Origin of the sequence: Acinetobacter sp. YH1901134 (assembly GCF_013416965.1) — a bacterium.
In the GTDB taxonomy this organism is placed as follows: domain Bacteria; phylum Pseudomonadota; class Gammaproteobacteria; order Pseudomonadales; family Moraxellaceae; genus Acinetobacter; species Acinetobacter amyesii.
The window spans coordinates 1-57,671 of sequence record NZ_VPEW01000013.1 but is presented as its reverse complement, the minus strand read 5'-3'; the positions used below and the strand labels follow the sequence as shown (position 1 = coordinate 57,671).

At 42.4% G+C, this 57,671-nt stretch carries 57 protein-coding genes and 1 pseudogene (1 of these 58 running past the window's edge); 29 read left to right on the top strand and 29 right to left on the bottom strand.

Annotation, left to right across the window (positions count from 1 at the left end; all coding sequences use genetic code 11):
* The 12 genes from ssuC to ubiG form a co-directional block, all read right to left on the bottom strand.
* Positions 1-249, bottom strand: partial view of an aliphatic sulfonate ABC transporter permease SsuC gene (gene ssuC / locus FTV50_RS13140; RefSeq protein WP_078190647.1) — the start only. The gene continues 567 nt to the left of window position 1, outside the view; the window shows 249 of its 816 coding nt (coding positions 1-249); the start codon lies at positions 247-249; the stop codon falls past the left edge of the window.
* Positions 249-1,424 (bottom strand): FMNH2-dependent alkanesulfonate monooxygenase, encoded by a 1,176-nt coding sequence (gene ssuD / locus FTV50_RS13135; RefSeq protein WP_180024670.1) that lies wholly within the window; start codon positions 1,422-1,424, stop codon positions 249-251. Before ssuD ends, ssuC begins: the two co-directional genes overlap by 1 nt.
* Before the next feature lie 33 nt (positions 1,425-1,457).
* Positions 1,458-2,447 (bottom strand): aliphatic sulfonate ABC transporter substrate-binding protein, encoded by a 990-nt coding sequence (locus FTV50_RS13130; protein WP_180024669.1) that lies wholly within the window; start codon positions 2,445-2,447, stop codon positions 1,458-1,460.
* Between the two features lie 26 nt (positions 2,448-2,473).
* Positions 2,474-3,436: a sulfonate ABC transporter substrate-binding protein gene (locus FTV50_RS13125; RefSeq protein ID WP_180024668.1), complete on the bottom strand. Its 963-nt coding sequence runs from the start codon at positions 3,434-3,436 to the stop codon at positions 2,474-2,476.
* A 338-nt stretch (positions 3,437-3,774) separates the two neighbouring features.
* Positions 3,775-5,127 carry an amino-acid N-acetyltransferase gene (gene argA / locus FTV50_RS13120; protein ID WP_180024667.1) on the bottom strand — a complete coding sequence of 451 codons (1,353 nt, stop codon included), beginning with the start codon at positions 5,125-5,127 and terminating at the stop codon, positions 3,775-3,777.
* Positions 5,128-5,258: 131 nt separating this feature from the next.
* On the bottom strand, positions 5,259-5,669 hold the full coding sequence (locus FTV50_RS13115) for an RcnB family protein (protein WP_078193275.1): 411 nt from the start codon (positions 5,667-5,669) through the stop codon (positions 5,259-5,261).
* A 242-nt stretch (positions 5,670-5,911) separates the two neighbouring features.
* Entirely contained in the window at positions 5,912-6,322 is a 411-nt protein-coding gene (locus FTV50_RS13110) for an RcnB family protein (protein ID WP_180024666.1), read from the bottom strand.
* Between the two features lie 311 nt (positions 6,323-6,633).
* Positions 6,634-6,789, bottom strand: coding sequence for a hypothetical protein (locus FTV50_RS13105; RefSeq protein WP_180008593.1), 156 nt, complete (start codon positions 6,787-6,789; stop codon positions 6,634-6,636).
* A 232-nt stretch (positions 6,790-7,021) separates the two neighbouring features.
* Entirely contained in the window at positions 7,022-7,441 is a 420-nt protein-coding gene (locus FTV50_RS13100) for a hypothetical protein (protein ID WP_180024665.1), read from the bottom strand.
* Positions 7,442-7,609: 168 nt separating this feature from the next.
* Entirely contained in the window at positions 7,610-8,359 is a 750-nt protein-coding gene (locus FTV50_RS13095) for a YciK family oxidoreductase (RefSeq protein WP_078190639.1), read from the bottom strand.
* Positions 8,360-8,395: 36 nt separating this feature from the next.
* Entirely contained in the window at positions 8,396-9,094 is a 699-nt protein-coding gene (locus FTV50_RS13090) for an HAD family hydrolase (RefSeq protein ID WP_111885095.1), read from the bottom strand.
* Positions 9,094-9,804 (bottom strand): bifunctional 2-polyprenyl-6-hydroxyphenol methylase/3-demethylubiquinol 3-O-methyltransferase UbiG, encoded by a 711-nt coding sequence (ubiG, locus tag FTV50_RS13085; protein WP_078190637.1) that lies wholly within the window; start codon positions 9,802-9,804, stop codon positions 9,094-9,096. Before ubiG ends, FTV50_RS13090 begins: the two co-directional genes overlap by 1 nt.
* A 182-nt stretch (positions 9,805-9,986) precedes the next feature.
* Between ubiG and FTV50_RS13080 the strand changes: the two genes are divergently transcribed.
* Positions 9,987-10,604: a thiol:disulfide interchange protein DsbA/DsbL gene (locus FTV50_RS13080; RefSeq protein ID WP_111885097.1), complete on the top strand. Its 618-nt coding sequence runs from the start codon at positions 9,987-9,989 to the stop codon at positions 10,602-10,604.
* Between the two features lie 37 nt (positions 10,605-10,641).
* On the opposite strand, the gene FTV50_RS13075 is transcribed toward FTV50_RS13080, so the two are convergent.
* Entirely contained in the window at positions 10,642-11,319 is a 678-nt protein-coding gene (locus FTV50_RS13075) for a TetR family transcriptional regulator (protein WP_180024664.1), read from the bottom strand.
* Positions 11,320-11,495: 176 nt separating this feature from the next.
* Between FTV50_RS13075 and rph the strand changes: the two genes are divergently transcribed.
* Entirely contained in the window at positions 11,496-12,212 is a 717-nt protein-coding gene (gene rph, locus FTV50_RS13070) for a ribonuclease PH (protein WP_078190634.1), read from the top strand.
* Between the two features lie 157 nt (positions 12,213-12,369).
* Positions 12,370-12,594: a hypothetical protein gene (locus FTV50_RS13065; protein ID WP_180024663.1), complete on the top strand. Its 225-nt coding sequence runs from the start codon at positions 12,370-12,372 to the stop codon at positions 12,592-12,594.
* 66 nt (positions 12,595-12,660) lie between these two features.
* Here the strand turns inward: FTV50_RS13065 and nadC are convergent, their stop codons facing one another.
* The gene (gene nadC / locus FTV50_RS13060; protein ID WP_180024662.1) at positions 12,661-13,506 is read right to left on the bottom strand and encodes a carboxylating nicotinate-nucleotide diphosphorylase; all 846 of its coding nucleotides are present in this window, start codon (positions 13,504-13,506) and stop codon (positions 12,661-12,663) included.
* A gap of 199 nt (positions 13,507-13,705) precedes the next feature.
* Between nadC and ampD the strand changes: the two genes are divergently transcribed.
* A complete protein-coding gene (gene ampD, locus FTV50_RS13055; RefSeq protein ID WP_180024661.1) occupies positions 13,706-14,278 on the top strand; it encodes a 1,6-anhydro-N-acetylmuramyl-L-alanine amidase AmpD in 573 nt (190 codons plus the stop codon).
* A gap of 86 nt (positions 14,279-14,364) precedes the next feature.
* Entirely contained in the window at positions 14,365-15,906 is a 1,542-nt protein-coding gene (gene murJ / locus FTV50_RS13050) for a murein biosynthesis integral membrane protein MurJ (protein ID WP_078193266.1), read from the top strand.
* Positions 15,907-16,069: 163 nt separating this feature from the next.
* Here the strand turns inward: murJ and FTV50_RS13045 are convergent, their stop codons facing one another.
* A complete protein-coding gene (locus FTV50_RS13045; RefSeq protein ID WP_005006601.1) occupies positions 16,070-16,228 on the bottom strand; it encodes a DUF1328 domain-containing protein in 159 nt (52 codons plus the stop codon).
* Positions 16,229-16,395: 167 nt separating this feature from the next.
* Here FTV50_RS13045 and FTV50_RS13040 point away from each other — a divergent pair, with 167 nt between their 5' ends.
* Positions 16,396-16,848: a YcgN family cysteine cluster protein gene (locus tag FTV50_RS13040; protein ID WP_180024689.1), complete on the top strand. Its 453-nt coding sequence runs from the start codon at positions 16,396-16,398 to the stop codon at positions 16,846-16,848.
* A gap of 27 nt (positions 16,849-16,875) precedes the next feature.
* Here FTV50_RS13040 and FTV50_RS13035 read toward each other — a convergent pair whose 3' ends face one another.
* Positions 16,876-17,352 carry a DUF523 domain-containing protein gene (locus FTV50_RS13035; RefSeq protein ID WP_078193265.1) on the bottom strand — a complete coding sequence of 159 codons (477 nt, stop codon included), beginning with the start codon at positions 17,350-17,352 and terminating at the stop codon, positions 16,876-16,878.
* A gap of 20 nt (positions 17,353-17,372) precedes the next feature.
* On the bottom strand, positions 17,373-19,169 hold the full coding sequence (locus FTV50_RS13030) for an EAL domain-containing protein (protein ID WP_180024660.1): 1,797 nt from the start codon (positions 19,167-19,169) through the stop codon (positions 17,373-17,375).
* Between the two features lie 252 nt (positions 19,170-19,421).
* Between FTV50_RS13030 and FTV50_RS13025 the strand changes: the two genes are divergently transcribed.
* Entirely contained in the window at positions 19,422-20,696 is a 1,275-nt protein-coding gene (locus FTV50_RS13025; RefSeq protein WP_180008611.1) for a replication-associated recombination protein A, read from the top strand.
* A gap of 335 nt (positions 20,697-21,031) precedes the next feature.
* Here the strand turns inward: FTV50_RS13025 and purC are convergent, their stop codons facing one another.
* The 3 genes from purC to dapA are packed head-to-tail and all read right to left on the bottom strand — an operon-like array spanning position 21,032 to position 23,308.
* Positions 21,032-21,751 carry a phosphoribosylaminoimidazolesuccinocarboxamide synthase gene (purC, locus tag FTV50_RS13020; protein ID WP_078190626.1) on the bottom strand — a complete coding sequence of 240 codons (720 nt, stop codon included), beginning with the start codon at positions 21,749-21,751 and terminating at the stop codon, positions 21,032-21,034.
* Between the two features lie 36 nt (positions 21,752-21,787).
* Positions 21,788-22,393 carry a lipoprotein-34 precursor (NlpB) gene (locus FTV50_RS13015; protein WP_078193263.1) on the bottom strand — a complete coding sequence of 202 codons (606 nt, stop codon included), beginning with the start codon at positions 22,391-22,393 and terminating at the stop codon, positions 21,788-21,790.
* A 15-nt stretch (positions 22,394-22,408) separates the two neighbouring features.
* On the bottom strand, positions 22,409-23,308 hold the full coding sequence (dapA, locus tag FTV50_RS13010; RefSeq protein ID WP_078193262.1) for a 4-hydroxy-tetrahydrodipicolinate synthase: 900 nt from the start codon (positions 23,306-23,308) through the stop codon (positions 22,409-22,411).
* 723 nt (positions 23,309-24,031) lie between these two features.
* Between dapA and mhpT the strand changes: the two genes are divergently transcribed.
* The 5 genes from mhpT (at position 24,032) to ppk1 (ending at position 29,818) form a co-directional block, all read left to right on the top strand.
* Positions 24,032-25,243, top strand: coding sequence for a 3-(3-hydroxy-phenyl)propionate transporter MhpT (mhpT, locus tag FTV50_RS13005; RefSeq protein ID WP_078193261.1), 1,212 nt, complete (start codon positions 24,032-24,034; stop codon positions 25,241-25,243).
* 152 nt (positions 25,244-25,395) lie between these two features.
* Entirely contained in the window at positions 25,396-25,785 is a 390-nt protein-coding gene (locus FTV50_RS13000) for a hypothetical protein (protein WP_180024659.1), read from the top strand.
* 70 nt (positions 25,786-25,855) lie between these two features.
* Entirely contained in the window at positions 25,856-26,506 is a 651-nt protein-coding gene (gene pncA / locus FTV50_RS12995) for a bifunctional nicotinamidase/pyrazinamidase (protein WP_180024688.1), read from the top strand.
* A 73-nt stretch (positions 26,507-26,579) separates the two neighbouring features.
* A complete protein-coding gene (locus FTV50_RS12990; RefSeq protein WP_180024658.1) occupies positions 26,580-27,548 on the top strand; it encodes a bile acid:sodium symporter family protein in 969 nt (322 codons plus the stop codon).
* Positions 27,549-27,754: 206 nt separating this feature from the next.
* Positions 27,755-29,818, top strand: a complete 2,064-nt coding sequence (ppk1, locus tag FTV50_RS12985; RefSeq protein ID WP_180024657.1) for a polyphosphate kinase 1 — start codon at positions 27,755-27,757, stop codon at positions 29,816-29,818.
* Between the two features lie 49 nt (positions 29,819-29,867).
* On the opposite strand, the gene FTV50_RS12980 is transcribed toward ppk1, so the two are convergent.
* On the bottom strand, positions 29,868-31,124 hold the full coding sequence (locus tag FTV50_RS12980; RefSeq protein ID WP_078190618.1) for a hypothetical protein: 1,257 nt from the start codon (positions 31,122-31,124) through the stop codon (positions 29,868-29,870).
* A gap of 77 nt (positions 31,125-31,201) precedes the next feature.
* Between FTV50_RS12980 and serB the strand changes: the two genes are divergently transcribed.
* The 4 genes from serB to FTV50_RS12960 all read left to right on the top strand — a co-directional run bounded on the left by serB (position 31,202) and on the right by FTV50_RS12960 (position 34,382).
* Positions 31,202-32,422 (top strand): phosphoserine phosphatase SerB, encoded by a 1,221-nt coding sequence (serB, locus tag FTV50_RS12975; protein WP_180024656.1) that lies wholly within the window; start codon positions 31,202-31,204, stop codon positions 32,420-32,422.
* A 414-nt stretch (positions 32,423-32,836) separates the two neighbouring features.
* Positions 32,837-33,169, top strand: a complete 333-nt coding sequence (gene aciT / locus FTV50_RS12970; protein WP_078190616.1) for an AciT family ciprofloxacin tolerance protein — start codon at positions 32,837-32,839, stop codon at positions 33,167-33,169.
* 156 nt (positions 33,170-33,325) lie between these two features.
* Positions 33,326-33,805: an SCP2 sterol-binding domain-containing protein gene (locus FTV50_RS12965; protein ID WP_078190615.1), complete on the top strand. Its 480-nt coding sequence runs from the start codon at positions 33,326-33,328 to the stop codon at positions 33,803-33,805.
* Positions 33,806-33,872: 67 nt separating this feature from the next.
* Positions 33,873-34,382, top strand: a complete 510-nt coding sequence (locus tag FTV50_RS12960; protein WP_180024655.1) for a hypothetical protein — start codon at positions 33,873-33,875, stop codon at positions 34,380-34,382.
* A gap of 64 nt (positions 34,383-34,446) precedes the next feature.
* Here FTV50_RS12960 and dtd read toward each other — a convergent pair whose 3' ends face one another.
* Positions 34,447-34,887, bottom strand: a complete 441-nt coding sequence (gene dtd / locus FTV50_RS12955) for a D-aminoacyl-tRNA deacylase (RefSeq protein ID WP_180024654.1) — start codon at positions 34,885-34,887, stop codon at positions 34,447-34,449.
* Between the two features lie 229 nt (positions 34,888-35,116).
* Between dtd and FTV50_RS12950 the strand changes: the two genes are divergently transcribed.
* The 5 genes from FTV50_RS12950 (at position 35,117) to asd (ending at position 40,525) form a co-directional block, all read left to right on the top strand.
* Entirely contained in the window at positions 35,117-36,634 is a 1,518-nt protein-coding gene (locus FTV50_RS12950) for a catalase (RefSeq protein WP_180024653.1), read from the top strand.
* A 185-nt stretch (positions 36,635-36,819) separates the two neighbouring features.
* The gene (locus FTV50_RS12945; protein WP_078193253.1) at positions 36,820-37,320 is read left to right on the top strand and encodes an ankyrin repeat domain-containing protein; all 501 of its coding nucleotides are present in this window, start codon (positions 36,820-36,822) and stop codon (positions 37,318-37,320) included.
* A gap of 146 nt (positions 37,321-37,466) precedes the next feature.
* Complete coding sequence (gene pncB, locus FTV50_RS12940) at positions 37,467-38,675, top strand: nicotinate phosphoribosyltransferase (protein WP_111885113.1); 1,209 nt, start codon at positions 37,467-37,469, stop codon at positions 38,673-38,675.
* 153 nt (positions 38,676-38,828) lie between these two features.
* The gene (locus FTV50_RS12935) at positions 38,829-39,677 is read left to right on the top strand and encodes a sulfurtransferase (RefSeq protein ID WP_180024687.1); all 849 of its coding nucleotides are present in this window, start codon (positions 38,829-38,831) and stop codon (positions 39,675-39,677) included.
* Positions 39,674-40,525, top strand: coding sequence for an archaetidylserine decarboxylase (gene asd, locus FTV50_RS12930; protein WP_078190610.1), 852 nt, complete (start codon positions 39,674-39,676; stop codon positions 40,523-40,525). Before FTV50_RS12935 ends, asd begins: the two co-directional genes overlap by 4 nt.
* 144 nt (positions 40,526-40,669) lie before the next feature.
* Here the strand turns inward: asd and FTV50_RS12925 are convergent, their stop codons facing one another.
* Positions 40,670-41,269: an SPOR domain-containing protein gene (locus tag FTV50_RS12925; RefSeq protein ID WP_078193250.1), complete on the bottom strand. Its 600-nt coding sequence runs from the start codon at positions 41,267-41,269 to the stop codon at positions 40,670-40,672.
* A 244-nt stretch (positions 41,270-41,513) separates the two neighbouring features.
* Positions 41,514-43,304: an arginine--tRNA ligase gene (gene argS / locus FTV50_RS12920; RefSeq protein WP_180024652.1), complete on the bottom strand. Its 1,791-nt coding sequence runs from the start codon at positions 43,302-43,304 to the stop codon at positions 41,514-41,516.
* A 177-nt stretch (positions 43,305-43,481) separates the two neighbouring features.
* On the opposite strand from argS, the gene FTV50_RS12915 reads away from it, so the two are divergent.
* A complete protein-coding gene (locus tag FTV50_RS12915) occupies positions 43,482-43,769 on the top strand; it encodes a DUF2798 domain-containing protein (RefSeq protein ID WP_372491143.1) in 288 nt (95 codons plus the stop codon).
* Between the two features lie 59 nt (positions 43,770-43,828).
* Here the strand turns inward: FTV50_RS12915 and FTV50_RS12910 are convergent, their stop codons facing one another.
* The 4 genes from FTV50_RS12910 to FTV50_RS12895 all read right to left on the bottom strand — a co-directional run bounded on the left by FTV50_RS12910 (position 43,829) and on the right by FTV50_RS12895 (position 47,022).
* The gene (locus FTV50_RS12910) at positions 43,829-44,422 is read right to left on the bottom strand and encodes a hypothetical protein (protein WP_180024651.1); all 594 of its coding nucleotides are present in this window, start codon (positions 44,420-44,422) and stop codon (positions 43,829-43,831) included.
* 106 nt (positions 44,423-44,528) lie between these two features.
* Positions 44,529-45,839, bottom strand: a complete 1,311-nt coding sequence (locus FTV50_RS12905; RefSeq protein WP_180024650.1) for a DUF445 domain-containing protein — start codon at positions 45,837-45,839, stop codon at positions 44,529-44,531.
* A 26-nt stretch (positions 45,840-45,865) separates the two neighbouring features.
* Positions 45,866-46,423 (bottom strand): hypothetical protein, encoded by a 558-nt coding sequence (locus FTV50_RS12900; protein WP_078193246.1) that lies wholly within the window; start codon positions 46,421-46,423, stop codon positions 45,866-45,868.
* A gap of 59 nt (positions 46,424-46,482) precedes the next feature.
* The gene (locus FTV50_RS12895) at positions 46,483-47,022 is read right to left on the bottom strand and encodes a DUF924 family protein (protein WP_078190604.1); all 540 of its coding nucleotides are present in this window, start codon (positions 47,020-47,022) and stop codon (positions 46,483-46,485) included.
* Positions 47,023-47,232: 210 nt separating this feature from the next.
* Here FTV50_RS12895 and gshA point away from each other — a divergent pair, with 210 nt between their 5' ends.
* Both gshA and FTV50_RS12885 read left to right on the top strand, forming a co-directional pair.
* The gene (gshA, locus tag FTV50_RS12890) at positions 47,233-48,810 is read left to right on the top strand and encodes a glutamate--cysteine ligase (RefSeq protein ID WP_180024649.1); all 1,578 of its coding nucleotides are present in this window, start codon (positions 47,233-47,235) and stop codon (positions 48,808-48,810) included.
* A gap of 21 nt (positions 48,811-48,831) precedes the next feature.
* Positions 48,832-49,359, top strand: coding sequence for a disulfide bond formation protein B (locus FTV50_RS12885; RefSeq protein ID WP_180024648.1), 528 nt, complete (start codon positions 48,832-48,834; stop codon positions 49,357-49,359).
* Between the two features lie 69 nt (positions 49,360-49,428).
* Here the strand turns inward: FTV50_RS12885 and FTV50_RS12880 are convergent, their stop codons facing one another.
* On the bottom strand, positions 49,429-50,760 hold the full coding sequence (locus FTV50_RS12880; RefSeq protein ID WP_180024647.1) for an alpha/beta hydrolase: 1,332 nt from the start codon (positions 50,758-50,760) through the stop codon (positions 49,429-49,431).
* 243 nt (positions 50,761-51,003) lie between these two features.
* Between FTV50_RS12880 and FTV50_RS12875 the strand changes: the two genes are divergently transcribed.
* The 5 genes and pseudogenes from FTV50_RS12875 to FTV50_RS12855 all read left to right on the top strand — a co-directional run.
* A complete protein-coding gene (locus FTV50_RS12875) occupies positions 51,004-51,603 on the top strand; it encodes a YqiA/YcfP family alpha/beta fold hydrolase (protein WP_180024686.1) in 600 nt (199 codons plus the stop codon).
* A gap of 186 nt (positions 51,604-51,789) precedes the next feature.
* Complete coding sequence (gene parE, locus FTV50_RS12870; protein ID WP_180024646.1) at positions 51,790-53,670, top strand: DNA topoisomerase IV subunit B; 1,881 nt, start codon at positions 51,790-51,792, stop codon at positions 53,668-53,670.
* 373 nt (positions 53,671-54,043) lie between these two features.
* Positions 54,044-55,330 carry an urea ABC transporter substrate-binding protein gene (gene urtA / locus FTV50_RS12865; protein ID WP_180024645.1) on the top strand — a complete coding sequence of 429 codons (1,287 nt, stop codon included), beginning with the start codon at positions 54,044-54,046 and terminating at the stop codon, positions 55,328-55,330.
* A gap of 95 nt (positions 55,331-55,425) precedes the next feature.
* A complete protein-coding gene (gene urtB, locus FTV50_RS12860; RefSeq protein ID WP_180024644.1) occupies positions 55,426-57,060 on the top strand; it encodes an urea ABC transporter permease subunit UrtB in 1,635 nt (544 codons plus the stop codon).
* Between the two features lie 4 nt (positions 57,061-57,064).
* Positions 57,065-57,547 (top strand): annotated as a pseudogene (locus FTV50_RS12855) (urea ABC transporter permease subunit UrtC); the annotation flags it as partial.
* Positions 57,548-57,671: the final 124 nt, after the last annotated feature.

Sequence of the window (57,671 nt, the reverse complement as noted above, 5' to 3'; positions counted from 1 at the left end):
CAAAGCACGACCCGCACTGATTTGGACATGCTTCCACAGTTCACCACTGATCAGTAAGTTCCAAAAGGCCACCACCACCGCACTTGGCGCAGGCAAAATACGACTTTCTAACAGCCCTGTAACAGAGGCAATTTGCCATACAATAATTAATGCAATAGGAAACAACCAAGGCAGCAAACGCTGCCCGAGTTGTGTTCCACGTGAAACCTTCGGTGCTTTGAAGGTTTCAACAGAAACAGTTTTGGACATTAGGCCGGCTCCTGAATCTTTCCAGCTTTTTTATTTTCATCTGGGGTGTAGTTGTTCGCGACGATCTCACCAAATGGGCCTGTTAAGTTAGGTTGAACCAATTTCTGACGCGTTTCCAATGGCAGTAGTGGGAACACCAATTCTGCGAAACGGATCGACTCTTCAAGGTGTGGGTAACCAGAGAAAATAAAGGTATTAATCCCGAGATCAGCATATTCTTGGATACGTGCGGCTACCGTTTCAGGATCACCAACGAGTGCCGTACCTGCACCACCACGAACCAGGCCAACACCCGCCCATAAGTTTGGCGATACTTCTAATTTGCTACGGTCGCCGTTGTGCAGTTCAGCCATACGGCGTTGACCAACAGAGTCCATGGTTTTGAACTTGGCTTGCGCGGCTGCAATGGTGGCATCATCGACATATTGGATCAGCTCTTCTGCTGCTTTCCATGCCTCTTCATTGGTTTCGCGCACAATGACATGTAAACGAATGCCATAATTCAGTTCACGTCCTTTGGCTTTGGCTTTTTCACGAACCACTGCAATTTTTTCTTTTACCGCAGCAGGTGGCTCACCCCAAGTTAAATAGGTGTCAACTTGATCTGTCGCGAGTTCAACAGCAGCTTCTGACGAACCGCCAAACCATAGTGGTGGATAAGGTTTTTGTACCGGTGGATAGAGTAATTTGGCGTCGTCTACACTCAAACGTTCGCCATGGAAGGTATAGCTTTCACCAGTATGTGAACGGGTTAAAATTTCACGCCAAATTGTGGTGTATTCCGCGGCAGTTTGGTAACGCGTTGCGTGATCTTCATAGACACCATCACCCTTGAGTTCTTGCTCATCACCGCCTGTAACTAAATTCAGTAAGATACGACCGCCAGATAAACGGTCAAATGTTGCAGCCATACGTGCAGTCAGTGCAGGCGTTGTCACCCCTGGGCGTAGCGCGACTAGAAATTTTAGATTTTTAGTGGCATCAATCAAGCTTGCAGCTGTAAGCCATGGATCTTCACATGAACGACCTGTCGGAATCAGAACGCCTTCATAGCCAAGATTATCCACCGCTACTGCAATTTGCTTCATGTAGGCATGATCGACTTGGCGTGCACCTTTACTTGTTCCTAAGTAGCGACTGTCACCGTGGGTAGGGATAAACCAGAAAATTTTCATGTTCAATTCCTTGTATTTTTGATGGCTCGGGTATCAATGTGATGAAGGTGTCCAAACTTGCTTTTGGACTTGAATGTTGTTTGGAATCAGTTGGACTTGTTTAAATAAGTCCGCAATATTTTGCTGTGCTTGTATGACCTCGGGTGTCAGTGGGCGCACAGGAGATGGTTTAGATCGGCGAGAAAAGGCTTGCGCAGCAATATTCTTTTGCAGCCCAGTGCTGTTTTGATAAATCTCTAAAGCCACATTTTGGTTCTTCACAATCCACTGATCGGAAGCGTCTAGGGCCTTTAAAAATTTAGCTGGGGCATCAGGGTGCGCCTGAACGACTTTTGGATTTGCCACATAAAATGAATAGGTCTTTGGAAAATCACCAGATTGAATCAGCACTTTAGCTTGAGCATCCAACTCCGCTGCAGATAAAAACGGGTCCCAAATGGCCCATGCATCAATTGATTTTTTATCAAACGCGGCCCGTGCATCTGCTGGTGGAATCCAAATTGGTTGGATATCGCTCCAAGTCAAACCGGCTTTTTCTAAAGTTTTGGCTAATAACTCATGTGCACTCGAGCCTTTTTGTACAGCAACGCGTTTGCCACGTAATTCTTGAATGGTCTTGATTGAGCTTTCCGCAGGAATCACGACAGCGAGCGACTGTTCAGGCACCACTTCATAGCCAATATAATTTAGGTCTTTATTGGCAGCTTGAGCAAAAATAGGCGGGGTGTTGCCGACATAGCCATAATCCACCGCACCGACCGCAAGAGCTTCTAACATTTGTGGGCCAGCAGGGAACTCTTTCCACTCAATGTGAGCGCCGGGAAATTGTTGTTCAAAGAGCTTTTGTTCACGGGCAACCAGTAAATTTAAGGCTGATTTTTGGAAACCGATAACCAAGGTTTTTACGGCTGTTTCAGCTGGTTTTTCACCATCCTGCTGTGCTGTTTCTTGTTTTTGGCAGGCACTGAGTCCAAGGCCAAAAGTGGCTAAAGTCAGTATGGAAAATGTTCTTAGAATACGCATGGCATCGCCCTTATGCTGTAGTCGGCTTATTTAATAATGGCCGACTCAATATTTAATTTATTTGGAATTAATTTTTCGTTATAAAACGCATCAGCGACTTGCTGCTGCTCCTGCGCCACTTGTGCAGTAATCGGCGTCACTTGATTGCCTAAGCGAGAAATTGATGTTTTAAGTACATCTAGACCTAAGCCGGTTTTGCCTTCGAGTAACTTGGCCGCTTCATCTTGATTTTTTGAGACCCATTGCGTGGTCAAATTCAACTCATTCACCACAGCTTGCAGGACTTTTGGATTTTCCTGAGCAAATTTGCGATCGGCTAAATAGAACTGGTAGTTCTTCACCAAGTTTTCGCCATTGGCAATGGTGCGAGCATTAAGTTGATGCTCAGCGGCAGAAAGGAACGGGTCCCAAATTACCCATGCATCAACGGCACCTTTTTCAAAAGCAGCACGTGCATCGGCAGGCGGTAAATACACGACATTGATGTCGCTAAATTTAAGCTGATTGGCTTCCAACAACTTGAGCAACAGGTAATGCACGTTTGAGCCTTTGTTTAAGGCCACACGTTTACCTTTTAAATCCTGAATACTGTGAATAGCCGAATCTTTTTGCACAATTAACGCTTCAGCTTTTGGAACAGCAGGTTGGTTGGCAATGTAAACCAAATCGGTTTGAGCGGCTTGAGCAAAGATAGGTGGTGCTTCACCGACTTCACCAAATGAAACACTGCCCACATTGAGGCCTTCAAGCAGCTGTGGACCCGCAGGAAATTCCACCCATTTGATATTTACACCTTGGCTTTTTAAGGCTGTTTCTAAAGTTCCGCGTTCTTTTAAAATTGGCAATAAGCCATATTTTTGGAAACCAATATTTAAGGTGACATTTTCTTCAGCCTCTTTTTTGCCACAGCCCGACATCATCATGGCACCCACAACCGCTGTAGACAGTACAAGTGTTTTTGTCCAGAGTTTTGCTTTGTGAGTACGCATGTGTTGCTCCTATAAAGGTCTAAATGTGCAGAACTGTTGATTTATAAACACATAAGCTAAAGAGTTTTCTTTTTCGAAAAAAATAAGAAAACTTAAATTTAAAATCAGGAAAAAAGATAAATAAAAATCAGCAAAACTTATGAGAAATTATGATTTTAGAAAAACATATAATGTGTCGAAGTATTATTTTAAGTTATTGAAATTATTTTATTTATTGTGATTATTTAAATGGTGGATATGGTTATTCTGTGGCTTGCAAAGTGATTTGAGGGGGTAGCCAATGGATTCGGCATAACCTTATGCAAAATAATGCTATTCAGCACATAAAAAAAGCCACTTTAAAGTGACTTTTTACAAACCAATGAGTTTCTTTGGTAGTTGTATAAGGCCTGACGGGCATTCGGTAAGTCATCGACACTGACTTGTTCAAAACCTTGTTCAAGGAACCAATGCGCTGTTCGTGTGGTCAAAATAAACAATTGTTCAATACCTAAATCTCGCGCTTTTTCTTCTAAATAATGCAAAATTTGGCTACCGCGATTCGATTTTCGATAACCCGGATGCACAGCCACACATGCGATTTCAGCAGAGCGTTTCTCATCCCCTGTGGTAGGAATCGGGTATAACGCAGCGCAGGCCAAAATCGTACCGTCACGTTCAATCACTGCAAATTGTCCAATTTCATTTTCCAGACGTTCGCGTGAGCGATAAACCAAGATACCTTCTTGTTCGAGAGGGCGTAACAGATTGATTAAGCCACCCACATCTTGAATATCGGCAGTACGCACTTCTTCATAATGCGCATCAGTGATCATGGTGCCAGAACCGTCACGCGTGAACAATTCTTCGATCAATGCGCCATCATAAGCATAGGAAATAAGATGAACACGGTGCACGCCTTGTAGGGAGGCATCTTTGGCAACGCTTAAATGCAGGGCAATATCGGGGTTAGAATCTTGATATTGCAAAATATGCTGATCAAGTTGATGAGGTGTAATTTCGCGTTGTAGCTGCCCATGTTCATTGTGCAAACCGTGTTGTTTGCCCAAGAAAATTAACTTATCCGCTTTTAAGCTTATGGCGGTTTTGGTCGCAACTTCTTCAGCCAATAAATTAAACACTTCTCCTGTAGTGGAATAACCTGTCGGCCCAAGCACCACAATATTTTGGCTATCTAAATGACGTTGAATTGCATCGATATCGACGGAACGAACTTCACCAGACAGTTGAAAATCGATACCGTCACGAATGCCATACGGTTTTGCCGTGACTAAATTACCTGAGACCACATCAATACGCGCGCCGTACATCGGTGAGTTGGCTAAACCCATAGATAGGAGGGCTTCAATTTGCAGACGAATGGAGCCAACAGCATTCATCACAGCAGGTAAAGATTCGCGAGTGGTGATGCGACGATGATGATGAAATGGTGTCTGGATGCCGCTGCTTTGTAAATTATGATTGATTTGCGGACGGGCACCATGCACCAAAATTAGACGAATACCAAGCGAGTGTAATAAGGCAATATCGTGAATAATATGTTGAAAATTTTCATGTTGCAGCGCTTCACCATCAAACATGATGACAAAGGTTTTGTTGCGATGCGCATTAATATAGGGTGCAGAATGACGGAACCAATGCACATACTGTAAGGTTGTGCTGGAAGATGGTTCAGTGATATTCGTTTGCATGCCTATGCCTGTTTATTCGCTCTGGTATGGATGATTCTAAACAAAAACATATGACAGCGGAAAGCAAATATAAAAAAACACCTGAACAGTGTTCAGGTGTTGGGAAAGGGATTTAAGAGATCGTCGAATGATTAGCCATTCTTAATGCGAATGATGCGATCGGTACGATCATTAACTAGCACGTAGTCACCATTGATTTTGTACCATTGTTGATAACGACCGGTGTTCGGTAAGCGGCGCGCTTCACGATCACTCACTTTGTAGCGGCTTGAATCGAAATAACGAGGAAGGCTTTGACCAACACGCCAATCGCGGCTTGGATTTACACGACGAAAGTCATTACGGTCGTAGCGATTATTGTCATAACGGTTGTTGTTATTCCAATTGCTCGGACGGTGATCTTTGTCCCAACGGTTGTCTTGATGTTGGTATGACGGATGGTAACGGCGGTCATCTTGACGATGGTCTGGCGCAGCAATGGCTGCTGTTGTTGCCATCAAAGCCGATACGGAAAGAACTAAACTCGATACGATTTTGTTCATGGGACACCTCTATACATTTCTAATCTGTTTTTCGATGATTCAAAATTAGCGAGAAAGTTCAGAGAAAGCGTGGGGGCAATATAGTTGAATTGTGAAATGTATGGAGGAAATTTGAAGGTGTGTAAATGATCTGAACGCTAGGCAGCATCAGCTTTTGCGGTTAAACATTAAAAAAACCTCATAAAAAAAGCCCAGAGTTGATCTGGGCTTTAAAAATATGGCGAAATTAAATTCAAAACGGCTTACATACCTAAGATTTTCAGAATACTGTTACTATCTGAGTTGACCAATATGTAGTCATTATTGATTTTATACCATTGCTGATTACGCGATGGTTTAGGTAAGTTATGGTCTTTATAATCGACTTTATAACCATTACCACGATAATGCTGTGGCATCACATAGCCCGTTTGCCATTTATGTTGTTGCAAACGTTTGACTCCACGTTGTTCACGCATACGGCGTCGATCTTCAAGATCGTCATCGTCCTGATAACCACGGAAATTACGATCTTTTTTCATTTGACCATATGCATTGCCGCGTGGGCCATCAAAGCCACGTTCATCGTTCTTGAAGTGAGGCGCTGCAGACGTGATGCTGCTTGCTATTAAAGCACTGAAAGAAATAGCCAAAATTGGCAAAATCTTTTTCATGTTCAACCCTCATGAGTAATTTATCTTCAATATCACTACTGTACGCATTAAATGCAGAGAAACTGTGAAGAAAGATGAATATTTCTTTAAATAAAACGAAGAGATTGCGGATATTATGCGATAAATTTGGCGCCGAGAACAATCTTTCCATCTTGAAAGCGATGGTCCGATAATGCGTGCTTTTTATCCTTGCAATGCAGTCTTGATCAAATTTGAGGTCTATTGTAAGCACGATCAAAAACGCCCATCAAGTCTTGATGGGCAAATAGGGTAGAGATACTGGAATGAAAACGGTGGGTAAATTCGGGGTTTTAGTACCACTGCTCATTGAGGCATTGGAGTGAATAAATCGCTTGAGCCACAGATTCAGCTTGCTCGGCATCGTCCATTGCAGAGATCAAATTTTCAGTCAGTTGTAAGGTTTCAATTGAACGAATGGTTTCAATTTTACGTGTTTGATCAGCCATTTGGGTCTCCTTGCCGTCGGTCTATGTCATGGCCAACAGTCTATGCTTTTATACTTGATTTGAAAAACCGAATATTATTATAAAAATAATTTAAAAATACGATCAATGGCAAGTTGGGTAATGAAGCTGTCTATTGATCAAAGCTTGTTGAATTTCAAATGCTAATCTAAGAGTTTAAAAAAAGGGCATCAAATGGCCCTTTTTAGTTCTAAATGTGTCACTTGGAACGTAATTAGTATGCGTATTTCAGGTCGGTATAATCCGTTAATGATTTTTGAATATGAGCTTGAATAAATTCATTAATATCTTCAGGTGTCATTGCTGCACCTTGTTTGGTAATCACATGCTCAAACGGTGCTTGATCTTGCGCAATGATGCGATAAACAAAGTTAGTGATCACTTGAAAGCCTGCTTCTTGCTTTTGAATGCAAGTGACATAGAAATAGGCATGCTCAAAGTTTAAGTCAGTATGCGAAAAAATAAATTGTTCAAATAATTTTGCATTTTGACCGACATCTAAGCCTTTTAAATCGTCCACGATACTCGGGTCGAATTTTATGCCATATTTTGCTGAAATCGGTTGACCATCGACCAGTAGGTTAACCATGCCATCCTCAGTTGGAGTCACTGTAATATTGCTAAAGTCAGACATGTATCAATCCAATGTTTTTAAAGAATGCCCCAAGTATCGGCAAATTTGCTAAAAACTCAAGTCGACTTTCGCGAGGACACCGCGAAATCAGTCGGTGAATGATGTCTTGTAGGCATTCAATACATAAAAAAGGAAGCTCGCGCTTCCTTTTTTAAATTGGCTTTAAGCTTATTCATCTTGGGCATCTATGCTGGCACCGGTTAAATGCAAGCTGTCGTCACCCATTAAATATAAATATGCAGGCATGATGCTTTCAGGCGTAGGCAAAGTTTTTGGATCTTCGTCTGGATACGCCTTTGCACGCATGGCAGTACGTGTCGCACCGGGATTAATGCAGTTAAAACGAATATTGGGGTGTTCATTTTCTTTGGCGAACAATGTACTCACGGCTTCAATGGCAATTTTTGAGACCGAGTACGCGCCCCAACGTTCACGGGCTTCACGTCCCACACCCGAACTGGCAAAGACCACTGAGGCATGCTCAGATTTTTGCAGTAATGGCATTAGCTCTTGAGTCAGTACAAAAGGCGCACGAAGGTTCACCGCCATAACATCATCCCAAACATCCACAGGATAATGTTCTAGTTCAGTTCGCTCACCCAAAATCCCGGCATTATGCAAAATGCCGTCTAGGCGACCAAATTGCTTTTCTAAGGTGTCGACCAATAGCTCATAGTCACGAGGAGAGGCACTAGACAGTTGTAGCGGTAAAATCGCCGGTTGGGGGGCACCCAATCCTTCAATTTCATCGTAAATCACTTCTAGTTTATTCAGTGTGCGTCCATGTAAAACCACGGTTGCGCCATGTAAGGCATAGCTGAGGGCAGCCGCACGGCCAATACCATCGCCCGCACCTGTAATCAGGATAATGCGATCTTTGAGCAGATCGGGGCGAGGTTGATATTCTGAATATTTCATCCGTACCTCCTCGTTTTATTGTGTTGTGTTCTATCGTTATAAAGTCGCTGTGTTTAGCGTTTTCGGTTTGATGACCAAATCATGAATGACTTCATGCAATTCAGCAACAGTCTTCACTATACAATCTGCATGCCAAGCTGTTAAGTCATCTTTGTGTTGTAAAGGTAAATAGCCATAAGCCGCAAGAATTGTGTACATCTGCGCATTACGACCGGCATCGATATCACGTGGATGATCACCGACATAGATACAGTCTTGAGCATCTAGATGAATGTGCTTGGCTGCTAAATACATCGGCTCTGGGTCTGGCTTGGTTTTACTGACATCGTCTGGGCAAACCAATACCGAGCAGCGCTCAGTCAAATTCAACGCTTTGAGCAACGCTTCACTGAGTGAACGCGGCTTATTGGTGACAATACCCCACGGAATTTGATACTGTTCAAGTTCATCGAGTAGCGGATACATGCCTTCAAATAGGTCTGTATCGACGGCTATATCAGCACCATACAGATCTAGAAAGCGTTGACGATGTGCCAGAAAGACAGGATCTTCAACGTCTAACTCTGGATAGACCAGTTTGACCATCGCACGCGCGCCTTCAGATACTTGTACACGAATATCTTCTGCACTGACCACCGCAATGCCTTTGTCACGGCACATGTCTTGAATAATACGAATAAAATCAGCCGCGGTATCAATCAGTGTACCGTCAAGATCAAAGAGTACAGCTTTCATTAGGCTTCTTTCACCGTATGAACCATATAGTTCACATCCACATTGGGTGCGAGCCAATAGCGTTTGGTGATCGGGTTATAATGTAAACCAGTCATATCTTTGAGTTTTAACTCGGCTTGACGAATATCATGAGCTAATTCTGAAGGTTTAATAAACTTGGAATAATCATGAGTGCCTTTCGCCAACATACGTAAAACATATTCCGCTCCAATAATCGCAAACAAATACGCTTTAGGATTACGGTTAATGGTCGAGAAGAATACATGACCACCCGGTTTTACCAGTTTTTGACACGCTAAAATAATTGATGCTGGATCAGGTACATGTTCGAGCATTTCCATACAGGTAACGACGTCATATTGACCTGCTTGTTCTTCTGCCAATTGCTCTACAGGCACTTGGCGATATTCAATATTTTGCACATTTTCTTGTTCGGCATGTAGGCGTGCAACATTTAATGGCGCTTCGCCCATGTCGATACCCAATACTTGCGCACCGCGACGTGCCATGCTTTCAGCTAAAATACCGCCGCCACAGCCAACATCTAATACTTTCTTGCCAGTGATACCATTTGAATGCTCATCAATCCAGTTCAAACGCAGGGGATTAATCATGTGCAAAGGGCGGAACTCAGAATGCTGATCCCACCATATGGCTGCGAAAGCTTCAAATTTGGCAATTTCTTGTGGATCAACATTCAATTGCGACATCGGTTGCACCTCAATCAAGTCTTTATATTTTAGAAAAAAGTTTATGGGAGTTAGTGTAGCGCGTCCTGAAAAAAAAGCGATAAAAGCCTTAAAAAAGTTCACAGAATGAAAACGAAATCGACAGATTTGATTTATAGTGTTGCCATAAACTAATCATAATGATTTTGAGGACGATAAGTTCAATGAAAAAATTCCTTTTAGGCACGATTACAACAGCTATTTTGGCTTTTTCTGGCAGTGCGATGGCAGCGCAATTTGTCGCGGGGACTGATTACACAGTTATTCCAAAACCGATTAAAGTCGAACGTCCGGGTAAAATCGAAGTCCGTGAGTTCTTTTGGTATGGCTGCCCACATTGTTTTACATTAGAACCGCATATGCAAACGTGGTTAAAGCAATTGCCTAAAGATGTACGTTTTGTCCGTACACCTGCAGCAATGAATCCACTTTGGGAACAAGGCGCGCGTGCTTACTATGCATCGGAAGCACTGGGTGTTCGTCAAAAAGCACATTTACAATTGTTCCATGACATTCATGTGGGTCAAAAAAATATCTTAGAACAAGGCGCATTTGCTAAGTTCTACACCCGTTATGGTGTTCCTGAAGCGAAATTTAACAGCACATTTAAATCATTTGCTGTGTCTTCAAAAATTGCTCAAGCGAAAAGCTTAGCGGCTCAATATCAATTGAGCGGCGTGCCTGCGATTACCGTCAATGGTAAATACATCGTACAAGGTGAAGATGCACGTACCGTTGAAATCGTGAAATTCCTTGTTGATAAAGAACGCAAAGCGAAATAACAGATATCATAAAAAAGCCGCACTCGATGCGGCTTTTTTATGGCGATAAATTTTGTGGATCAGAGATTTGAGCCAAAGATCGATCCCAATGTAAGATGCCACGAAATAAGAGCTGAACTTGAGTCTGAGCTTGGCGGCGAAATTGTTGTAGCGCATCAGTACGTTGTGGAAGGTCAATATGTCGATGTAAGTCAATCCACTGCATGGCCCAACTTAAGGCCAATTCAAACAAAATTTGTCCCAATACTTTGAGCTCTTGTTCGGATTGAATATGTTGAGTCGCTTCAACTTGAGCCAGTGCATGGGCCAAATCGGTACTGAGAAAATTAAACTCACGAGTAATGGCTTGTCTTAAGAATGCTGAACCACCCCAACGTTCAGCAATAAGAAACATCCATGCCTCAGGAAATTGCTCAACGGCATGAAATAAATAATCCAGACTTTGTCGTGTGCGTGCATCTGGTGCTTGAAAGCATTGCTGACTCAGTTGATTGAGGACATTCCGAAGGTGCAGGGCCATTTGGTCGACTAGTTCCAAACCGAGTTGGTCCATGTCTTGAAAATGGCGATAAAACGCAGCAGGAACCAAGCCGACATGACGGGAAATTTCGCGTAAGCTCAGACTGCTAAAAGAACGGCCTGTGGTACTCAATGCAAGCGCTGCATCAAGGATAGCTTTACGACTTTGTTGCTTACGTTCTTCCCGTATCGACATGCAATTCGTCCTGAATTTTGCGTGGCTTCAGTCTAACAAATTTCCTGATGTCGTACGATGGGCCTATCAAAACTTGGATGAATGGATTTTGTAAATGCGCACGAATGCGTCCCGAATCTGGCTGTACCTTCTGTTATAATGTACCGCAATCAATTTTGTCAGATTAAGGACTCATCATGCGTATCGACCAACGAGCATTAGATCAATTACGTGAAGTAAAAATTACCCGTAACTACACACGTTATGCGGAAGGTTCTGTATTGGTTGAATTTGGTCATACAAAAGTTCTTTGTACTGCAAGTGTCGACAACTCAGTACCGCGTTTCCTTAAAGGTAAAGGTCAGGGTTGGGTGACTGCTGAATATGGTATGTTACCTCGTTCAACACATACACGTACTGACCGTGAAGCGGCACGTGGTAAACAAAGCGGTCGTACTCAAGAAATTCAACGTCTGATTGGTCGTAGCTTACGTGCGATGGTCGATTTGAAAAAATTGGGTGAAAATACCATCAGCATCGACTGTGATGTGATTCAGGCAGATGGCGGTACACGTACAGCATCAATTACAGGTGCAGCAGTTGCCTTGGTCGATGCAATGAATGTCTTGCTTGAAAATAAAAAAATTAAACAAGATCCATTAAAAGGTCTCGTTGCTGCGATTTCTGTAGGGATGTATCAAGACGAAGCTTTACTTGATCTTTGCTATGAAGAAGATTCAAGCTGCCAAACAGACATGAACGTAGTGATGACACAAGCTGGTGAGTTCATTGAACTTCAAGGCACAGCAGAAGACAAACCGTTTACACGTACACAGTGTAATGAAATGCTTGAATTGGCTGAAAAAGGCATTCAAGAATTGATCAAAAAACAACAAGAAGCTTTGGGTTGGTAATATGACTAAAGCTTAAGTTGATAAAAGCACCTTCGGGTGCTTTTTTTATTTTTAAGTCGGATGAGTAATATCAACTGACAAATTAAAACTTAAAAGCGCTATTGTTGACAGCAAAGTTTCAGCACAGTGTGAAGAACACAATAACAAGGAGAAAATAATGAAAGCGTTATTGATCGGTTTTTCATTATTGGGACTTTTAGCGATAAGTGCTTGTGATGGTTCTAATTCAAAGGATGAGGATAAAGAGCGCTCTGTTTTGTCATCAGATCGTGATCATGACAATGAGCAAAATGATGATGATCGGGATGCTAAAGCTGATCACGATCGTGATGATCAGGATGAAGACCGAGAAGAGGATTCAAAAGATAAGGATGATGATTAAAAGGAATCGTATTAAAAAGGGTGCTGATGAGCACCCTTCTTTAAATGGATTTAATTTTGGTAACATTTAAGCATTAAAGCGCATCGATAAATCAATCGCTGTGACATCTTTGGTAAGCACACCCATCGAAATATAATCGACCCCTGTCGTTGCCACTTCACGTAAATTTGCAATAGTGATATTGCCTGAGGCTTCAAGTTTGCAGCGACCATTCACATGTTTGACGGCATCAATCATTTGTTGCTGACTAAAGTTATCCAACATCACAATATCCGCACCTGCTTCCAACGCTTGGTTGAGTTCGTCCCAAGTTTCGACTTCCACTTCAACGGGTTTACCCGGAGCAATGGTATGCGCTTTAGCAATAGCTTGGCTAATGCCACCTGCTGCCATGATGTGATTTTCTTTAATTAAAAACGCATCAAATAAACCTAAGCGATGGTTTTGACCACCTCCGACAGCTACTGCATATTTTTGTGCAATACGTAGGCCTGGTAAGGTTTTACGGGTATCGAGTAAACGAGTATTCAAACCTTCAAGCTGCTGGACATAGGCAGCAGTTTTAGTCGCTACTGCAGATAATGTTTGTATAAAATTTAAGGCTGGACGCTCAACCGTGAGTAAACTACGCGCAGAACCTGCTAATTTTAAGAAAGCCTCACCTGCTGAGACACGTTCCCCATCATTTTTTAACCATGTGACTTGTACACTTGCATCAAAAGTTTGAATGAGTGCATTAACCCAAGGCTGACCCGCCAAGATCATCTCTTCACGGCTGATAATCGTTGCAGTGGCTTGTTCATCTTCTGGAGTTAACAGGGCTGTAATATCGCCTTCGCCAATATCTTCTTGTAGTGCGTGTTGAATATTGATTTGGATAGATTGTTCAAGCAAAGATTGCGATATGCTCATAAGAAATTCCGTATCTTTTTAACCCGAGAAAATGTGCGCGTTATATTAGCATTGTTCCTGAAAAAATGAGCGATTTTTAACTACTTTCACAGACTTGAATTGAGATTTCAATGTGAAAGTTTTAGCATTAAACCTTTCAAGTAGGGCTCGGCGTTTTGATCTGCAGCATTGCAGGCCGGCTTAGACACAGGATTCTTTTATGTCACAAGCAACAACATTTCAGGTGCAGGATGGGCAATTGCTAGGTGCGCGTCAAATTCCATCACCGAATTTTAACCAGCGTCCTGAAGATACCGAAATTCAGCTTGTCGTCATTCATAATATTAGTTTGCCACCTTCACAGTTTGGCGGTGGTTATATCGAACAATTTTTCCAAAATCAGTTGGATTGGTCGAAACATCCTTATTTTCAAACCATTGAAGGGATGCAAGTATCGACACATTTATTGATCCTGCGCACGGGCGAAGTCCTACAGTTCGTCAATTTTAATGATCGGGCTTGGCATGCAGGTCGTTCAACCTATTTAGCACAAAAAGAATGTAATGATTATTCGATTGGCATTGAACTCGAAGGAAGTGATGATTTACCTTTTGAGGCTGCACAATATGCCGTGCTGACCGAGGTCGTGGCATGTTTACAACAGGCTTATCCTAAAATTCAACAACATATTGCAGGGCATTCAGATATTGCACCGGGACGTAAAACTGATCCAGGTCCATTTTTTGAGTGGAACGTTTTTCGTCAGCAGCTGCATCATTTTAAAAACAAATAAACAATACACACTGCGTTTAATAAACCAATGAAATTCCTTGACGAGTTTCATTACAATAGGCGCACTTTCAAAAGTGAGAATTACTGATGGCGCTTTGGCGTTCGACAGTCATTGTCAGTGCAATGACTATGTTGTCCCGTGTATTGGGACTGGTACGGGATATTGTCCTGTTAAATGTATTTGGTGCAGGTAAAGACTTCGATACCTTCGTGGTTGCCTTTCGTATTCCTAACTTTTTTAGGCGCTTATTCGCAGAAGGGGCATTTTCACAAGCCTTTATTCCTGTATTGACTGAATATAAAACCAGTCGAACCCATGCCGAAGTCCAGATTCTGATTAGCCGTGTTTTTGGCTGTTTAGGTCTGGTGATGACTAGCTTGACATTCATCGCGATGGTGGCCGCACCCGCGATTATCTATATCTATGCACCGGGTTTTCATGGTGATGCAGACAAGTTTGCGTTAGCCACCGATATGTTCCGCCTAACGATTCCTTACTTACTGTTTATGTCCTTAACGGCATTTGCCAGCAGTATTTTGAATAGTTATGGCTCATTCAGTACACCTGCGTTCGCTCCAGTGTTACTTAATGTCGCGATGATTGCCGGTGCGCTATGGTTAACCCCTTATATGGCTGAGCCAATTATGGCTTTGGGTTGGTCTGTTGTCGCGGCAGGCTTCTTGCAATTGGCGATTCAGATTCCAGAGCTGTGGCGTAAAAAATTACTGATTCCACCGAAAGTTGACTTCAAACACGAAGGTGTTGATCGCATCATGAAGTTGATGCTGCCAGCACTGTTTGGTGTCTCAGTGACGCAGATCAACCTACTGTTGAACACCATTTGGGCGTCTTTCATGCAAGATGGTTCGGTGTCATGGTTATACAGTGCCGAACGGATGACCGAATTGCCATTGGGCTTAATTGGTGTCGCGATAGGTACCGTAATTTTACCGTCATTGTCTGCACGTCATGCTGAACAAGATCAAGAAAAATTCCGTCGTATGATTGATTGGGCAGCTAAGGTCATTATCTTGGTGGGTGTGCCTGCAAGTATTGCGCTTTTCATGCTCTCTACACCTATTATTCAGGCCTTATTTGAACGTGGTCAATTTAGCTTTGAAGATACACAGATGACCGCATTGGCATTGCAATGTATGAGTGCCGGTGTGATTTCATTCATGCTCATTAAAGTGTTTGCACCAGGGTTTTATGCGCAACAAGATACCAAAACTCCTGTACGTGTAGGTTTAATGGCGGTCGCAGCCAATGCCATTCTTAACGTGGTGTTTATTGGATTCTTTAAACTGATTGATTGGCATGCTGAGCATATGGCCTTGGCATTGGCATCCTCTGGTTCCGCATTGGTGAATGCAGGGATGCTGTATTTTTATTTACATAAGCGCAATATTTTTCGCTTTGGCGCACATTGGAAAAAGTTGGTGATTCAGTTTGCGATAGCCAATGCTGTGATGATTGCTGCTCTGTGGTATGGCTTAACATGGTACAACGGTGATGTATCTGCGTGGATGCGTGTCGCGGAAGTGATCATCTTATGTGTGATTGGAGTTGCTGCTTATGGTATCGCCTTAATTGCAACAGGCTTTAGACCACGTCATTTAAAACCATAAAGCTAAAACCATACAACGTAGTAAGTTTACGTGTATGAAAAAAAAATAAGAGCCCATAGGCTCTTATTTTTTTCATTGACACTCAAGATGATAAAAACCTACGTTTCTTATCCATGAGTCTAAGGGGGTAATTTGTAGTTTAAAACGACATACAATCCGTCGCCTAAACTTTTCCTCGAGAGAGGAAACCAACAATTGCGAGAATAACTGCAATAACCAAAAGAATAACAGCAAAGTCTTTGGATAAGCCTGCCACACCACCAAAACCTAGCAGACTCGCAATCAATGCAATTACAGCGAAAATAATAGCCCAGCGGAACATAGTTTTATCTCCATGTGATTTTTTATTCTGTATGCTCATTATAAGAGGCTAAAAAAACCTACTCTGTAGTCTTTTGTTTATTTAATGTTCAATATTCGGTAACTTAAACAAGGAATTAATGTGCAGGTTCAGTTAATATGCCTGCCACCTTTGTTGCGAGCGAGAAGATGACCGATACTCTACGCCCACATTTTTGGAAAAAGCATCCTTTGACTGAACTCAACCATTTGGAGTGGGAGTCACTCTGTGATGGTTGCGGACTTTGCTGTTTAATTAAGCTTGAAGATGAAGATACTCATGAGGTTGCCTACACCAAAGTGGCATGCAAACTTTTAGATTGTGAAAAGGCATCTTGCTCCGATTATCCAAATCGTCAATCACATGTTCCAGACTGTATACAGCTGACCCCACATCAGATTCACCAATTTCATTGGCTACCACCGAGCTGTGCTTATCGTAGAATTTCTGAGGGTAAAGATTTACCACGTTGGCATCATCTAGTGACGGGAAATCGTGACAGTATTTTGAAGGCAAGAAAGTCTGCCGCAGGGCGTTGCATCAGTGAAGAAGACGTCAACCCTGACGATATTGAAGATTATATTGTACGTTGGGTACGCTAAAGGACACAGATACGCTCTATCTTGGATCTAGAGTTGATCTTGTATCATAGCCAGAAAGTCTTGTTCTGACAGAACCTGAAAACCGTGCTGTTTGAGGAGTGCTGTGGTTACTCCATAGCCTTCAATTTTCGTACGGGTAAAGCTGCCGTCATAAATATAATGGCTGCCGCAAGACGGGCTGCGATCTTTCAAGACAACAACATCAACTTTGTGTAATTGGGCCAATTCTAACATTCGTTGAGCACCTGCAATAAATTCAGCACTAACGTCTGTCCCCAAAACATCTTTAACTTGAGCTGTACCATTGAGCACATCAGTGGCTTGACCATTTTGAATTTCTGCAGGAAAACGTGGACAGCTCAGGCCGCCCATCATTTCTGGGCAGGCCGTAATGACTTGGTGAGTCTGCATCAGTTGGCAAATCGCTTGTTGTGTATTCGATTTGGCATCATAACGAACGGGTTGGCCTGCCAGACAGGCACTGACTAAATACTTCAGTGTCATCGTGTCATGCTCCACAAGTTTTAGTGACTCAAAAGTTCCATCGCATGGTCATAACTGAGCGGGCGATAAAAGTAAAAACCTTGTCCAGTATGACAATTACATTCTTTTAAGGTATCGACCTGTTCCGGTTTCTCTATACCTTCGACTAATATATTCAGGGAAACACTCGCACCAATTTGGGTAATCGCTTTGACAATGGCAAGTGCTGAACAGTCGGTATGCATGCGTTCCACAAAATTACGGTCTATCTTAATACAGTCGACAGGGTAATTACTCAAACGTGTTAATGATGAATGACCTGTACCAAAATCATCTAAAGAAATGTGTATGCCATGCTCTTTTAATAAATGGAGAGCGCGAATCACATAATTTGAGCCACGTTCTGACAGGCTTTGCTCGGTAATTTCGACCTCAATAATATCTGGTGATATACCAAACTGCTTTAAGCGATTCAGTAGTTTTTCCGCATAATCATCACGTAAAAATTCGACAGGTGCAGCATTTATTGAAATCGGTAGCGGTTGCAGTCCAAGTTCAATCCATTTTTGAATATCTTGAAAGATTTTAATTTGCATTGTTTCACTAATGCGTGAAGCCAATTCATAATCTTGAAATGCAGCAAAAATTTGAGAAGGTAATTGTAATTGTTGGTCTTTATCATACCAACGTAACAAGGCTTCAAAGCCGATAACTTGACTGTCAGAAAGACGAACTTTGGGCTGATAAAACGGAATAATTTGATTGGACTTAATCAAGCTGCGTGCAAGCGTTAATTGGCGAGTAGTATTTTCAAGGGTTTTGAACATAGTATGGTTGAACATTCGTACACCACCACGACCACTGCTTTTTAAATCATTTAGCGCAATATCAGCACATTTAAGTAAATTGGAGGTATTTTGTGCATCGCGAGGGTAGATCGCACAGCCAATACTCATACCAATATTGATACTTTGCCCATTATAGAAAATGGGCATGTCCATTTGCTGACAGGCGATGCTGGCAAAATTCTGTAATTGTTGTTGCGATTTTAAATTTGGAATGGAAATGGCAAATTCATCGCCACCTAAACGTGAAACTACAATATTTGTATCAAAACAGTGCTGAAAACGCTGCCCAAGGGCATGCAGTAAATGGTCTCCTGCACTATGACCTAAGGTGTCGTTAATATGCTTAAAATAATCTAGATCGATTAATAACAAACCCAGTTGTTGCTGATGTTCTCGCGCCACTTTTAATTGGCTTTTAAATACTCGACTAAACGCACGGCGGTTTAATAAACCTGTTAAATCATCTCGTTCAATGATGCGTTGAAGTTTATTTTCTGCAAGTCGCTGTATCGTAATATCACGTGATACACAGAGGATTTCTTTGACTTGGCCATATTCGTTGAATACTGGGCTGAGCATATTATCCCAATAAGCCAAGGGTTCATCTGCTACTTGGCTCATGCCGACAAAGCGAGATATTTTGCCATCTTTGGCTTCGGCAAAAGCATTCAAACACGCGTCACGGACTTCTTCAGGCAGTAATTTATGCCAAGACATACCAAACTCAGTTTCAGTTGGAGATACGCCCAGAGCTAAACATCCCGCGCGGTTCATATGCAGAATTTGACCGTCTAGACTTAATAATTTTATACAGTCGACACTAGCATCTAACATTTGATTACGACTATTCAGTTTTTCTCGTAATTCAGCGAATTGATTATCTTGTAATTGTATATTCTTGGCTTGGGGCATTTTTTGAAATAAATTTATAGGTAGATCAATGCCTTGTTGAACTTGAACGATTCGCTTTTGCTTTGTTGATTGCTTCATACAATCTGTCCAATTGGGTCAGGCAAGTCTAAAATGGGATATCTTGCCGATGATACTTTAATTTGATCAATAAGGGCTAGGATGTCTTGTTACATTATAGTTAACATTCGCCTAAGCTTTTTTACATGCAAGATACTTAAATAACGACATTAAACCACCCTCCTAAATTGAATACCGAATAAAGCAAAGATTCTGCCAAGGCAGTGTTAGAATAGAAAAAACGTCCCCAATTGCCGGAAACGAAATAATAAGATGTCAGACAGCCAAATTCCTCTTCCTGAACGCATGCGTCCTCATGATTTATCTCAAATTATTGGACAAGATCACCTTCTGGGTGAAGATGCACCGTTACGCCAGATGATTGACCAAGGGCATTTGCCATCGATTATTTTTTGGGGACCTCCGGGTGTAGGTAAAACCACGATTGCATTGTTGTTGGCGCAGGCTGTTGACCGACCATTTATTAGTTTATCTGCGCTCAATACTGGGGTGAAAGAGTTACGTGAAATCATCGCCGATGGTGGAGATTTATTGACACCTGTGGTGTTTATTGATGAAATTCATCGTTTTAATAAGTCACAACAAGATGCATTACTGAATGCAGTTGAAAAGGGCAAAATCACCCTGATTGGTGCAACCACAGAAAACCCTTCATTTGAAGTTAATAATGCCTTATTGTCGCGTTGTCAGGTGTATACCTTAAATGCTCTGGATAATGACGCAATTCAGCGCTTATTGGATCAAGCCATTCAGCAAGATTCGTTTTTAAAAGAGCGTTATATTCAAATCGAAGAATATGAAGCTTTATTTCAATTTGCCGCAGGTGATGCTCGTAAAGCATTAAATCTTTTAGATTTAATCGCCAGTACGTTTGAGCCAGACTTAGAGAATATCATTAACAATGCGGTAGTAGTCAAAGTTGCGCAGCAAAATATTGCACGCTATGACAAATCGGGCGAACAGCACTATGATCTAGTTTCGGCTTTTATTAAGTCGATTCGAGGCAGTGATCCAGATGCCGCTTTGTATTGGATGGCTCGAATGCTCAAAGGTGGTGAAGATCCTGTTTTTATTGCCCGTCGTATGTTGATTGCGGCATCTGAAGATATTGGCAACTCAAATCCAAATGCTTTACTGTTGGCTGGAGAATGTTTCCGATCTGTGCAGGCAATTGGTATGCCTGAATGTCGAATCATTTTGGGGCAATGTGCGGTATATTTGGCAACCAGTGCTAAAAGTAACAGCACCTATTTGGCCATCAATAAAGCCTTAGATTTGGCAGAAAAAACCTCGAATTTACCCGTGCCATTGCATTTGAGAAATGCGCCAACCAAATTGATGAAAGAGCAAGGCTATGGCGTGGACTATTTATATCCACATAATTATCCTGAACATTTTGTCATGCAGGACTATATGCCGCCTGAACTAAAAGGCACTAAGCTGTATGAGTCTGCACGCAATAAACGTGAAGTCGAAGGTGAGCGTTTGCAGCAACGACGTTGGATGCAACAACAACAGCAACAATGATTTGAATGATCATAATGGGAAGGCGCTGCGGCGCCTTTTTTTATGTCTATTTCACGCAAAAAAAAGCCCAACTCAAGGCGAGCTGGGCTGAAAAAATAGGATGTCTTTGGGGAGATACATCCTAGAGGGTAGATGGAAAATCTGGTCGGCATACACATTGGAAACTTATAGATCCTAGTGCTGCCTGGTATGTAGCTATCTTAGTGTGAACTTGGGTAAATGTGAAACAGAGGTTTTTTATGGTTAACATTTGTTTTTTCGATCATGGATTAATCGAGTAATATTTCATTAAAAAACCGAGCTAAAGAGCTCGGTTTTTTAAATCGATGAACGACTTAGATATCAGAAAGGTCGATACCTAAACGTGCAGCAACTTCTTCATAAGCTTCAACCACACCGCCTAAACCTTGACGGAAACGGTCTTTGTCGAGTTTTTTCTTAGTGTCTTTGTCCCATAGACGGCAGCCATCTGGAGAGAATTCGTCACCTAGTACGATACGGTCGTGGAACACACCAAATTCAAGTTTAAAGTCAACAAGCAGCATGTTGCCTGCATCGAATAGACCTTTAAGTACTTCGTTTACTTTGTAAGTCAATTCTTTCATTTGAGCGAGTTGTTCTGCAGTCGCCCAACCTAATGCAATCGCTTGTGATTCATTCACCATTGGGTCGCCTAACGCATCGTCTTTGAAGAACAATTCGAAAGTTGGCGGAGTAAGTTCTTTACCTTCTTCAACGCCTAAACGACGGCAAAGTGAACCTGCTGCATAGTTACGAATTACGCACTCTACAGGAACCATGGTTAATTTTTTCACTAAAACTTCAGTTGGAGAAAGAAGTTTTTCGAAATGAGTTTCGATACCAGCCGCAGCCAATTTTTCCATGATAAAGGCGTTAAAACGGTTGTTCACCTTACCTTTGCGATCCAGTTGTTCAATTTTTTCACCGTTGAATGCAGAAGCATCGTCACGGAAAACTAGGATGAGGTGGTCAGAACTATCTGTTTCATAAACAGATTTCGCTTTACCAGTATAGAGCAAGGTTTGTTTTAACATGAGGGAACCTTTTTCGAGAAAAAATGCCTAGTACGACTAGGCTGGCCAATTTTGGTAAATCTGAGCTAACAGATCTGCAGCTTTTTCTTTGTCTGCAAAACTGTTATCGGCATTGAACACAGCGATGTTATTGCTTGAACCTACAGAAGATAGTCTTAAGACATAGGTCTGCTGATCGACCTTGACGGTTACTTCGTAACGGTTTTTGCTCTGACCAACAATGGTATGGTTAAGGCTGCTGAGGGTAGCAAGTGTGTATTGCCAGATTGTAGCAGAATTTCCTTCAACTTTGATCAGTGGATTTTGATTTCCATCCACCAATAGTTGAGGGCGGCTAATATTTGTACTGTCTGTTGAGGAATCTGCAACGACATTATTTTTTTCCGCGGCTGGACGCGGAAGGGCATAGCGATTGCCGCGCTTATTTTCAAGCTTTGGTGCATGCTCAATTGCTAGTGGGTCAACTGATGGAGCAGGATACAAAGGCGTTGCAGGACGAACCATCGACCCTTCAGGGTATTTCAGCGGTTCAACATCTGTGGTTTGTTTATAGTCCAGTGTGCCATTATTAAAGGCAAGTGAACTACAACCGGCTAATGTAAATACTGAAAGTGCCAGGCTAAGTCCTAAACGTAATTGCATGATGTTTGCTCTTCTTTATTTGATAACGCCCGCAGTGATGAGTGCTTCACGAAGCGGAGTACGATATTGTTCTGCAAGGGGTGTTAATGGTAAGCGAATGCCTGTTTCAATCAGGTTCATCTCATGAAGTGCCCATTTCACAGGAATTGGGTTCGATTCGCAAAATAAAATTTGATGTAAATTTGCAACAGTATTGTTTTGTTGCTCGGCTTGAACTGCGTCACCCGCCAAAGCGCTTGCACACACTTCGCTCATCTCTTTTGGCGCCACGTTCGCAGTAACCGAAATGTTGCCTTTAGCACCTAAACCCATTAACTGATAAGCCGTTGCATCATCACCTGAGTACACCACCATATCTTTGCCTTTAAGGCCTTCAATGAGTTCTTGACCACGAGGAACATCGCCAGTGGCGTCTTTAATGCCCACGATTTGTGGAATATCAGCAAGACGGATCACGGTGTCGTTGTGCATGTCTACACCGGTTCGGCCAGGTACATTGTACAGAATTTGAGGTAAATCAACAGCTTCAGCAATCGCTTTGTAGTGTTGATACAGGCCTTCTTGGGTAGGTTTGTTATAGTATGGTGTAACTAATAATGCCGCATCTGCACCTAATTCTTTGGCTTCTTTGGTGAGTTCAATTGCTTCGTGGGTTGAGTTTGCACCTGTGCCGGCAATAATTGGAATGCGTTTGTTCGCCACACGGATGATTTCTTTGATCACCTGAGTGTGTTCGGCCATGCTCAAGGTAGAAGCTTCACCTGTAGTCCCTACAGCAACAATACTGTTAGTACCTTGCTTTATATGCCACTCAACCAGCTTCTCGAGGCTCTTCCAATCTACGCTGCCATCTTCAAACATTGGGGTGACGATTGCGACAATTGAACCTTGAATGGTCTGAGCTTGCTGAGTCATTTTGAAAAGCTATCCTATTTGTCCATCCGACAAGATGAAATATTGATTTCTGGATGGTTTCGAATTTTGATTTGTAGCATGTTCATTGGGCTATACCCAAATTGAATAATGCTTACGCAAATTATGACTGATCAAACGCATAAGAACAATATGCTTTGGTCAAAGCCATAAAATTCTTTATACAAATCAAACTTAAAACAATCAAGTGTAAAATAGCGGTTTTTTTGCAGCCTGAAAATTGTTCAGCAAGGGCTGAATCTTGAAAATGTGTTATTCAATCGAGAGGGTTGGCATGGTTGATGGGATTGATTAAATCATCAGCAAAAGGTTGATCTATGTGTATTCCGTGCTTTTTAATCAGAATTTAAGATTAAATAACAATGACTAAAGATTTAAAAACTATATCAATTCGCTCGGGTTTTATTACAAATGATTGTTAAAAACTTGGGTAATAATCTTTTTTATATCTAATAGAAATAGACATGTTTTTATGAGTGTTTAAAAAGATCGCTTGATTTGACTGTTCATTGCACGATTCATATTTTTTTATTTTAAATTTTTAATTGTTTTTACGACTTTGTGACTTAAAGCACAAAAACTATTACACCATGCACGTAATCCAATTTTGGACGAAAGGCTTCAACTTATTGGTAGTTATATCCTTTATAAGGCTCAGCGATGATGCGACTTAATTTGAACGCTGATGACAACAAGGATTCTCCAATGGAAAAGTCAGATAATAAGCATGCTATTGTCACGGTAGCAATCTGCTTCCTTATTGCCGTAATCGAAGGTCTGGATATTCAGGCTGCAGGTATTGCAGCAGCAGGGATTCGTGAATATTTCGGGCTGGATAGCTCGCAGCTAGGGGTGTTTTTTAGTGCCGGTATTTTAGGATTATTACCTGGTGCTTTGTTGGGTGGTCGGATTGCAGACCGAATGGGCCGTAAAAAAGTATTAATTTGGTCTACGGGGATGTTCGCCATCTTTACCTTATGTACGGTATGGGTAAATAGCTTCCATAGCTTACTCGCTGTACGTTTTCTTGCAGGTGCAGGTTTAGGTGCAGCAATGCCAATTTTAATTACCTTGGCATCTGAAGCGGTAACGCCACAAAATCGTGGCCGTGCAGTCGGTTTGATGTACTGTGGTATGCCTGTGGGTGCGGCAATCTTGTCATTAGTTGCAATGACGGACTTCGGTGCAAACTGGAAAAATATTTTCTATTTAGGCGGTTTATTACCGATTGTTGTGATTCCATTGATGATTTGGTTCCTGCCCGAATCGCGTGAATTCTTGAAAGCCAAAGATCAAGCGGTTCAAGCGACCGCCAATGGCGAAGTGCAACAAGGTGCTTTCAAAAACCTCTTTAACACAGAAAACCGTTTACGTACTTTCTCAATTTGGGTGAGCTACTTCTTCACCTTGATGGTGGTGTACATCATGTTGAGCTGGTTACCGTCGTTGTTCACCGAACTCGGTTTCACTCGTAAAGATGGTGCAACTGCGCAGTTCTACTTCATGGTGAGTGCAACCATTGGTACGATCATTTTAGGTATGTTGACTGATCGTTGGAAGAAAGCTTATGTGATCATTTTGATGTACGGCGGTATTTTGGCAGGTCTATTTGCGCTGAATGGTGCAGGTTCATTGACTCAAATGTACATGGCGTCAGCTTTAGTCGGTGCATTCGTGATTGGTTGCCAAGGCGTATTGTATGCCTTCGGTGGTATCGTGTATCCGACACAGTTACGTGGTACGGGTGTTGGTGTAGCTTCAGCCGTTGGTCGTGTCGGTGCAATGTTAGGCCCTGCAATTGCGGGTCAGTTATTGGCAGCAGGTTTTGGTGCGGCAGGGGTGATTACCGCGGCAATTCCATGTATCGCAATCTCTGCAATATTTATGTTGTTATTGGTACGTCGTATTCCATCATAAGGAACATGCCATATCAAAAAAAGCCCGCATCATGCGGGCTTTTTTTATGGCGACAATAGAAGTCGCACTAATGCTCTAAACCAATATAAATAAATGTATTTTATGTAAAAATACAGCAGAAAGAAAAAACAAAAAATCAACGTAGAGGGGCTATGTCAGCAAGAAAACTGGTCGCAATTTTTAAAGTTGATCAACGTGAATTTAGTTTGTATCTACATCAGCACGAATTTATCTTGGAACTCAAACCTGTATTTCAAAGACATCGCCAACAGCCGAGAAAAAATGCGTGGTTGGCCTTTGCCGATGAACCTACCCTAGAAGATGTTGCTGAAAAGATTAATGCGTTTGAGGTCATGCAACAGACACGCAGCCATTTATTAAAATATATCTTTCAACATCAACCGCGATATTTTTATTTTCATGCTTCGACTCGGCGAAAAGCCCGTATTTACCCACGATTTGCACAGCGGCTGGTTGAGCATTTGCCCAAGTATCGGTATTGTCAGGAAGGACAGTCATTTTATTTTTATGCACAGGACTGAATACTAAGGCTTTTAAAATATGAGCGAATCAGTAGAGTCGCCGAAAATGCATGACAACGGATGGAGAGATATGCAAAAAAATACAGCGCTGATTGTGGTCGATGTACAAAATGGTTTTACCCCGGGTGGTCAGTTGGCTGTTGCCAATGCCGATCAAATTATTCCAGGGATTAATCAACTGGGGCAATACTTTACGAATATTGTGCTGACTCAAGATTGGCATCCAGCCGACCATATCTCTTTTGCTGAAAATCATCCTGAGCATGTACCTTATGACAGCATAGAGCTGAATTATGGAACGCAAGTATTGTGGCCGACGCATTGTGTACAAGGCACACAGGATGCCGAATTGCATCCTAATTTAAATTTACCGACGGCGCAGCTGATTATCCGTAAAGGTTTTCATCAGCATATCGACAGCTACTCTGCTTTTATGGAAGCAGATCAGAAAACTTCAACAGGTTTGGCGGGCTATTTGCGCGAACGTGGTATTGATACAGTCTTTGTGGTGGGCATTGCCACGGATTTCTGTGTTGCATGGACGGCAATGGATGCACGTAAGCTTGGTTTTGAAACTTTTGTGATTGCTGATTTGACCAAAGGGATCGATTTACAGGGTTCGCTTCAGCATGCATGGCAAGACATGTTGGCGAATGGGGTGAAGCGTATTTACCTGAAAGATATTGTGCAGCAGCATGCACAGGCATTATCTTTGGCATGACCCAGTGGGCTCAGTTGAGAAAAGGCACAAGGGTGTGCCTTTTTTTGTCCCTGTATTTAAATGGAAGATGCCTATGTCGGCTTTCTTAAAATTCACTCAATTTGTGCAGAAAACATTTGCGATTTGGGTGGTGCTGTTTGCAGCGCTCGCCATGTTTTTTCCCGATGTATTTGTTTGGTTAAAAGCATATATCCCATGGATGCTAGGCATCATTATGTTGGGTATGGGCATGACCATGACACTGCAAGATTTTAAAAGTGTATTGCAAAGCCCTAAAGCTGTGATGATCGGGGTTTTGGCACAGTTTATTGTGATGCCGGGATTGGCTTTTTTCTTGTGTAAATTATTACAACTGCCGACAGAAATCGCGATCGGGGTCATTCTTGTCGGTTGCTGTCCGGGTGGAACGGCTTCTAATGTCATCACCTATATGGCAAAAGGCAATACCGCATTATCTGTTGCTTGTACCTCTGTTGCGACATTACTCGCACCGGTTTTAACCCCTGCGATTTTCTATTTGCTGGCAAGCCAATGGATTGAAATTAATGCGGCATCGATGTTGGTTTCAATTTTACAAGTGGTTTTATTTCCGATCATTGTGGGGTTAATGATTCGAACTGTCTTTAAGCACCGAGTGGATGCCTATATACAGGTCATGCCATTGGTTTCTGTTGTAGCAATTGTGGCGATTGTGGCGGCAATCATTGCGGGTAGCCGAACACAGATTTTGCAATCAGGTTTACTGATTCTGGGGGTAGTGGCCTTACATAATGGCTTGGGCTATCTATTGGGTTTTTGGGCCAGCCGAATATTTAAATTGCCCTATGCAGACTGTAAAGCAGTGTCGATTGAAGTTGGGATGCAAAACTCAGGTTTGGGTGTGGCATTGGCGGCGACCCATTTTGCCGCTTCACCTCTGACCGCTGTGCCGAGTGCGATTTTTAGTTTGTGGCACAATATTTCGGGTCCCGCACTGGCAACCTATTGGGCAGCACGGACGAGTGAGCCCAAAGCATTGGAACAAGACAAGCCTGTGCAATAAACAAAAAAACAATTCAGTAAAATAGAGGGCAATATCCCTCTTTTTTGATGTCGAAAATAAATTTTACGATTTGATGAACAGGGCTTTAGGGAATTGCATGCTTTTTTAATTGATTAATGCTATTTGTAACATAAGTGTCATATCCGCTGCCTAACATGCCGGCAAACACTTTAGATATAGACTGTTTCAAACAGCATTGAGAGGGTATGCAACATTTTCAGCATTCATCAGAGACCTATTATAATCGTGAATTGTCACTTTTAGATTTCAATCGGCGGGTCTTGGCTCAGGCACTCGATTCAAGTTTACCTTTACTTGAACGCTTGAATTTTCTCATCATTTTTTCACGCAATTTAGATGAATTCTTTGAAATTCGCATTGCGGGGCTGATGAAACAACGAGATTTGAATGTGATTGCACGGACGCCAGATGCCATTCCGACTGAAGTGGTCTTAGATGAACTTTCCCAAGTGATTCATGACACGGTTGCAGAGCAATACCAGACCCTCAATCATGCTGTATTGCCTGCATTACAAAGTGAAGGCATTCGCTTTATTCAATTTAAAGATATTTTAGAAAAACATCGGGCGTGGATTAGCCATTATTTTAGTAAAGAAGTTCAACCAGTCTTAACACCAATTAGCTTAGATCCATCGCATCCGTTTCCACGCTTGGTCAATAAAAGCCTCAACTTTATTGTGAGTCTAGAAGGTAAAGATGCCTTTGGTCGTGCCATTGAAATGGCAATTGTGCCTGCGCCACGCTCATTGCCGCGTTTAATCAAAATGCCCGCCGAGGTTGAAGGCAGTGCAGAGACACAAATTTTCCTGACCGCCATTATTCAGCAACACATCAATGACCTATTTCCGGGGATGAAAGCGACGGGCTGTTATGCCTTTCGAGTGACACGCAATGCAGATTTAGTTCTGGCTGAAGATGTGGATGACTTGGCGGTGGCATTAAAAGATGAATTGTCTTCACGGCGTTTTGGTCGGGCAGTTCGCTTAGAAATTGAAGATGATTGTCCGCAAAGCATTATTGATTATTTGTTAGATGAATTTGATTTGAGTGAGCAGGAGCTCTATCGCATTGACGGCCCGATCAATTTATCGCGTCTCAGTACCAGTTTTAATCGACCTGAACTGAAATATCCGGTCTATACACCGATTATTCCTAAAGTTTTTCGTAAACAAACCGCGATTTTTGATGTATTAAAAACACAAGATGTGTTGTTACATCATCCGTTTGACTCCTTTCAACCGGTCATCAACTTATTACGTGAAGCTGCAAAAGACCCTCAGGTTTTAGCCATTAAGCAGACGCTCTATCGTAGTGGGCCAGATTCGGACATCGTACAAGTTTTAGCGGAGGCGGCACGCAACGGCAAGGAAGTAACCGCAGTCATCGAACTTCGGGCACGGTTTGATGAAGAATCCAATATTACTGTGGCCAATATATTGCAAGAAGCTGGGGCTGTCGTGGTGTATGGCATTGTGGGCTATAAAACCCATGCCAAGATGATTTTGATTGTACGCCGTGAAAATAATCAACTATTGCGCTACGCCCATTTGGGAACAGGTAATTACCACGCAGGCAATGCGCGGATGTATACCGATTATGGCCTGATGACGACGCATCCCGATATTTGCGAGGATGTGCATCGCATGTTTCAGGAATTGACCGGTATGGGCAAGATGGCGAAGCTGAAAGCCTTACTGCATGCACCATTTACCCTGCATACTGAATTACTGAAACTGATTGAACAGGAAATTGTTGCCGCACAAGCGGGAAAATACGCAAGAATTATTGTGAAGGTCAATGCACTCACGGAACCGCAACTGATTGCTGCTTTGTATCGTGCATCGCAAGCAGGGGTATCTGTAGATTTAATTATCCGTTCGATTTGTTGTTTGATTCCTCAGGTCAAAGGTATGTCTGAGAATATTCATGTGAGATCTATCGTCGGACGCTTCTTAGAGCATACTCGAGTGTATTATTTTGAGCATGCAGGCGAAAAACGATTGTACTGTGCCAGTGCCGATTGGATGGGACGTAACTTATTTTCACGGGTCGAAACCTGTTTTCCCATTTTGGAAAGCCGTTTGAAAAAACGCATTATGAAAGATTGTTTACTTAACTATTTGGAAGATAATCAAAATGCATGGGAAATGCAGTCGAATGGGCAATGGGAGAAAGTCGCGGTTGAAGCAGGTGCCGAACCGCATAATGCGCAAAAATATTTGATTGCACAGAAAATTTCGACCGTTTAAGACAAAAAAATCCCGACTCAAGTCGGGATTTTTGATTTCGCTCAAACCTTTACGAGGCTTTTGACTGTTTGGATTTTAAAATTTCAGTTCTGAAGTTTTGAGCCAATTCAGCGGCATCACTGTCCATCCCATTGAGCATAAATGCATGACGAGTGAGCACATTGGTCGGATTTGGCAAACTGACCAATTGGAAATGATCTGAAATCTCTTTGAGCAAAGTTGTCGGCACATGAATAGCACTTTCTTTGGCAACCAATTGTTGAACCAAACGCTCAGCTGCTTGTACAGAAGACAATTGCATGGCTTCGACAGAGCTTGAAATCGCACTACGAGTTTGTAAAACGAAACGTTTTTCTTCACGGTAGCGTTTATATAAAACATCAGAAAGCAATTGGAATACTGAGCTGATCATGGTGAGGCAACGCAGCGCATCTGGAGTGTCAGCGGTCATGCTGATGGTTGCACCATGTTCATCAAACTTATGCACCGTACTGATGTCAGAACTGTTCAATTTATAATGTTGAACACAGAGTTCTGTGGTTTTATTCAAGAAAATTTGGCAGAGATTAAAATACGGCACAGACACGGTTTTGTTGACGCTATCGAGCAGCTGTTTCGGATCATAAAATTGAATATTTAATGCCAAGCTGTTGCTGTCGAGAACCACTGGTTTCATGTCTTTATGCTGTTTTGCTTTGGCTTGCGCATTTTGCTGCGCTTGAGCAATCGCCACAGCGGCATTATGTTTTTCTTGTTCTAAAGCCTGCGCTAGCGTTTGAATTTCGTGTTTTAGACGTGATTCATTGTTGATTCGCGCTAAATATTCAGTACGACTTGGACGTGCAATTGCGCGATACGCCAACCACAACAAGCCATGTAAGAATAATGAAAATAGAATCGCAGCCCATTGCGTACGTAAGATTTCACCAATACTTGGTTTAATTAAGGTGATTTCAACTGTTCCGACTTTCTTTTCGTTTTGCAGCGCATCACGAACAAAGATTTCACCATCACGGGTTTTGGTCAAACCGCCTGTGGCCAAAACTTGATTATTGGCATTTAAAATGCGGATGGAAGCCACGCTCGGGTTGGTTGCATAGCGGTCAGCAAGTAAGGCTAATGATACGGTATTGGCCGGCTCAAGCTCAGATAGGCTGTCTGTAACCAATTGACTGGTCATCAGTTGTCCCTGACTGGCACGGTTTTCGTTCAGTTGGTGGGTTGTTGCCAATACCAATAAAAAGGTATGCAAAGCAAAACAAACTACTAATAGGCTAGCAAATAGCCCTTGTCTAGGCGCATTCAACGTAAACTTCCAAGGCAATTCTATTCAATTTAGATTATGATTCTTACATTAGTTGTAGCTCAGACCCGAGTCAATTCATGCGAGAAATCATTCTTATATCACTTTTAGGACCTGACCAACCTAATCAATTTACACGATTAATGCAGGTTTTGTCCGCACATTCCTTACAGATTTTAGATGTCGGACAAGCAGTCATCCACAATCAGCTGACTTTAGGTATTGTTGTTTCGTCGGAAGACCAGACTGCGACAGCATTAGCCATGAAGGAAATGTTGATTTTAGCACATGATATTGGCTTAACTGTGCGCTTTAAACCAATCTCTACAACAGAATATCAACAATGGGTAAATGAGGGAGGCCGCACACGCTATATCGTTACGGCACTTGCGCCAGAATTACAGGCGTCTCATTTACAGGCAGTTACAAATATTGTGTCGAACCAAGGCTTCAATATTGAAACTGTGACGCGTTTATCTGGCCGTCCAGAGTTAGATGGATCAAGCGAAGGTCCGCGCCGTGCCTGCGTTCAATTTGGTTTAAAAGGCCAAATGTTGGATGCCACTGCAATGCGTGCAGCATGTTTACGTCTATCTACCGAACTTGGGGTAGATGTTGCCGTTCAAGAGGACAATGCTTACCGTCGTAATCGTCGTTTGGTCTGCTTTGATATGGACTCGACGCTGATTGAGCAAGAAGTGATTGACGAATTGGCGATTGAAGCGGGTGTCGGCGCTCAAGTGGCTGAAATCACTGAACGTGCTATGCAAGGTGAACTCGATTTCCAACAAAGTTTCCGTGCACGTGTGGCACTGCTCAAAGGTATGGATGCTTCGGTATTGCCTAAAATTGCAGAACGTCTGACCATTACAGAAGGTGCGGAACGTCTGATTTCAACCCTTAAATCATTGGGATATCGCACAGCTATTTTGTCAGGTGGTTTTCAGTATTTTGCCGAATATTTACAAGCAAAACTGGGTATCGATGAAGTGCATGCCAATGTACTGGACGTCCAAGATGGCGCGGTAACAGGTGAAGTGAAAGGCCATATTGTGGATGGTGCTCGCAAAGCCTTCTTATTGACACAAATCGCTGAAGAAATGGGGATTTCATTAGAACAAGCCATTGCAGTCGGTGATGGTGCGAATGATTTGCCAATGTTGTCTTTAGCCGGCTTAGGCGTTGCTTTCCGTGCGAAACCTTTAGTGCGTCAAAATGCCAATCAAGCCATTTCAAGCGTGGGTCTAGATGGTGTTCTTTACCTGCTTGGTGTGCATGATAAAGATTTAAATCGTGCTTAAAACCATTTAAGGCACAGTCAAAAACGTAGCCAAAAGGCTGCGTTTTTTTATGCCAAGAATTCAGCTCATCCGATGAACGGTAGAAGAAAATTGTCGATAAAAACAACGATTAACAGCATTCGAAAAATTAATTTTTTTAGCCTAAAACCAGCTGTTTTTTTTGTAATGACACTCGAAACGAGATGCCATCATTGTTCTAGAAATTCTTTAAAAAGAAAAAATGTAATGACAAAATAATGTTGCGACAAGGTGTGTCGCATTAACAAAAAACGAGACTTTTTTTATGCAAAAAACTCAGCATAATGCTTGCAAGAGATTGAGATCGACCAAATCTATTTACTGAAGATACAGTAGTGAGACGGCTCAGCATCCTGTAAGACAAGAGATGTCAGTTGTCAAATGACGGAGGTTTTTATGTTAACAGCGAATTTAGCAACAATCGTTGGCCTGAGCTTGGTATCGGCGGCTGTGATTGCTGTTTTCTTCTCGCCTTATCGTCGCTGGTTAAGTTTTATGCTGGCGGGGATGCTGGTGTGGGGACTCATTGAAGTGATTCGATTTGGCACACAAACCATGTTTGAATTATCAGTGACTTATAGTTATTTAACGGCATTAATGGCCGCAATGGTGGTATTCACTTTAGTATTGTTACGTGAAGACCGCCGTGCAGAGCGTGCGATGGCAAAGCGCCAATGTATAGAGCACACGCCTGTATATGATGAAGAACAGCAATGTTCGAGCCGATAAGTGCCAGAACAAAATTTCAATGAAAATGCGCCTAAGGGCGCATTTTTTTATGAACGCATTAGTCCGATTTGAGATACAAAGCCTTACTTCTCAAAAGCCAAGTTATGGTAGGATGAAGCCAGTCAATTTTCCAACAATTACAATAGGCTTTAAGTCATGAAACTATCATCAATTCCTGTCGTAAAACTACCTTTAGTTGATGTCAGCACGGATCCACTTGATTTACTCGTGGCAGGTTTAGCGCTTCGTATGAAACAGCTTGCACGTACTAGCCCTAAATTCATTGAATTGGTTCATGAACGTCAATTCCGCATTCAAATCGGCACGGATTTAGGTGTTGCACGTCAAATTATTGTAAATAACGGACAGATTGATACTGTTTCAGGCGATGCTGAAAAAGCAGACTTTATTTTGCAATTTGCGGACAGCGAACAGGGCGTGAAAACCCTAATGAAAGGTGACCCAACAGCATTTATGACGGGTATGCAAAATGGCAGTATTAAAATGGAAGGTGATTTTGGTCTACTGGTTTGGTTTAACCAAGTGGCGAAGTTAATTCCACCTAAACTTCCAAAACCGGTTAAAGAAAAAATCAAAATCGCACGTGCGTTTATTAAAGAGAAAACCGGTAAATAAATTTAATTTTAATTGAAATTTAACGCTTTTTTGGTAACAATACCTCCGCTTTTTAGGGGGTATTTTTATGAAAAAATTAATTACATCGGGTTTAATTGCCGCATCATTAACAATGACAGGTTGTGCAAGCATTATTTCGGGGTCAACTCAAACTTTAACCTTTAAGTCAGTGCCAGATGAAGCATCGATTTCGATTACAAATAAAGCTGGAGAAAAAGTACATACTGGCATCACACCTGCAACTGTAACTTTAAAACGCGGTACAGGATATTTTAAACCAGCAGCTTATGAAGTAACGTTCAAAAAAGATGGTTTTCAAACAAAAACTGTGCAGGTAACAGGGACAGTAAATGGTTGGTATGTAGCCAATATTATTTTTGGTGGATTAATTGGTTTATTAATTGTTGATCCAGCTACTGGTGCAATGTATACATTGAATCCCGCTGATGTAAATGCTGTTTTAGACGCAAATCAAACAACAACGTCAAAGAAAAATGAGCAATCATTAACAGTTATGCTTGTGAAAGATATTCCAGTAGATATGATGCAACGCGCAAAATTAATTACAACGCTGTAAAAGCTGAGATTTAATTTAAGTAATAAAAAAGCCCTCAACTGAGGGCTTTTTTATTACTTCGTTTTTATTCAATTTCTAAATTAAAAGTGACCGGCCCATCATTGACCAAATGCACTTTCATGTCGGCAGCAAAGATGCCTGTTTGTACATGGTCATATTGGCTCTTGGTGTAATCGACCAGCTGTTCATACAGTGCTTTGGCATCGCTTGGCGGCATGGCAGGGCCAAAATCAGGGCGCAGGCCTTTTTGCGTTTGTGCCATCAGAGTAAATTGAGACACCAAGAGGATACCACCGCCAGCTTGACTGACATTCCAGCCCATCTTGCCTTGTTCATCATCAAAAAAACGGTATTTCAATATCTTATCGATCAGTTTTTTGCCCTTTTCTAAATCGTCAGCTTTACCAAGTCCTAAAAACACTAAAATACCGTGATTGATTTCACCCGTGATCTCACCATCGACCACCACTTTGGCTTCCAAAACACGTTGTAACAAGGCCCGCATAACTTCTTCCGAGTAGAAAATTGAACATAGGGCAGGGATTGTAGCAAAGACAGCATTCTTTCGAAGCGATGTTTAGAAAATTTTGGGCTCAAACATTTGAAAATGAACTGTATATTTTTTATAAATCTAATAATACGATTGAATTTATAAAAATAATCTGTTTTATCTATTTATTAAGTATCAGTATCTTTGCGGGGCAGGAAAGGTATTTAACAGAGAGATTAAGACGATGTTTAAGCGTTCTTTATTGGTTGCGATGTTAGCAACAGCAACAGTGGCGACTCAAGCAGCGCCATTAACAAAAGACAATGGTGCACCAGTAGGCGATAACCAAAACTCGATTACTGCGGGTCCAAATGGTTCAGTTCTACTTCAAGACGTACAATTGGTTCAAAAATTACAACGTTTTGGTCGTGAGCGTATTCCTGAGCGTGTGGTACATGCCCGTGGTACAGGTGCGTATGGTGAATTCGTTGCAACTAAAGATTTATCTGATCTCACCATTGCTTCATTGTTCAAAGCAGGTACTAAGACTCCAGTTTTCTTACGTTTCTCGACTGTAATTCACGGTAAACATTCTCCAGAAACTCTACGTGACCCGCACGGTTTCGCGATCAAGTTCTATACGCAAGAAGGCAACTGGGATTTAGTGGGTAACCAAACTCCAGTCTTCTTCATTCGTGATGCAATTAAATTCCCTGACTTCATTCACGCAATGAAGCCAAGCCCAATTGACAACGTTCAAGACGCGAACCGCGTATTTGACTTCTTGTCTAGCCAACCATGGGCAACCAACATGTTGACTTATGTGTATGGTAACCAAGGTGTTCCAACTAGCTACCGTGAGCAAGATGGTTTCGGTGTACACGCATTCAAACTGTACAACGACAAAGGCGAATATAAATACGTGAAGTTCAACTTCCGCTCTAAACAAGGCGTGAAAGGTCTGAACGTTAAAGAAGCGATGGAGCTGCAAGGTAAAGACTTCAACCACTTAACCAACGATCTTTACAAAAACATCAACGCGGGCAACTTCCCGAAATGGGATCTTTACATCCAAGTGTTAGATCCTAAAGATCTCAACAGCTTTGATTTTGATCCGCTAGATCCAACTAAAATCTGGCCAACGAACTTAGTTCCAGAAACTAAAGTGGGGACTTTAACGCTGAATCGTATGCCAAAAAACTTCTTCAATGAAACTGAACAAGTGGCATTGGCTCCAGGTAACTTAGTTCCAGGTATCGAGCCATCAGAAGACCGTCTGCTGCAAGGCCGTATCTTCTCTTACTCAGATACTCAAATGTACCGTTTGGGTGCGAATCACCAGCAAATTCCAGTCAACCGTCCGCTTGTTGCTGTTAACAACAACAACCAGGATGGTTCTATGAATGTTGGCGGCACTTCATCGAACGTGAACTACGAGCCAAGCCGTAAAGAGCCTAAAGCTGCTACTGAGAAAGCACGCGCTGTTCAAACTCCGCTGACAGGCACAGTTCAACAGATCGGTACCAAAGAGCAAAACTTCAAGCAAGCGGGTGAGCTTTACCGTTCATACACTGCCAAAGAAAAAGACGATTTAATCATGAACTTGGCTGCGGATCTTGGCAACGTAAAAGATTCTGAAACCAAGCACATCATGTTGTCTTACTTCTACAAAGCAGATGCAGACTACGGTATGCGTATGACTAAAGCAGTAAACGGCAACCTTGCAATTGTAAAAGCTAAAGCAGCACAACTGAAAGACTAATTTCGATCAGTCGGAAGGATTGGTAACTAGGGTCTAGAACGTTACCTCAAAAAAGTCCTATGAAGCTCCATACCTTTCCTGCACCCTAGGGGGAGTTTCATAGGCACTCCTTAAATATTCATTTTTTTTAATGAAATGAATTGTTTCCAATTCAATTCTACATTCGATTTCTGTTGGAGTTCATCATGAAAGTTATGCAACATTTGACTTTAGCCAGTCTTCTAGCGTTTGGTTCCGCATTCGCAAACGTGGCAATCGCGGAAGATATCTCCCCCGCTAAAGCAACTGCAAGCGATCAGATGACCTCACAACAGGAATTGATCGCAATTTTCTTTGCTGCAGCCAAAACTGGCAATGAAGAAGTCATCAATGAATTTCTTAAGCACGGTTTTCCGGTCGATGTGCGCAATGCTTCGGGTTTTACACCACTGATGATGGCGACCTATTATGGTCATCAAAATATTGTGACTCGTTTGCTAGAACAAGGTGCAGACCGCTGCGCACGTGACAATAAAGGCAACACCGCATTGATGGGTGCCATGTTTAAATTAGAATGGGCGATTGCAAAGCAATTACGCCAAGTGGATTGCGATGCAAATGCCAAAAAAATGGGGCAAAAGACTGCAGAACAGTTTGCGCGTGAATTTGGTCAAGAAGAAAAATATCGACAGTTACTCAAAAAATAGTGAGCTTGATCGCGCTCAGCTTCAGCAAAAAAATTGAAAAAAGTCGATGAATCGCGGTGATTTATAAGTTATTCCACTAAATCAATCGGCTTTTTATCAATAAAGTATGCTTTAATGCAAAGAGTTGATAAAAACTGAAAGTCTTTATGTCTCCAATCATCCAATCCTTATTAGACACAGATCTGTATAAATTCACCATGCTTCAGGTGGTGTTACACAAATTTCCGCAAACCCATAGTGTGTATCACTTTCGTTGCCGTAACTTGGATGATACAGCCTATCCACTGGTTGAAATTTTGGATGATTTAAACATGCAGCTCGACATGCTTTGTCAGTTGAAGTTTAAAGAAGATGAATTGCAGTATTTACGCAGTTTACGTTTTATTAAAAGCGATTTTGTTGATTATCTTGAATTATTTCAGCTTAAACGCCGTTTTATTAAAGCGGGTATTGATGATGAAGGTCGACTGGACATTTGGGTAGAAGGCCCAATGGTTCAAGCGATGATGTTTGAAATCTTTGTTTTAGCCATCGTCAATGAATTATATTTCCAACGTATTCGTACACCAGAAGTTTTAGCCGAAGGTGAGCGCCGTTTGCAACATAAGATTGCCTTGCTGAAGCAGTATGAAGCACGGCAAAATCCAAATGATCCACCATTCTTGGTCTCTGATTTTGGCACGCGTCGTCGTTATAGTTATGCATGGCAAAAGCATGTAATTGAAGAATTAAATCAGGCTTCACCGTATATTTTCCGCGGTACAAGTAATGTTCTGATTGCCAAAGACTTGAACATTACTCCAATTGGTACGATGGCGCATGAGTTCCTACAAGCATTCCAAGCGCTTGATGTTCGTCTACGTAACTTCCAGAAGTCTGCGCTAGAAACATGGGTGCAGGAATACCGCGGTGACTTAGGAATAGCCTTAACGGACGTTGTCGGTATGGATGCGTTCCTACGTGACTTCGATTTGTACTTTGCCAAACTATTCGACGGTTTACGTCATGACAGTGGCGACCCGTATGAATGGGGCGATAAAGCCTATGCACATTACAAAAAGCTTAAAGTCGATAGCAAAAGTAAAATGCTGACCTTTAGTGATGGTCTAAATATCGAAAAAGCGTGGGATTTGCATAATTACTTCAAAGACCGTTTCCAAGTTAGCTTTGGTATTGGCACCAACTTGACCAATGATATGGGACAAACTGCGCTGAATATCGTACTGAAACTGGTTGAATGTAATGGTCAATCTGTGGCAAAAATTTCAGATAGTCCGGGTAAAACCATGACGGATAATGATACTTTCTTAGCGTATCTACGTCAGGTGTTTGACATCTCTGAAGTTAGCGCTTAAACACAGCATTAGATAAAAATAAAAAAGCCGAATCAATGATTCGGCTTTTTTATATCTAAAATATTGCTAAAGGAATGCAAAAATTCAGAATAATAGTGAAAATGACTTATGCTAAGATCGAATTTAATCGCACAAAATACAACACGAACAACGATGACAGCATCTACACTGAATTTTGGTCTGCTGATTGAAGCGGAAGAATTGGTTCCACATCTTGGTAATGAAAAACTACGGATCGTCGATTTGAGTCGTCGTTCGGTTTATGACCAATTGCATATTCCACATGCACTGCATGTGCAGCCGAAACTGTTAGTGCGCCAAGAAGAACAAGCGATGGGGCTATTACCTGACCAAGCTGGCTTAGAACAGCTCATTCGCTATCTGAATATCAGTCCAGAACATCATGTAGTAGTGTATGACGATGAAGGTGGGGCATGGGCTGGTCGACTGATTTGGAACTTACATTGCCTCGGTTTTGAAAATACCAGTCTCCTCAATGGTGGCATCCATGCTTGGCTTGGGGCAGGCTTACCGACCTCGTCTGAAATTGAGCAATTTGAACCCGTGAGCCCATTGGTTGAAGTAAGTGCAGAGGCGCGTGCTCAGTATCAAACAAACTATGATGAGCTATTGGCTCGTGTACAGCAGGAGCAGATCCAAGTATGGGACTGCCGTACCGAAGATGAATATACAGGCTTACGTTTGGCTGCGCGACGCGGCGGTCACATTCCGGGGGCACGACATTTCGAATGGAGTACTGCCCTTAACCGAGAAAATCATTTAAAATTGCATCCTTTAGAACGCACACAACAACGCTTAGAACAATTGGGATTCAATTTAAACGAACCCGTGGTGGTGTATTGTCAGTCCCATCATCGGTCGGGCCTAGCTTATATACTGGGACGTTTACTCGGTTGGAATATTCGAGCTTATGATGGTGCGTGGAGCGAGTGGGGCAACCGACTCGATAGTCCTGTGATCACCGGAGAGTTGCCGTCTTGAGCCTTACATCTCAGTTAAAAAAACAAATTTTTATTCAAGCTCAGCGTGTTGTTCCACAGCACAAATTATCACGTATCGTGGGTAAATTGGCTGCAAGCGAAAACCCTGTGGTGAAAAATGCCGTGATTACCGCATTTAAAGCGCAGTATGGCATCGACATGTCGATTGCTGAGCAAAGCAATGCCTTAAAATTTAAATCCTTCAATGAATTTTTCACTCGCTCTTTAAAAGAAGGCGTGCGTGCAGTCGATGCTGATCCATCCAGTGTTGTTTCACCTGCAGATGGTGCGATTTCACAACTGGGTAAAATTGAAAATGGTGATGTATTTCAGGCCAAAGGCCAGAAGTTCACTGTTGAAAACCTAATTGCCGATCCACAATTGGCTGAACCCTTTAAAAATGGGCAGTTTGCTACGGTTTATTTGTCACCAAAAGACTACCACCGTGTACATATGCCATTTGCAGGGACATTGACAGAAACTTTGTATGTACCGGGTGAATTATTCTCTGTAAACCAAACCACTGCTGAAAATATTCCGGGTTTATTTGCCCGTAATGAACGTATGGTTTGCTTATTTGATACAGAAGTCGGTCGTATGGCGGTTGTATTAGTGGGCGCAATGATCGTGGCAGGTATTGAAACCGTGGCTACAGGTAAAGTTAAACCGACAGGGCGTTTGGAACTCAATCAACACGATTTATTCTTAGAAAAAGGTGCAGAATTGGGCCGTTTTTATTTAGGTTCAACAGCGGTAGTGTTGTTTGAAGAAAACAAAATGCAATGGGATGCGACCTTTAAAGCCAACTCGACTGTGGTGATGGGCGAAGCTTTAGGGCATACCATTTAAGCAATTCCCTCTCCTTTTAGGAGAGGGTTAGGGAGAGGTTTTTGAGCTAAGCTGATGTATTCAAAAAAGAATCCCTTCTAACCTCCCTTTATTAAAGGAAGGAATAAAAAAAGCGCCTTCAGGCGCTTTTTTTAATTGCAAAATTTAGCGTTTTACGACAATCGAGTCGATACTGCTATGACGTAAAGTTTGCTGTGCAATCACAGCAGCTTCTTGTGAATCATAGGGGCCAGACACGACGCGATACCAAACTTTGCCATTTTCATTACTTTGGATCACATCGGCAGATAAGCCATTTAAAATAATTTCTGCACGACGGGCATCGGCTTGGTCAGGGTCATCATAGCTACGCACTTGCAAAATATAGCTTGCAGGGGCAGGTGTTGTTTCTGTGGCTTCAATACCCGGCTCAGTCGGTGTAGTGGTATCCGTTTCAGGTGCTTCAACGATCACCACGGTTTCTTTGGTATCTGTTTCAGGCACAGCTTGATCTGGAATCGGGGTGACTTGTTGCTGAGGCAACAGATCATAAAAACGGTAATCTTTATTGGTTTCTTCTTGGTAGTGTTCAGAGGTAATTTGACCTTTCGGTTTTACCGGCTCCCATGGTTTCCATAACATCAAGGCCACCAAGAAACTCAACACGATTAAAATGATCACAAGTGTACCTAACCATGCAGGAATCAATGGCTTTTTAGGCTGATTTGGCCGCTCTGATACACCGCGTTGCGTTTTTCCAAACACGAGGAAACCTCTTTAATTGTAATTGTTACGAACCTAGTGGGAACTGACCCAAAACCAAGTTCTGATTATTATATATTACATGACTGTCATGCTGTTTATGTTTAATTTTCACAATTTCAACATCTTCAATTTTTCATAAAATGATGACTGAATATCCATGAAAATACAGGCTCATAAAGAGCCTGTATAGGCGTCAATGTATATGGTCATACATGGACGGATTCTAACGTATGCTAAGAATGGCTTACATTGATTCAGGCGCACTCACACCCAATAATTCAAGACCATTGCGTAAAACTTGCTGTACATTTACAGACAGTAATAAGCGCGCTTGAGTCAGTTCTGCATCATCACCCAAGACTTTATTTTCGTTGTACCAACCATGAAACAACGCCGCCAACTCTTTCAAGTAGTTACCCACTTGGTGTGGTTCATAGCTGTTTGCAGCACGAACCACAATTTCAGGGTAAGCCGCAAGTTTAGCAAGAACTTCAGTTTCAGCTTCTAACTCAAGTTTAGCTGCAAATTGACGTGCAGCTTCAGCAGAGAATTGAACGTCTGTCGCAGCGGCTTTTTCGAGCATACGGCAGATACGTGCGTGTGCGTATTGGATGTAGTACACCGCATTGTCTTTGCTTTGAGACACAGCAAGGTCTAAGTCGAAGTCAATGTGTTGTTCTGATTTACGCATGACATAGTAGAAACGAGCAGCATCGTTACCTACTTCTTTACGTAAGTCGCGTAAAGTCACGAATTGACCTGAACGAGATGACATTTGAACCATCTCGCCGCCACGCCATAGGCTCACAAATTGAACCAAAAGCACCGTCAATTTTTTAGAATCATAGCCAAGCGCATCAATCGCTGCTTTCACACGTGCAATATAACCGTGGTGGTCTGAACCCCAGATATCCACGATATCGGTATAGCCGCGTTGTAGTTTATTTAAGTGATAAGCAATGTCGGATGCGAAGTATGTAGTTTGACCATTACGACGTTTCACAACACGGTCTTTTTCATCACCAAAATCAGTTGATTTGAACCAGATGTTGCCATCTTTTTCGTATAAGAAACCACGTTGATCGAGCATTTGTAATGCTTCATCAATTTTTTCAGTCAAGGTTGCTTCGCTGAACCATTGATTGAAAGTCACGCCAAATTCACCGAGGTCATCTTTAATGTCATCAAGAATGGCTTTCAGCGCAGCTTGATGGAACACACGGTAACCCGCAGCCAAATGGTTTTGTGAATTATGAATTAGGCCATCAATGTGTTTTTCTTTATCGCCTGAAACAACGACTTTATTGCCTTCGCTATCGAGTTCAGCGGCATATTGCACATCTTCTGGAACATCTTTGTAGATGTCGGCAACAGGGCGTACATAAGCATCGCCATCTTTGTCGATAATGCTTTGTGCGATTTCTTTAACGTAGTCGCCTTGATATGCATTTTTAGGGAAGACCAGTTGTTGACCGGTCAATTCTAAATAACGCAAGTAAGTCGATGTCGCCAAGATATCCATTTGACGGCCAGCATCGTTGACATAGTATTCACGGTCAACTTTAGCACCTGTTGCTTCAAGAAGATTGGCAACGGTCATACCGTAAGCTGCGCCACGACCATGACCAACGTGTAGGCTAGACGTTGGGTTGGCTGAAACGAATTCCACTTGAACACGTTTTTCAGCATTGGCCTGTGTACGACCGAACTGATCTTTCTGAGCTTGAATTTGGTCTAAGACAGCAAAACGTTGGTCAGCATTTAAAAAGAAGTTAATAAAGCCAGGACCTGCAATTTCTGCTTTGCTGATATCTGCGACTTCTGGAAGATTTGCCAGAATTTTTTCGGCTAAATCACGCGGCTTCATACCTGCAGCTTTAGAGGCAATCATGGCAATGTTTGACGCAAAGTCACCGTGGCTTCGGTCTTTGGTTCGGGTCAAATTGCTAGTATTGTTCCAGTCAGTTGGGAGTACACCTTCAGCTTGAAGGGATTGCACTGCATGATCGAGCGCTGCTTGTATTGCCGTATTCATAATCAGTCGAAAAATAAATGTCGCAGAAAAACGGTAAATATAGCAAATTTCAGGCTCTTTAGGTGAACCCATTTGTTGCGAATAAAAAATATTCGATAAAAGTGAAGCATTGCTTATATCGAAGTAAAACGATATAAGTGGTTTAGCGATTCAGGATCACTGCTCGAGTATATGGACATGTCACAACCTACCCCTAAAATTTTTGGCAATGTGCCGAAGTTAGCTGCACGCTGGGCGCTGATTATCGTGCCGTTTATTTTATCCTGTCTGATGAGCGGTATTATTTCGTTTATTAATATGCTCAGAAATTTAGGGTGGTTTGAGGGATTTCTGACTCTATGGCTGCATAATTGGATGATTTCATGGGCAATTGCTTTTCCCATTGTACTGATTTTATTGCCATTTGTTCGAAAGTTTACAGGCCTGCTGGTTGATATGTCAGGGCCACAGCCACCTGCAAAATAAGCGTGCATGTAAGTCACAGTTGAGTAAAACGGTGACTTACTGCATTTCGCTTTAAATATTTATAGGCTATCGCGACAACTTACTGCTTTAGAGAGTAATTCGGCTTTGTTGTTTTGGAAGGTATAGAGTTTTGAGGAATTAAACACTTTAATGACTTTGGCCTGAGCGACAGCGGTTTTAAAGCTTTGGAACTTTTGCTGATGGGCTGTCTCAAACGGATTTCCAAAGTTTTTATTGTCGAGCAGAATTTGAATTTGCCCCACATTTGTATCATGTGCTTTTAGGATCTCTTGGCCATCCGCGTTGCTTATACTGAAAGTTGGGCGCTGAGTGCTGATTTTGCAATTTAATTTGAAGCTCAAAGTGAAATTATCTGCCGATTTATTTTTGAGGGTAGATGTGCCTTGTTGATCATTTTCAATATAGATCCACTGATTTTTCGGCATATTGGTCAGTAGGGTTTCTAACTGTTGTTGGGTACTTTTGCTGATATCGACTGTGCCTTTTTTATCGATTTCAGGGGCTTTTTCTTTACCGAGCACGGCCATTACTTTGTCGGTGACTGTGCTGCTGGTTTTAGAAATGGTCTGACAAGCGCTTAAGCTACTGATGATCAGAATGAAAGGTAGTGTATAGATGGCAGGTAAATGCATAGATTTTATTGTTCTATTAAATTTTCGGATCGGCAAAGTTTAACGGTTCTACGCATAAAGCTCAAACCTGCGGCCAATCTCCTTTGAGGAGGACTGCTGCAGGCGGCTAAAGCAGCCATTCTACACAGGCACGAATAATCCCCAGTGCGAGGCCAATAAAACCACCGACCACGACACCATTGACTCGAATCATATGCAAGTCGCCACCGACTTCGTTTTCGATCTTATCGATCATTTCACGTGAGTCCCATTCATGTATACGTTCACTGATAAACCGAATGACTTTTTCGCTGTATTGATCAGAGAGATTGATGGCAATATCACTCATTTTTTCATTCAACAATTGGCGTACAGCGACGTTAGAGACAATATTTTCGCCCACTTGTTGAATGGCGACGCGTAGGTTTTGTGCAATGCCAGAGTTCGGCTTTTGTAGATCAGATTTAATCGCATCACATAAAATCACAACAGCGCCGCTTAAAAAGTTAAGCATTTGTGGGCTGTCTAATAAAGCGTCCTTGGTGCTATTCAGGCGTTGGCTGGCAACACTCTGATTGTCCGCCAGTTGCTGCATAAGCTGCTGTGCCATGTCTTCGATTTTACGGCGCCACGGATGTTCATGGTCAGCAAGCATGGACTCGACACGACTGACCAGTGAATCAATGGTGCGCTGCTGTACATCAATACCAATCCAGCTTGCACCTTTGGCGAGCTTCCAAACCCCGAGTTCTTTAAACAACTGACGTGATAAATCACGGGTTTGTTCAGGGTGCTGTAACATCCAGTCATGGGCTAAATCTAATCCACGTTGCAGGACATCTTGATGGAAATCATTTTCTAAAACTGCCCGCAGCATTTCACTGGCAAGATGGTTGACTTGCGTATTGCGTACCCATTGCACGCTGTTATTTTGGATAAAGCGTCCAATTTGTTCCTGACCGACAAATTCGAAAATTTTCGGTACCGTTTGCTGAATGACTTGAGTCACTTGCGCATTATTGTGCGGATTGGCCAACCATTTCCCGACGGCAAGAGAGAGATCCGTCTCCGCTAAACTTTTTTCAACCACTTGTGGTGAAAGAAAATTTTCCTGAACAAAGCGGCCCATGGACTCAGCAATGCGCGCTTTATTGCGTGGAATAATTTCTGTGTGGTCACGTAAAAATTTAGGAATCGGAATATGACCAAAGGGATTGCGAAATAAAACGGTTATCGCATACCAGTCTGCCAAACCACCAACCACGCCAGCTTCTGCTGAAAGCATCAAAATATGAATGAGCCAAACATATTCGGGCAGCAATTTAGCTGCGATCATCAATGCAATCCACGCCAGCACCGCCACCACCAAAGCAATGGTGGCGAAGCGTTTACTGCGTTGCAGACTAGGTGAAACAGCGGGCTGTTCAGTTGGGCTCATCAATGATCGGGTCTCTATGGGTTGACTTATTTAGAGGTGGGCTCAGCGGCTACAGGCAAAGGATTTCCTTGGCTGTCTAAACCATATTTAGCTCCGAGTGACTGCAAAATCAAGCGAGCATCAAAGGCATCCTGAGGGGCTTTGGCACGATCTTTATAGCAAGTAATACTGTAGGAAACTTGAGTTGGATCGAGTGTAACCACCTGTGGAACGTCATAAAACGGGCCTGGCCAAAATCCGGGATGGCGACGATAATAGCCATATGGATAAGGCATTGGGTCTGGGTAAATCACCGCTTGGCGCGGCGGTTTTTGACTCCGATTACTCGGGTCATCCATGACTTTAAAATATTGAAAGCCATTGTGTAGGGTGGTTTGAGCGGCTTTAACCAAGGTGATTTCTTCGGCAGTACCATAGCTCATATTGGGTCTAGCTTGGAAGCTAATCCGATAGCTTTGAGCATTTAATGGTGTCGCAGAATATTGACCGAGTTGTTCAAAGGTCAAAGGTTTTGATGGGGTTGTGGCACAGCCAGTTAAACCGAGTGCTGCGGTTATGGCTGCTGCGATAATGAGTTTGTTCATGCGCATACTCCTGTTTAATCGGTTCATGGCAAGGGGAGATACTGGCCAAAAGCCGTCAATTAAAAGCTAGAATTGGGCTGGGTTAAAAACTCCAATTCCTCTGCTGTAGATGTTCTGCCCAATACCGCATTGCGATGCGGGTAACGTCCAAATCGATCGATAATCACTTTATGCTTTTTTTCAAATTCTAAGTTGATCGGATTGCCCAGTTGCTCAAATAATTTTAACGCGCTTTGATGGATTTTTGTCGATTCGCTATGCATAAAGGGCATATATAAAAATGAGCGCTGTTCAGGGCTTAATTGTAGATCTAAACCCTGCGCGATGGCTTCTTGTGCAAGCGCCAAAGCCAGTGCATCTTGGGCAAAAGCCAAGCCAGAGTCACGGAATAAATTTCTAGAAAATTGATCTAAAACAATAATTTCAGCCAATCGACCTTCGGCAGTAGTACGCCATTGCCACAGTTCTGCTTGACTGGCCGCTTGATGGATGTCTTTAAACTTTTTTTCGATTAAAACATCAAAATTATTGCTTTTAGCGAACCAATTGGGCTGATTTTCTGGGTTAAACCAAAATTCGAGAATATCTTGATAATTCATAAGTTTTAAGCATTATTAGCATATATTTGTTTATAAAATCACAAATTTCAAATGTCATATAGAGTAAGTTTGTGATAAAAAATTGCCAAAATAAAATCACGGTTTGTCTCAAAACTATACAGTGGGTCATATGCCCACTTCAAATCGCGTTATACTGATATAAACTGATGATTTTATTTTAGTAGTTTCTTCCATTTAAGCGAGATAGCAATGAGTCAACCCGAATCGACCTCTCAAGACATTTTACCGACTTGGGTAGATTCTTCGCTGATTAAAGGAATGTTGCGCGGTATTGAGCGTGAAAGCTTACGTATGCAAAGCAACGGTTTCTTGTCTCAGGCCGACCATCCCCAAGCCTTGGGTGCGGCATTGACTCATCCGCATATTACGACAGACTATTCTGAAGCTTTAATGGAATTTATCACGCCACCAAAAGAAACTATTACAGAGGCGTTGAACTATCTGCAAGATATTCATGCTGTTGCGCATACGCATTTGGAACATGGTGAAAAACTTTGGCCGTTGTCGATGCCATGCATGTTGGATAAAGACGAAGACAGTATTCGTTTAGCGCAATATGGCAGCTCGAATATTGGGCGCTTTAAAACCTTGTACCGTCGTGGTTTAGGGGTGCGTTATGGTCGCCGGATGCAGACCATTTCAGGGGTGCATTATAATTTATCCTTCCCAGATCATTTCTTTGAAGCACTTCAACAGCATGAAACTGACGACGCCCTCAAGGCATTGAGCTTACAGGATTATCGCAGTCATCGTTATTTCGGCCTGATCCGTAATTTTATTCGTTTAACGCCATTGGTGATGTTTTTGGTTGGGGCGAGTCCGTCGGTGTGTAAATGTTTTATGACTGGACGTGAACATCAGCTGTTACCGCTCTTAAAAGGCACGCTATTTTTACCCTATGCAACGGCGCTGCGTATGGGAAATTTTGGCTATCAAAATTCAGCACAAAAACAGTTAGGGATTCACTACAACGACATTCAGGCGTATTTGGAAGGTTTGCAAAAAGCGGTGCATACCCCGTATGCTGCATTTAGTCATTTAGGTTTAAATGATGAACAGGGTGAACCGATTCAAATTAATGACCATGTGTTGCAAATTGAAAATGAATACTACAGTTTGGTTCGTCCGAAACAAGTGCCACAGGATGGTGAAACACCGTCTGAAGCCCTGCAAAATCGTGGCGTAGGTTATGTTGAATTACGCGCGGTAGATGTCAATCCTTATAGCCCGATTGGGATCAATGAAGACACGGCAGGCTTGCTCGAAGTGGTGGCTTTGTACTGTTTATTGCAAGACAGTCCAGCGTTGTTAGATGCCGAACAAAATGAAATTGAGAAAAATCAGGCGGAAGTGGTAAACCGTGGTCGTGCGCCAAACGCAGTGATTTTACAGCAAGGTCAAGCGGTTCCAATTGAAACATGGTGTCGTACACATGTTGCTGCGATGCAACCGTTGGCTGAATTGCTGGATGATTCTTACAATACAGATATTTACACTCAGGCAATGGCTGTGATGCAATCACGCATCGATGAAGTCGATGAAACATTGTCGGCACGTATGATTAGCGATACTTTAGAACAAGGTGGAACTTGGGGCTTTGGTAGCTTTATGGCCTTACAACATGCTGAAGTGTATGAGCAGCATGTCTTGAGCCCTGAAACTGCTGCATACTTTGCACAAGCTGCTGAGCAGTCTTTAGAAAAACAGGCTGAACTTGAGCAAGACTGTACCTTGAGTTTTGAAGAATATTTGAAAAACTTCAGATAAAAAATTTTAAGAGGATTTACCATGAAATGGAGTTTCCGCTTCGTGAGTGGTTTGTTGTTTTTAGCCAGCGTGATCGGTATGTCTTTTGCGCTGTTTTTAGAACATGTACAAGGCTTAGAACCTTGTCCGTTGTGCGTATTCCAACGTATTGGTTTGATTGGACTTGGCATCATTTCATTGATTGCATTGATTCACAATCCAGCATCGAATTGGGGTAAACGCATTTACGCATTGTTGGGGATACTATCAATTCTTTGGTCTGCTGGGGTGGCTGCGCGTCATATTTGGCTGCAAAATTTACCGCCAGACAAAGTACCGAGCTGTGGCCCAGGACTGGATTATTGGGTAGAAACGCTGCCGTTAAAATCAGTCTTTGAGCAAGTACTGACCGGCTCTGGTGAATGTGCCAAAGTGGATTGGACCTTCTTGGGACAATCTTTACCGGTTTGGTCATTGGTGTTTTTTGCGGTCTTAACTTTGCTTAGCCTTTGGCAGTTATTACGTAAATACCCAAGCAGACCAGTGCCACGTTTACGTGATAAATTTTAATTTAGTGATACATAAAAAAGCCCTCAGTTGAGGGCTTTTTTTTATGAGTCTGCATGGGGGAAGTTTACCTTAGGTCAGGGCAATGCCTTCCATACTTTCCAAGTCCATCATAAATTCATAAATGTGGTCACAAGCTTTATCGTCATTATTTGGATAGAACCAATGCACGATTTGCTCGGCCACTTGTGGATGATGCTGAATTTCAAAATGGTTCAGGCCATAAAATATTGCTTTATGTGAGTCAGGTACTTTTAATTGGTAGCGTGGGTTTGGGTGTTCTCCTAACGCACTTTTCACACTGACCAAGTAATCTCCAATCACATGTCGCGTTTTATTGCGACGATGTTCATATTCGATGGTCCCTGCCACGAGGTAGGTATTGATATGCGATGGAATCGGGGCTGGTTTACGGTTGTCGTCCATGAGTCCAATACGGACATCATTATGTTCCCAATCATCATCACGCACGCTGCCATAGCGCAAATCTAAAATGCCGTTACTGCGAATATTCACCACGTGGCCCACGATTTTGACCAAAGGGAAACGCCCCAATTGATCTTGCAGATGAAATCCGATACGTTCAAGCACAGCACCATGATGTGGTGAGCCCAAGCAGACTAGATTTTCGACTTGATGAATCCATTGATACATATTTTGTTTGCCATAAAAAATGGCACTACGGGACACTAAGCCCCCCATACTATGACCAATTAAGTCGATACTGGTAATACCCGGGTTGCGACGGACCAAATCTTCTAATGTATTGGCAAGGCTGCGACCATTGGTCGAGATACGACGACCCGTGTTGTAATTTAAATACAGCATGGTGTTATGGTCACGTTGAGAAAGTAATTTTTCACCAATGCCGCCATATTTGGCTGTCGACCATGACAGATGATTCATGCACAGCCCATGAATTAACAGGGTAATACGACCGTTTAATTCGCCTTTTTGTACCGCACCATAATGGTCGTAAACCACCATCGGTAAGGCCATCGGGTTGTGATATTTCAGTAAATAGTCACCCAGGACCCCATTCAGCGCACCTACTAGAAAATGTAAAGACGGGGTAAGGGGTTTGTCGTGTAAGCGTGGGAATTTTTCAATAATGCTACGCAGCGTCGGTGCGAGTAAATAATTGCCATAATTGAAAAAGGTGTTGTAAGAAAATTCATAAATCCGTGCAATGGTCGGCTGCTTATGAAAGGCTTTCGAGCCTTGTTCGCTCATTCCAAAAATACTGATTAAAATTTCACGTTGAATGTTTTTGATCAAGTCATGCACGACATCACTAAAACGCATTGTCACGAGTTGTGCCAAACCTTCCAGCACATCTGCTTGACTGGGTGGCGTGCGGTCCCATTTACAATAGGTTTCATGCAATGGTGTTAAGCTAGGCATAATGTTCCTATCCTTACATTCAATGCTATCCCTCGATTGTATTTATTACTGGAATAGCCTGAAGTTTCATTGTTTATTTTATAAAATTCTCACGAACAGCTTTTACAATACCGATAACAGACCTGTCGGTGAATGCCTTTTGTCTGACAATTTTACTAAAAATTCAAATTTAGAAAATGTGACGCAGTTAGCACTTATATGCCACTTTTAAAGCAATTTAAAGATCAATTTGGAATCAAAATGATGAATATTGTGTATTTGCATGGTTTTCAAAGTAACTCAAATTCGGTGAAAGGGCAGATATTGCGGCACTATTGCGCAGACTTAAATGGTGTGCACGTGCATTTGCCAGATTTGAATATGCCACCACTACAGGTAATGCAGCAGATGTCAGAGCTGATTGAAGGTTTGGATAATGTGGTTTTGGTCGGTAGCAGTTTAGGTGGCTTTTATGCGACGCAGTTGATGGCACGCCATCACATTCCTGCGGTGCTCATCAATCCTGCGGTCTATCCATGGCAATTATTTCGTGATTTATTTGGTGAGACGGCATTGCCTTATCAGGTGACTGAAACGTGGTGCTTGGATGATGCACAGCTCAATCAAATGCAGGCTTTGGCTGTATCTAAGGTTGAAAATGCAGATCAACTGTTGGTCTTGCTCCAACAAGGTGATGAAACCTTGGATTATCGTGATGCCACTAGGTTTTATAGTGCGGTTCAAGCCGGCACGGCTATGCTGATCACTGAGGTGGGTGGAACGCATGGCATGGATAACTTTGCAGAAAAAATACCGATGCTCTTGCAGTTTTTATCCGATGCTGTCAAAAATATGCCTAAATAAAATGATCCAATACAAATGCTGACCAGCTAGATTCAACATACACAAATAGGCAGTTACGACATCATTTGACGTTTAAATTGTTTAAGAAAATGGCGGCTGATCGCAAGAGATATGCATTTTAATAAAAAAGCATATACTGTAGCGCTTGAAGAAATGTTTTAACCAAAAAGCAGGGAATTTTGCAACGTGACGCAATATACGGCTCAATCACTTGAAGTTTTATCTGGCCTAGATCCGGTACGTCGCCGTCCGGGTATGTATACAGACACTACACGACCAAACCATTTGGCGCAGGAAGTGATAGATAACTCCGTCGATGAAGCGCTTGCAGGTCATGCCAACAAAATTACTGTGACGGTTTATAAAGATGGTTCTTTGTCGGTAGAAGACAATGGACGCGGTATGCCTGTTGATATTCATCCTGAGTATGGTCAAAGCGGGATTGAAATTATTCTGACCAAATTACATGCCGGTGGTAAGTTCAGTACCGATAACTACCAATTTTCAGGTGGTTTACACGGTGTGGGTATTTCGGTGGTGAACGCACTGTCAGATCGTGTTGAAGTGGAAGTTCAGCGTCAAGGCAATCTATATAAAATGGCCTTTGAACATGGCGTTCCTGTGGCACCGCTTGAGGTGTTGGAAGGTAAATGCGCTAAACGTGCAACGGGTACTACCGTGCATTTTTGGCCTGAAGCCAAATATTTTGATTCGCCTAAATTTGCGCTGAAAGCCTTAAAACACAACTTAAAAGCCAAGGCTGTTTTGGCGGCAGGCTTGCAGATTATTTATATCGATCAAATCAACAACGAAAAGATCGAATGGCAATTTGAAAATGGTCTGGTCGACTATTTGATGGATGAGCTACAAGACCGTGACATCGTTCCTGTTCCTGCATTTGTGGCGACTGGTGAAGCTGAACGTGCCAGTGCTGAATTTGCCATTTGCTGGAACGTTGAAGGCGGCGAACAGATTCAAGAAAGTTATGTCAATTTGATTCCAACTGCGCAAGGCGGTACACATGTCAACGGTTTACGTTCGGGTGTGACAGATGCGATTCGTGAGTTCTGTGAATTACGTAACTTGTTGCCGCGTAATATGAAGCTGTCTGCCGAAGATGTGTGGGATGGTGTCAACTTTATTCTGTCTTTAAAATTCCAAGAGCCACAATTTTCGGGTCAAACTAAAGAACGACTTTCAAGCCGTGAAGCCTCTAGTGTGGTGTTAAATATTGCCAAAGATGCCTTTGCACTGTGGCTGAATCAAAACTCCGATATTGCTATGCAACTGGCAGAAATGGTGATTGCCAAGGCCGGTCGCCGTTTAAAAGCTGCGAAAAAAGTTGAACGTAAAAAGATCGTTTCCGGCCCAGCTTTGCCGGGTAAACTGGCTGACTGTGTGGGCCATACCCTCGAAGAATCAGAACTGTTTATTGTGGAAGGGGATTCAGCGGGCGGTTCTGCCAAACAAGCACGTGATAAGAACTTCCAAGCGATCATGCCGATCCGTGGTAAGATTTTAAATACTTGGGAAGTGTCTTCAGACGAAGTTTTGGCATCGCAAGAAGTACATGATATTGCGATTGCGATTGGTGTAGATCCGGGTAGTGATGACTTATCTGAATTACGTTATGGCAAAATTTGTATTTTGGCCGATGCCGATTCAGACGGTCTACATATTGCGACGTTGCTTTGTGCTTTGTTCGTTAAACACTTCCCAACTTTGGTGGAAGAAGGGCATTTGTTTGTGGCAATGCCACCACTGTTCCGTATTGATGATAATAAAGACGTTCATTACGCGCTGGATGAAGATGAACTAGAAAGCATCTTAAAGAAATGTAAAACCAAAAATCCTCAAATCACACGATTTAAAGGATTGGGTGAGATGAACGCGAGTCAGTTGCGTGAAACGACTATGGATCCCGATACACGTCGTTTAGTGCAACTGGACTTGGATGACGTACAGTTTACTTCAGGTTTACTCGACAAATTATTGGCGAAGAAGCGCTCTTCAGACCGTAAACATTGGTTAGAGCAGAAGGGTAATTTGGCCGATTTGGCGGTTTAAAATTGCAATAAGAAAAAAACCACGCAAGTGGTTTTTTTTGCTTTAAATTTAGGAAAAGCTGCATGATTTGTGTGCTAATACACCGTATTTTTTGAAAAACGTCGCAAAATTGTTCAATTATAGGTCAAGTGTTGGATACAAGTTTGTATGCATCTTTGCGGTGATTTTACGGTGTTTGAATATACCCATAAAAAATTACAAGTAAGTTTTTTTAGCGTAAATATATGAAAAATAATATCTAAAAATAAATAAAAGCACTCAATCAAAATAAAAAATAAGGCTTGGCACAGTTATTGAATTGCTCTGTTGTGATGAAAGACAACAAATGCATTTTAAAAATGTGACTTACAAGCTTAGGTTGGGAGTGTGAATAATGTTTCAACGCAATGTATTTGCTAAAAGTATTTTAGCGGCAACGATGACTGGGGCGATTGCTTTAACGGGCTGTTCAAAACCTGCAGAAGAAAAAACAGAAAGCGCTGCATCTGAACCAAAAGCCGCTGCAGCAAGTGGTGACACCATTAAAGTTGGGATCTTACATTCGCTGTCAGGCACGATGGCGATTTCAGAAACTTCTCTTAAAGATACGGCCTTAATGGCGATTAATGAAATTAATGCCAATGGCGGGGTATTGGGTAAAAAACTAGAACCTGTGGTGGTTGATCCGGCATCGGACTGGCCACTATTTGCGGAAAAAACCCGTCATTTGATTACCCAAGACAAAGTAGCCGTGATTTTTGGTTGCTGGACGTCGGTATCTCGTAAGTCGGTTTTACCCGTGGTTGAAGAATTAAATGGCTTATTGTTCTACCCTGTTCAGTATGAAGGTCAGGAACAGTCTAAAAATATTTTCTACACAGGCGCTGCACCGAATCAGCAAGCGATTCCTGCTGTTGAATACCTGATGAGTGAAGAGGGCGGTAAGGCAGAACGCTTTGTACTGTTGGGCACAGACTATGTTTACCCACGCACTACCAACAAAATCTTACGTGCATTCTTGAAGTCGAAAGGCATTGCCGATGCAGACATCATGGAAGAATATACCCCATTTGGTCATAGCAACTATCAAACCATTGTGGGCAATGTGAAGAAGTTTGCGGCAGGGAAAAAGACTGCTGTGATCTCGACCATTAACGGCGATTCAAATGTGCCGTTCTATCGTGAATTGGGCAACCAAGGCATCAAAGCTGCGGATATTCCAGTGATGGCGTTCTCTGTAGGTGAAGAGGAATTACGCGGTATCGACACTAAGCCGCTGGTCGGACACTTGGCATCGTGGAACTACTTCATGTCAGTGAGAAATCCAGTGAATACTGAATTCACCAATAAAATGAAGCAGTATGCCGTGGAATACAAACTGCCAAATGCCGATAAATTTGTGACCAATGACCCGATGGAGGCTACCTATGTCGGCATCAATATGTGGAAACAAGCGGTAGAAAAAGCAGGAAGCACAGATGTCGATAAAGTGCGTGAAGCTATGGCCGGCCAAGAATTTAAAGCGCCATCGGGCTATACCTTGCAAATGGATGCGTCGAACCATCATTTGCATAAACCAGTCATGATTGGTCAGATCCGTGCCGATGGTCAGTTTGATGTGGTACACAAAACCGCAAAAACCATAGCTGCAGAGCCATGGAGCCCGTACATCCCTAAATAATTCAATCCGAATGCCTGCTGCCATTGTGTAGTGGGCATGTTTTGATGTGATCCCTAGATGGGGTTGTTCTATTACTCAATAGGGATGCTTATAAGATGAAAAAATTACGCAATTTCCCGATCCTTTTTCTATTCCTGAGCCAATTATTCTGTCTGCAAATCGTGCATGCAGAAACTGCAGCGGATGTGGTGTCTACGGTGCAATCTGTGCAGCAAGGTGACGCCATTCAGCAATTTGTTCGCGGTAGTTTTACCGAGCGCCGCAGCTTACTCAATCAATGGCCGGGCGATATTGAATCCTTAGATCAGTTGGCCGCATTGGTCGAAAAAGACCAGTTATATAGTGGTCAAAGCGGTCAAACCTATATTTTAGAAACTGACGAAAAATTATTGAGCTATCCTGATTTGCAAACCGTGATGGATTGGCCTGCCGATTTATCTCAAGTCACCTTGGTGAATACCCTTCGTAAAGCCTTAACGTTTGCGCAAGCGAAAGAAAAGCTGCAATCGGATGATTTAAACCAACGTTTAGATGCGATTGATATTTTAGAAAATAACTTGGCTGAGTTGGATGTTAAAAATATTAATCAATTGTATTTAAATGAAAAAAATAACAAAGTTAAAGCCCGTTTAGCGCAGCTCAAAGCACGTTTAGACTATCAAAACCCCGATGTATTACAAAAAATACAGGCGGCCAAAGTGCTGCAAGATTCTAACCGTCCCGATGTGTTGGCAATGGTGGAGCAGGAATTACAACAAGCCAATCTGCATCCCGAGTTAAAAGCTGCACTGACAGAAGCCAAGAGCAATATTAAAACCCGTATTCAGGCCAGTGAATGGACTGGACATGTCTTTTCAGGTCTCAGCACGGCCAGTATCTTATTGCTTGCGGCGTTGGGCTTAGCCATTACGTATGGTCTGCTAGGCGTGATTAATATGGCGCATGGTGAACTGATCATGATCGGGGCCTATACCACGTATGTGGTGCAAAGCCTGTTTAAGAGTTATCTCAGTAGCTATGTCGACTGGTATTTGATTGCCGCGATTCCTGCTGCATTTTTTGTTAGTGCTTTGATCGGCATGTTGATTGAACGTACCGTTATTCGTCCCTTGTATGGCCGTCAATTGGAAACACTATTAGCCACCTTTGGTGTGAGCTTAATTTTGATGCAAGTGGTGCGTATGGTTTTTGGTGCTCAGAACGTTGAGGTGTCGAATATTTCATGGCTGTCAGGGGGCATTGCTGTGACACCGAGCCTGATGCTGCCTTATAACCGTATTGCCATTATTGGTTTTACCATTGCGGTACTGTTGTTGCTGGTTTACTTGCTGAATAAAACCCGCTTTGGTTTATTTGTTCGTGCCGTCACGCAAAACCGTCAAATGGCACAGGCCGTAGGTATCCGTTCTAGCCGCATTGACATGATGGCTTTTGGTTTAGGTTCAGGGCTTGCAGGTCTTGCAGGCTGTGCCTTAGCACAAGTCGGCAATGTCGGTCCTGACCTAGGACAAAACTATATTATCGATGCGTTCTTGGTGGTTGTGGTTGGCGGTGTTGGCCAAGTATGGGGCGCAGTACTGGCGGCCTTAGGTTTAGGTGTCAGTGGCACAGTGCTGGAAATCGGCATGGGTGCGGTTTTAGCGAAAATTATTCTACTGGTTCTTGTGATTTTGTTTATTCAAAAACGTCCACAAGGTTTGTTTGCCATCAAAGGCCGTTTTGTGGAGTAAGCGCATGAAAATCACTTCGTTATTATCGGATAAACCCTATAGCGGTATGGCGATTGCCGTGTGCTTTGCCATTTTGCTGATTTTGCCTTGGTTACATGTATTGCCAGCCGATTCAGCACTGCATTTATCAGCGTATTGGGTCACGCTCATTGGCAAGATTATGTGTCTCGCATTGGTGGCATTGGCCTTAGATTTGGTTTGGGGCTATGCCGGCATTTTAAGTTTGGGACATGGTCTGTACTTTGCCTTGGGCGGCTATGCCTTCGGTATGTATCTCATGCGTGAAGCGGCAGGCGATGGCTTACCCGATTTTATGCGCTTTTTGAGTTGGACCGAGCTACCGTGGTACTGGATGGGTACTGAACATATCGTGTGGGCATTGGCTTTGGTGGTTTTAGTTCCGGGATTGATTGCCTTCATTTTTGGCTTCTTTGCCTTTCGCTCCAAAATTAAAGGCGTGTATTTTTCAATTATTACCCAAGCCCTTTGTACACGACAAAAAAAGATAACTCATTGAAATAATGGCATAATACTTGTTTTCTGACGACGAATATGATGACACATTTCAATGAGTTACATCTCATCTTAAACAAATATCTAAAGTGGAACAA

Bases quoted from the DNA above. Each gene is read 5' to 3' on its own strand.
- ssuD (WP_180024670.1), bottom strand. From the start codon at position 1,424: ATGAAAATTTTCTGGTTTATCCCTACCCACGGTGACAGTCGCTACTTA.
- FTV50_RS13130 (WP_180024669.1), bottom strand. From the start codon at position 2,447: ATGCGTATTCTAAGAACATTTTCCATACTGACTTTAGCCACTTTTGGC.
- FTV50_RS13125 (WP_180024668.1), bottom strand. From the start codon at position 3,436: ATGCGTACTCACAAAGCAAAACTCTGGACAAAAACACTTGTACTGTCT.
- argA (WP_180024667.1), bottom strand. From the start codon at position 5,127: ATGCAAACGAATATCACTGAACCATCTTCCAGCACAACCTTACAGTAT.
- FTV50_RS13115 (WP_078193275.1), bottom strand. From the start codon at position 5,669: ATGAACAAAATCGTATCGAGTTTAGTTCTTTCCGTATCGGCTTTGATG.
- FTV50_RS13110 (WP_180024666.1), bottom strand. From the start codon at position 6,322: ATGAAAAAGATTTTGCCAATTTTGGCTATTTCTTTCAGTGCTTTAATA.
- FTV50_RS13105 (WP_180008593.1), bottom strand. From the start codon at position 6,789: ATGGCTGATCAAACACGTAAAATTGAAACCATTCGTTCAATTGAAACC.
- FTV50_RS13100 (WP_180024665.1), bottom strand. From the start codon at position 7,441: ATGTCTGACTTTAGCAATATTACAGTGACTCCAACTGAGGATGGCATG.
- FTV50_RS13095 (WP_078190639.1), bottom strand. From the start codon at position 8,359: ATGAAATATTCAGAATATCAACCTCGCCCCGATCTGCTCAAAGATCGC.
- FTV50_RS13090 (WP_111885095.1), bottom strand. From the start codon at position 9,094: ATGAAAGCTGTACTCTTTGATCTTGACGGTACACTGATTGATACCGCG.
- ubiG (WP_078190637.1), bottom strand. From the start codon at position 9,804: ATGTCGCAATTGAATGTTGATCCACAAGAAATTGCCAAATTTGAAGCT.
- FTV50_RS13080 (WP_111885097.1), top strand. From the start codon at position 9,987: ATGAAAAAATTCCTTTTAGGCACGATTACAACAGCTATTTTGGCTTTT.
- FTV50_RS13075 (WP_180024664.1), bottom strand. From the start codon at position 11,319: ATGTCGATACGGGAAGAACGTAAGCAACAAAGTCGTAAAGCTATCCTT.
- rph (WP_078190634.1), top strand. From the start codon at position 11,496: ATGCGTATCGACCAACGAGCATTAGATCAATTACGTGAAGTAAAAATT.
- FTV50_RS13065 (WP_180024663.1), top strand. From the start codon at position 12,370: ATGAAAGCGTTATTGATCGGTTTTTCATTATTGGGACTTTTAGCGATA.
- nadC (WP_180024662.1), bottom strand. From the start codon at position 13,506: ATGAGCATATCGCAATCTTTGCTTGAACAATCTATCCAAATCAATATT.
- ampD (WP_180024661.1), top strand. From the start codon at position 13,706: ATGTCACAAGCAACAACATTTCAGGTGCAGGATGGGCAATTGCTAGGT.
- murJ (WP_078193266.1), top strand. From the start codon at position 14,365: ATGGCGCTTTGGCGTTCGACAGTCATTGTCAGTGCAATGACTATGTTG.
- FTV50_RS13045 (WP_005006601.1), bottom strand. From the start codon at position 16,228: ATGTTCCGCTGGGCTATTATTTTCGCTGTAATTGCATTGATTGCGAGT.
- FTV50_RS13040 (WP_180024689.1), top strand. From the start codon at position 16,396: ATGACCGATACTCTACGCCCACATTTTTGGAAAAAGCATCCTTTGACT.
- FTV50_RS13035 (WP_078193265.1), bottom strand. From the start codon at position 17,352: ATGACACTGAAGTATTTAGTCAGTGCCTGTCTGGCAGGCCAACCCGTT.
- FTV50_RS13030 (WP_180024660.1), bottom strand. From the start codon at position 19,169: ATGAAGCAATCAACAAAGCAAAAGCGAATCGTTCAAGTTCAACAAGGC.
- FTV50_RS13025 (WP_180008611.1), top strand. From the start codon at position 19,422: ATGTCAGACAGCCAAATTCCTCTTCCTGAACGCATGCGTCCTCATGAT.
- purC (WP_078190626.1), bottom strand. From the start codon at position 21,751: ATGTTAAAACAAACCTTGCTCTATACTGGTAAAGCGAAATCTGTTTAT.
- FTV50_RS13015 (WP_078193263.1), bottom strand. From the start codon at position 22,393: ATGCAATTACGTTTAGGACTTAGCCTGGCACTTTCAGTATTTACATTA.
- dapA (WP_078193262.1), bottom strand. From the start codon at position 23,308: ATGACTCAGCAAGCTCAGACCATTCAAGGTTCAATTGTCGCAATCGTC.
- mhpT (WP_078193261.1), top strand. From the start codon at position 24,032: ATGGAAAAGTCAGATAATAAGCATGCTATTGTCACGGTAGCAATCTGC.
- FTV50_RS13000 (WP_180024659.1), top strand. From the start codon at position 25,396: ATGTCAGCAAGAAAACTGGTCGCAATTTTTAAAGTTGATCAACGTGAA.
- pncA (WP_180024688.1), top strand. From the start codon at position 25,856: ATGCAAAAAAATACAGCGCTGATTGTGGTCGATGTACAAAATGGTTTT.
- FTV50_RS12990 (WP_180024658.1), top strand. From the start codon at position 26,580: ATGTCGGCTTTCTTAAAATTCACTCAATTTGTGCAGAAAACATTTGCG.
- ppk1 (WP_180024657.1), top strand. From the start codon at position 27,755: ATGCAACATTTTCAGCATTCATCAGAGACCTATTATAATCGTGAATTG.
- serB (WP_180024656.1), top strand. From the start codon at position 31,202: ATGCGAGAAATCATTCTTATATCACTTTTAGGACCTGACCAACCTAAT.
- aciT (WP_078190616.1), top strand. From the start codon at position 32,837: ATGTTAACAGCGAATTTAGCAACAATCGTTGGCCTGAGCTTGGTATCG.
- FTV50_RS12965 (WP_078190615.1), top strand. From the start codon at position 33,326: ATGAAACTATCATCAATTCCTGTCGTAAAACTACCTTTAGTTGATGTC.
- FTV50_RS12960 (WP_180024655.1), top strand. From the start codon at position 33,873: ATGAAAAAATTAATTACATCGGGTTTAATTGCCGCATCATTAACAATG.
- dtd (WP_180024654.1), bottom strand. From the start codon at position 34,887: ATGCGGGCCTTGTTACAACGTGTTTTGGAAGCCAAAGTGGTGGTCGAT.
- FTV50_RS12950 (WP_180024653.1), top strand. From the start codon at position 35,117: ATGTTTAAGCGTTCTTTATTGGTTGCGATGTTAGCAACAGCAACAGTG.
- FTV50_RS12945 (WP_078193253.1), top strand. From the start codon at position 36,820: ATGAAAGTTATGCAACATTTGACTTTAGCCAGTCTTCTAGCGTTTGGT.
- pncB (WP_111885113.1), top strand. From the start codon at position 37,467: ATGTCTCCAATCATCCAATCCTTATTAGACACAGATCTGTATAAATTC.
- FTV50_RS12935 (WP_180024687.1), top strand. From the start codon at position 38,829: ATGACAGCATCTACACTGAATTTTGGTCTGCTGATTGAAGCGGAAGAA.
- argS (WP_180024652.1), bottom strand. From the start codon at position 43,304: ATGAATACGGCAATACAAGCAGCGCTCGATCATGCAGTGCAATCCCTT.
- FTV50_RS12915 (WP_372491143.1), top strand. From the start codon at position 43,482: ATGTCACAACCTACCCCTAAAATTTTTGGCAATGTGCCGAAGTTAGCT.
- FTV50_RS12910 (WP_180024651.1), bottom strand. From the start codon at position 44,422: ATGCATTTACCTGCCATCTATACACTACCTTTCATTCTGATCATCAGT.
- FTV50_RS12905 (WP_180024650.1), bottom strand. From the start codon at position 45,839: ATGAGCCCAACTGAACAGCCCGCTGTTTCACCTAGTCTGCAACGCAGT.
- FTV50_RS12900 (WP_078193246.1), bottom strand. From the start codon at position 46,423: ATGAACAAACTCATTATCGCAGCAGCCATAACCGCAGCACTCGGTTTA.
- FTV50_RS12895 (WP_078190604.1), bottom strand. From the start codon at position 47,022: ATGAATTATCAAGATATTCTCGAATTTTGGTTTAACCCAGAAAATCAG.
- gshA (WP_180024649.1), top strand. From the start codon at position 47,233: ATGAGTCAACCCGAATCGACCTCTCAAGACATTTTACCGACTTGGGTA.
- FTV50_RS12885 (WP_180024648.1), top strand. From the start codon at position 48,832: ATGAAATGGAGTTTCCGCTTCGTGAGTGGTTTGTTGTTTTTAGCCAGC.
- FTV50_RS12880 (WP_180024647.1), bottom strand. From the start codon at position 50,760: ATGCCTAGCTTAACACCATTGCATGAAACCTATTGTAAATGGGACCGC.
- FTV50_RS12875 (WP_180024686.1), top strand. From the start codon at position 51,004: ATGAATATTGTGTATTTGCATGGTTTTCAAAGTAACTCAAATTCGGTG.
- urtA (WP_180024645.1), top strand. From the start codon at position 54,044: ATGTTTCAACGCAATGTATTTGCTAAAAGTATTTTAGCGGCAACGATG.
- urtB (WP_180024644.1), top strand. From the start codon at position 55,426: ATGAAAAAATTACGCAATTTCCCGATCCTTTTTCTATTCCTGAGCCAA.